57 protein-coding genes and 3 tRNA genes (1 of these 60 running past the window's edge) are annotated in these 57,671 nt (G+C 39.9%); 14 read left to right on the top strand and 46 right to left on the bottom strand.

All coding sequences use genetic code 11. The features are described 5' to 3' along the window. From nusA to rlmE, 9 genes are all read right to left on the bottom strand, one after another. Positions 1 to 19, bottom strand: partial view of a transcription termination factor NusA gene (gene nusA, locus ABN212_RS12520; RefSeq protein ID WP_006535691.1) — the beginning only. It extends 1,490 nt beyond the left edge of the window; 19 of the gene's 1,509 nt are visible here — the first part of the coding sequence; it begins with the start codon at positions 17 to 19; the stop codon falls past the left edge of the window. A 20-nt stretch (positions 20 to 39) separates the two neighbouring features. Beyond that, the gene (rimP, locus tag ABN212_RS12515) at positions 40 to 492 is read right to left on the bottom strand and encodes a ribosome maturation factor RimP (RefSeq protein ID WP_036914691.1); all 453 of its coding nucleotides are present in this window, start codon (positions 490 to 492) and stop codon (positions 40 to 42) included. A gap of 202 nt (positions 493 to 694) precedes the next feature. Then, positions 695 to 771: transfer RNA gene (locus ABN212_RS12510), tRNA-Met, on the bottom strand. Between the two features lie 60 nt (positions 772 to 831). Further along, positions 832 to 921: transfer RNA gene (locus ABN212_RS12505), tRNA-Leu, on the bottom strand. A gap of 58 nt (positions 922 to 979) precedes the next feature. Then, a complete protein-coding gene (secG, locus tag ABN212_RS12500) occupies positions 980 to 1,324 on the bottom strand; it encodes a preprotein translocase subunit SecG (protein WP_036914692.1) in 345 nt (114 codons plus the stop codon). Between the two features lie 165 nt (positions 1,325 to 1,489). Then, positions 1,490 to 2,827: a phosphoglucosamine mutase gene (gene glmM, locus ABN212_RS12495; protein WP_088493982.1), complete on the bottom strand. Its 1,338-nt coding sequence runs from the start codon at positions 2,825 to 2,827 to the stop codon at positions 1,490 to 1,492. Continuing rightward, positions 2,824 to 3,666 (bottom strand): dihydropteroate synthase, encoded by an 843-nt coding sequence (folP, locus tag ABN212_RS12490; protein ID WP_198632459.1) that lies wholly within the window; start codon positions 3,664 to 3,666, stop codon positions 2,824 to 2,826. The genes glmM and folP overlap by 4 nt, the downstream gene beginning before the upstream one ends. 82 nt (positions 3,667 to 3,748) lie before the next feature. Next, positions 3,749 to 5,695, bottom strand: a complete 1,947-nt coding sequence (gene ftsH, locus ABN212_RS12485; RefSeq protein WP_198620216.1) for an ATP-dependent zinc metalloprotease FtsH — start codon at positions 5,693 to 5,695, stop codon at positions 3,749 to 3,751. Positions 5,696 to 5,742: 47 nt separating this feature from the next. Next, positions 5,743 to 6,372: a 23S rRNA (uridine(2552)-2'-O)-methyltransferase RlmE gene (gene rlmE / locus ABN212_RS12480; RefSeq protein WP_036939360.1), complete on the bottom strand. Its 630-nt coding sequence runs from the start codon at positions 6,370 to 6,372 to the stop codon at positions 5,743 to 5,745. A 145-nt stretch (positions 6,373 to 6,517) separates the two neighbouring features. On the opposite strand from rlmE, the gene yhbY reads away from it, so the two are divergent. After that, complete coding sequence (gene yhbY / locus ABN212_RS12475) at positions 6,518 to 6,811, top strand: ribosome assembly RNA-binding protein YhbY (RefSeq protein WP_036914752.1); 294 nt, start codon at positions 6,518 to 6,520, stop codon at positions 6,809 to 6,811. 120 nt (positions 6,812 to 6,931) lie between these two features. Here yhbY and greA read toward each other — a convergent pair whose 3' ends face one another. After that, positions 6,932 to 7,408, bottom strand: a complete 477-nt coding sequence (gene greA / locus ABN212_RS12470) for a transcription elongation factor GreA (RefSeq protein WP_088493984.1) — start codon at positions 7,406 to 7,408, stop codon at positions 6,932 to 6,934. Positions 7,409 to 7,817: 409 nt separating this feature from the next. On the opposite strand from greA, the gene dacB reads away from it, so the two are divergent. Continuing rightward, positions 7,818 to 9,260 (top strand): serine-type D-Ala-D-Ala carboxypeptidase, encoded by a 1,443-nt coding sequence (gene dacB / locus ABN212_RS12465; protein ID WP_198626352.1) that lies wholly within the window; start codon positions 7,818 to 7,820, stop codon positions 9,258 to 9,260. 85 nt (positions 9,261 to 9,345) lie between these two features. Here the strand turns inward: dacB and cgtA are convergent, their stop codons facing one another. The 3 genes from cgtA to rplU all read right to left on the bottom strand — a co-directional run bounded on the left by cgtA (position 9,346) and on the right by rplU (position 11,234). After that, positions 9,346 to 10,518 carry an Obg family GTPase CgtA gene (gene cgtA, locus ABN212_RS12460; protein ID WP_349443278.1) on the bottom strand — a complete coding sequence of 391 codons (1,173 nt, stop codon included), beginning with the start codon at positions 10,516 to 10,518 and terminating at the stop codon, positions 9,346 to 9,348. A 130-nt stretch (positions 10,519 to 10,648) separates the two neighbouring features. Continuing rightward, positions 10,649 to 10,906: a 50S ribosomal protein L27 gene (gene rpmA, locus ABN212_RS12455; RefSeq protein WP_006535706.1), complete on the bottom strand. Its 258-nt coding sequence runs from the start codon at positions 10,904 to 10,906 to the stop codon at positions 10,649 to 10,651. Positions 10,907 to 10,925: 19 nt separating this feature from the next. Further along, positions 10,926 to 11,234: a 50S ribosomal protein L21 gene (gene rplU, locus ABN212_RS12450; protein WP_006535707.1), complete on the bottom strand. Its 309-nt coding sequence runs from the start codon at positions 11,232 to 11,234 to the stop codon at positions 10,926 to 10,928. Between the two features lie 263 nt (positions 11,235 to 11,497). Here rplU and ispB point away from each other — a divergent pair, with 263 nt between their 5' ends. Continuing rightward, entirely contained in the window at positions 11,498 to 12,469 is a 972-nt protein-coding gene (gene ispB, locus ABN212_RS12445; RefSeq protein ID WP_196571106.1) for an octaprenyl diphosphate synthase, read from the top strand. 49 nt (positions 12,470 to 12,518) lie between these two features. Here ispB and ABN212_RS12440 read toward each other — a convergent pair whose 3' ends face one another. Together ABN212_RS12440 and ABN212_RS12435 are read right to left on the bottom strand one after the other, a co-directional pair. Then, complete coding sequence (locus ABN212_RS12440; RefSeq protein ID WP_023583583.1) at positions 12,519 to 12,935, bottom strand: DNA-binding protein; 417 nt, start codon at positions 12,933 to 12,935, stop codon at positions 12,519 to 12,521. An 82-nt stretch (positions 12,936 to 13,017) separates the two neighbouring features. Next, a complete protein-coding gene (locus ABN212_RS12435; protein WP_109372684.1) occupies positions 13,018 to 13,368 on the bottom strand; it encodes a DNA-binding protein in 351 nt (116 codons plus the stop codon). 186 nt (positions 13,369 to 13,554) lie between these two features. Here ABN212_RS12435 and ABN212_RS12430 point away from each other — a divergent pair, with 186 nt between their 5' ends. Beyond that, a complete protein-coding gene (locus tag ABN212_RS12430) occupies positions 13,555 to 13,821 on the top strand; it encodes a helix-turn-helix domain-containing protein (RefSeq protein WP_198620218.1) in 267 nt (88 codons plus the stop codon). Between the two features lie 102 nt (positions 13,822 to 13,923). Here ABN212_RS12430 and mdh read toward each other — a convergent pair whose 3' ends face one another. Continuing rightward, positions 13,924 to 14,862: a malate dehydrogenase gene (gene mdh, locus ABN212_RS12425; protein WP_196533556.1), complete on the bottom strand. Its 939-nt coding sequence runs from the start codon at positions 14,860 to 14,862 to the stop codon at positions 13,924 to 13,926. Between the two features lie 447 nt (positions 14,863 to 15,309). On the opposite strand from mdh, the gene argR reads away from it, so the two are divergent. Continuing rightward, positions 15,310 to 15,780 carry a transcriptional regulator ArgR gene (gene argR / locus ABN212_RS12420; RefSeq protein ID WP_006535714.1) on the top strand — a complete coding sequence of 157 codons (471 nt, stop codon included), beginning with the start codon at positions 15,310 to 15,312 and terminating at the stop codon, positions 15,778 to 15,780. 58 nt (positions 15,781 to 15,838) lie between these two features. Here argR and mpl read toward each other — a convergent pair whose 3' ends face one another. After that, complete coding sequence (gene mpl / locus ABN212_RS12415) at positions 15,839 to 17,218, bottom strand: UDP-N-acetylmuramate:L-alanyl-gamma-D-glutamyl-meso-diaminopimelate ligase (RefSeq protein ID WP_109372688.1); 1,380 nt, start codon at positions 17,216 to 17,218, stop codon at positions 15,839 to 15,841. 164 nt (positions 17,219 to 17,382) lie between these two features. On the opposite strand from mpl, the gene fbp reads away from it, so the two are divergent. Together fbp and ppa are read left to right on the top strand one after the other, a co-directional pair. Continuing rightward, the gene (gene fbp, locus ABN212_RS12410; RefSeq protein WP_023583589.1) at positions 17,383 to 18,390 is read left to right on the top strand and encodes a class 1 fructose-bisphosphatase; all 1,008 of its coding nucleotides are present in this window, start codon (positions 17,383 to 17,385) and stop codon (positions 18,388 to 18,390) included. Positions 18,391 to 18,589: 199 nt separating this feature from the next. Then, positions 18,590 to 19,117: an inorganic diphosphatase gene (gene ppa, locus ABN212_RS12405; RefSeq protein ID WP_072069581.1), complete on the top strand. Its 528-nt coding sequence runs from the start codon at positions 18,590 to 18,592 to the stop codon at positions 19,115 to 19,117. 63 nt (positions 19,118 to 19,180) lie between these two features. On the opposite strand, the gene ABN212_RS12400 is transcribed toward ppa, so the two are convergent. The 6 genes from ABN212_RS12400 to tamA all read right to left on the bottom strand — a co-directional run bounded on the left by ABN212_RS12400 (position 19,181) and on the right by tamA (position 28,257). Next, entirely contained in the window at positions 19,181 to 20,383 is a 1,203-nt protein-coding gene (locus ABN212_RS12400; protein ID WP_349443277.1) for an MFS transporter, read from the bottom strand. 8 nt (positions 20,384 to 20,391) lie between these two features. Then, positions 20,392 to 21,684, bottom strand: coding sequence for a dTDP-4-dehydrorhamnose 3,5-epimerase family protein (locus tag ABN212_RS12395; RefSeq protein ID WP_198620220.1), 1,293 nt, complete (start codon positions 21,682 to 21,684; stop codon positions 20,392 to 20,394). A 49-nt stretch (positions 21,685 to 21,733) separates the two neighbouring features. Beyond that, entirely contained in the window at positions 21,734 to 22,003 is a 270-nt protein-coding gene (locus ABN212_RS12390) for an XRE family transcriptional regulator (RefSeq protein ID WP_198620221.1), read from the bottom strand. 337 nt (positions 22,004 to 22,340) lie between these two features. Further along, positions 22,341 to 22,688 carry a gamma-glutamylcyclotransferase family protein gene (locus ABN212_RS12385; RefSeq protein WP_109372692.1) on the bottom strand — a complete coding sequence of 116 codons (348 nt, stop codon included), beginning with the start codon at positions 22,686 to 22,688 and terminating at the stop codon, positions 22,341 to 22,343. Positions 22,689 to 22,693: 5 nt separating this feature from the next. Next, entirely contained in the window at positions 22,694 to 26,518 is a 3,825-nt protein-coding gene (tamB, locus tag ABN212_RS12380) for an autotransporter assembly complex protein TamB (protein ID WP_349443276.1), read from the bottom strand. Continuing rightward, on the bottom strand, positions 26,515 to 28,257 hold the full coding sequence (gene tamA / locus ABN212_RS12375) for an autotransporter assembly complex protein TamA (protein ID WP_198620223.1): 1,743 nt from the start codon (positions 28,255 to 28,257) through the stop codon (positions 26,515 to 26,517). The genes tamB and tamA overlap by 4 nt, the downstream gene beginning before the upstream one ends. A gap of 186 nt (positions 28,258 to 28,443) precedes the next feature. Between tamA and msrA the strand changes: the two genes are divergently transcribed. Together msrA and ABN212_RS12365 are read left to right on the top strand one after the other, a co-directional pair. After that, complete coding sequence (gene msrA / locus ABN212_RS12370; RefSeq protein WP_232797615.1) at positions 28,444 to 29,022, top strand: peptide-methionine (S)-S-oxide reductase MsrA; 579 nt, start codon at positions 28,444 to 28,446, stop codon at positions 29,020 to 29,022. 149 nt (positions 29,023 to 29,171) lie between these two features. Continuing rightward, positions 29,172 to 30,551 carry a hemolysin family protein gene (locus ABN212_RS12365; RefSeq protein WP_109372696.1) on the top strand — a complete coding sequence of 460 codons (1,380 nt, stop codon included), beginning with the start codon at positions 29,172 to 29,174 and terminating at the stop codon, positions 30,549 to 30,551. A 79-nt stretch (positions 30,552 to 30,630) separates the two neighbouring features. Here ABN212_RS12365 and ABN212_RS12360 read toward each other — a convergent pair whose 3' ends face one another. Beyond that, positions 30,631 to 30,837, bottom strand: coding sequence for a DUF1107 domain-containing protein (locus ABN212_RS12360; protein ID WP_100159789.1), 207 nt, complete (start codon positions 30,835 to 30,837; stop codon positions 30,631 to 30,633). Positions 30,838 to 31,120: 283 nt separating this feature from the next. Here ABN212_RS12360 and ABN212_RS12355 point away from each other — a divergent pair, with 283 nt between their 5' ends. Further along, the gene (locus ABN212_RS12355; protein ID WP_198626356.1) at positions 31,121 to 31,681 is read left to right on the top strand and encodes a YtfJ family protein; all 561 of its coding nucleotides are present in this window, start codon (positions 31,121 to 31,123) and stop codon (positions 31,679 to 31,681) included. Positions 31,682 to 31,734: 53 nt separating this feature from the next. On the opposite strand, the gene cysQ is transcribed toward ABN212_RS12355, so the two are convergent. Together cysQ and ABN212_RS12345 are read right to left on the bottom strand one after the other, a co-directional pair. Then, positions 31,735 to 32,475 carry a 3'(2'),5'-bisphosphate nucleotidase CysQ gene (cysQ, locus tag ABN212_RS12350; RefSeq protein WP_196533595.1) on the bottom strand — a complete coding sequence of 247 codons (741 nt, stop codon included), beginning with the start codon at positions 32,473 to 32,475 and terminating at the stop codon, positions 31,735 to 31,737. 142 nt (positions 32,476 to 32,617) lie between these two features. Beyond that, on the bottom strand, positions 32,618 to 33,238 hold the full coding sequence (locus tag ABN212_RS12345; RefSeq protein WP_006535733.1) for a peptidylprolyl isomerase: 621 nt from the start codon (positions 33,236 to 33,238) through the stop codon (positions 32,618 to 32,620). A 260-nt stretch (positions 33,239 to 33,498) separates the two neighbouring features. Between ABN212_RS12345 and ABN212_RS12340 the strand changes: the two genes are divergently transcribed. Beyond that, complete coding sequence (locus ABN212_RS12340) at positions 33,499 to 34,947, top strand: NAD-dependent succinate-semialdehyde dehydrogenase (protein WP_349443275.1); 1,449 nt, start codon at positions 33,499 to 33,501, stop codon at positions 34,945 to 34,947. Positions 34,948 to 35,089: 142 nt separating this feature from the next. Here ABN212_RS12340 and zinT read toward each other — a convergent pair whose 3' ends face one another. Genes zinT through ABN212_RS12325 form a run of 3 tightly spaced genes read right to left on the bottom strand, consistent with a single transcriptional unit; the run spans position 35,090 to position 36,126 of the window. Beyond that, positions 35,090 to 35,737 carry a metal-binding protein ZinT gene (gene zinT, locus ABN212_RS12335; RefSeq protein WP_198620227.1) on the bottom strand — a complete coding sequence of 216 codons (648 nt, stop codon included), beginning with the start codon at positions 35,735 to 35,737 and terminating at the stop codon, positions 35,090 to 35,092. Positions 35,738 to 35,741: 4 nt separating this feature from the next. Then, positions 35,742 to 35,867, bottom strand: a complete 126-nt coding sequence (gene ykgO, locus ABN212_RS12330; protein ID WP_006535739.1) for a type B 50S ribosomal protein L36 — start codon at positions 35,865 to 35,867, stop codon at positions 35,742 to 35,744. A 10-nt stretch (positions 35,868 to 35,877) separates the two neighbouring features. Further along, a complete protein-coding gene (locus tag ABN212_RS12325) occupies positions 35,878 to 36,126 on the bottom strand; it encodes a type B 50S ribosomal protein L31 (RefSeq protein WP_023583603.1) in 249 nt (82 codons plus the stop codon). A gap of 235 nt (positions 36,127 to 36,361) precedes the next feature. Here ABN212_RS12325 and ABN212_RS12320 point away from each other — a divergent pair, with 235 nt between their 5' ends. Then, positions 36,362 to 38,056, top strand: coding sequence for a hypothetical protein (locus tag ABN212_RS12320; protein WP_349443274.1), 1,695 nt, complete (start codon positions 36,362 to 36,364; stop codon positions 38,054 to 38,056). Positions 38,057 to 38,124: 68 nt separating this feature from the next. Next, positions 38,125 to 38,769: a LysM-like peptidoglycan-binding domain-containing protein gene (locus tag ABN212_RS12315; RefSeq protein WP_232797616.1), complete on the top strand. Its 645-nt coding sequence runs from the start codon at positions 38,125 to 38,127 to the stop codon at positions 38,767 to 38,769. A gap of 85 nt (positions 38,770 to 38,854) precedes the next feature. Here the strand turns inward: ABN212_RS12315 and rplI are convergent, their stop codons facing one another. From rplI to tsaE, 16 genes are all read right to left on the bottom strand, one after another. After that, positions 38,855 to 39,304, bottom strand: coding sequence for a 50S ribosomal protein L9 (gene rplI / locus ABN212_RS12310; RefSeq protein ID WP_023583606.1), 450 nt, complete (start codon positions 39,302 to 39,304; stop codon positions 38,855 to 38,857). Positions 39,305 to 39,344: 40 nt separating this feature from the next. Then, positions 39,345 to 39,572 carry a 30S ribosomal protein S18 gene (gene rpsR, locus ABN212_RS12305; protein ID WP_000135199.1) on the bottom strand — a complete coding sequence of 76 codons (228 nt, stop codon included), beginning with the start codon at positions 39,570 to 39,572 and terminating at the stop codon, positions 39,345 to 39,347. A gap of 4 nt (positions 39,573 to 39,576) precedes the next feature. Then, on the bottom strand, positions 39,577 to 39,897 hold the full coding sequence (priB, locus tag ABN212_RS12300) for a primosomal replication protein N (protein WP_006535746.1): 321 nt from the start codon (positions 39,895 to 39,897) through the stop codon (positions 39,577 to 39,579). A gap of 8 nt (positions 39,898 to 39,905) precedes the next feature. Next, positions 39,906 to 40,304 carry a 30S ribosomal protein S6 gene (gene rpsF, locus ABN212_RS12295; protein WP_023583607.1) on the bottom strand — a complete coding sequence of 133 codons (399 nt, stop codon included), beginning with the start codon at positions 40,302 to 40,304 and terminating at the stop codon, positions 39,906 to 39,908. A 163-nt stretch (positions 40,305 to 40,467) separates the two neighbouring features. Next, positions 40,468 to 41,199: a 23S rRNA (guanosine(2251)-2'-O)-methyltransferase RlmB gene (rlmB, locus tag ABN212_RS12290; protein WP_164996193.1), complete on the bottom strand. Its 732-nt coding sequence runs from the start codon at positions 41,197 to 41,199 to the stop codon at positions 40,468 to 40,470. Positions 41,200 to 41,301: 102 nt separating this feature from the next. Next, a complete protein-coding gene (gene rnr, locus ABN212_RS12285; RefSeq protein WP_198620230.1) occupies positions 41,302 to 43,794 on the bottom strand; it encodes a ribonuclease R in 2,493 nt (830 codons plus the stop codon). 39 nt (positions 43,795 to 43,833) lie between these two features. Next, positions 43,834 to 44,262 (bottom strand): nitric oxide-sensing transcriptional repressor NsrR, encoded by a 429-nt coding sequence (gene nsrR, locus ABN212_RS12280; RefSeq protein WP_109372704.1) that lies wholly within the window; start codon positions 44,260 to 44,262, stop codon positions 43,834 to 43,836. A 426-nt stretch (positions 44,263 to 44,688) separates the two neighbouring features. Further along, positions 44,689 to 45,987: an adenylosuccinate synthase gene (locus ABN212_RS12275; RefSeq protein ID WP_099076371.1), complete on the bottom strand. Its 1,299-nt coding sequence runs from the start codon at positions 45,985 to 45,987 to the stop codon at positions 44,689 to 44,691. A 456-nt stretch (positions 45,988 to 46,443) separates the two neighbouring features. Then, positions 46,444 to 47,448, bottom strand: a complete 1,005-nt coding sequence (hflC, locus tag ABN212_RS12270; protein WP_075672791.1) for a protease modulator HflC — start codon at positions 47,446 to 47,448, stop codon at positions 46,444 to 46,446. A 2-nt stretch (positions 47,449 to 47,450) separates the two neighbouring features. Further along, entirely contained in the window at positions 47,451 to 48,725 is a 1,275-nt protein-coding gene (gene hflK / locus ABN212_RS12265) for an FtsH protease activity modulator HflK (RefSeq protein ID WP_198620231.1), read from the bottom strand. A 92-nt stretch (positions 48,726 to 48,817) separates the two neighbouring features. Further along, the gene (gene hflX, locus ABN212_RS12260) at positions 48,818 to 50,101 is read right to left on the bottom strand and encodes a ribosome rescue GTPase HflX (RefSeq protein WP_088495974.1); all 1,284 of its coding nucleotides are present in this window, start codon (positions 50,099 to 50,101) and stop codon (positions 48,818 to 48,820) included. Positions 50,102 to 50,195: 94 nt separating this feature from the next. Continuing rightward, a complete protein-coding gene (gene hfq, locus ABN212_RS12255) occupies positions 50,196 to 50,483 on the bottom strand; it encodes an RNA chaperone Hfq (RefSeq protein WP_075672788.1) in 288 nt (95 codons plus the stop codon). Positions 50,484 to 50,592: 109 nt separating this feature from the next. Further along, positions 50,593 to 51,534, bottom strand: a complete 942-nt coding sequence (miaA, locus tag ABN212_RS12250; protein ID WP_196533568.1) for a tRNA (adenosine(37)-N6)-dimethylallyltransferase MiaA — start codon at positions 51,532 to 51,534, stop codon at positions 50,593 to 50,595. Then, the gene (gene mutL, locus ABN212_RS12245; RefSeq protein ID WP_198626362.1) at positions 51,503 to 53,515 is read right to left on the bottom strand and encodes a DNA mismatch repair endonuclease MutL; all 2,013 of its coding nucleotides are present in this window, start codon (positions 53,513 to 53,515) and stop codon (positions 51,503 to 51,505) included. Before mutL ends, miaA begins: the two co-directional genes overlap by 32 nt. Positions 53,516 to 53,538: 23 nt before the next feature. Continuing rightward, positions 53,539 to 54,870, bottom strand: coding sequence for an N-acetylmuramoyl-L-alanine amidase (locus ABN212_RS12240; protein WP_198630250.1), 1,332 nt, complete (start codon positions 54,868 to 54,870; stop codon positions 53,539 to 53,541). Positions 54,871 to 54,883: 13 nt separating this feature from the next. Further along, positions 54,884 to 55,351, bottom strand: coding sequence for a tRNA (adenosine(37)-N6)-threonylcarbamoyltransferase complex ATPase subunit type 1 TsaE (gene tsaE / locus ABN212_RS12235; RefSeq protein ID WP_198620234.1), 468 nt, complete (start codon positions 55,349 to 55,351; stop codon positions 54,884 to 54,886). A gap of 224 nt (positions 55,352 to 55,575) precedes the next feature. Between tsaE and queG the strand changes: the two genes are divergently transcribed. Then, entirely contained in the window at positions 55,576 to 56,730 is a 1,155-nt protein-coding gene (queG, locus tag ABN212_RS12230) for a tRNA epoxyqueuosine(34) reductase QueG (protein ID WP_109372709.1), read from the top strand. An 865-nt stretch (positions 56,731 to 57,595) separates the two neighbouring features. On the opposite strand, the gene ABN212_RS12225 is transcribed toward queG, so the two are convergent. Then, positions 57,596 to 57,671, bottom strand: a tRNA-Gly gene (locus ABN212_RS12225).

Genomic DNA, 57,671 nt, shown 5'->3' with positions numbered 1-57,671 from the left:
CCAGAATCTCTTTGTTCATCCTAGTTGCCTCTTCAAAACTTAAAAGTGGGGTACCAGGTTAGCTTTCTGGATGTTGCTCAGTGCGAACACTTCGTCTTTACCATCCACAGTAACCGTGATCATTTCGCCAGCGACAGACTTAATAATGCCCTGCCATTTACGGCGGTTTTGCATTGCAATTCGTAATACGATAGCGGCTTCTTCGCCGATAAATTGCTCATAATGCGTTGCAGTGAATAAAGGTCGTTCTAAACCAGGAGAAGAAATCTCAAGGTTATAAACTGTTTGAATTGGATCTTCAACATCCAGCACAGCACTGACCTGGTGGCTAACATCAGCACAATCATCAACAGTGATACCGTCTTCACTATCAATATAGATGCGCAATGTTGATTCTCGGCCACGAATAAACTCAAGACCGACAAATTCAAAGCCTAATGCTTCTACTGGTGCTGAAACCATCGCTGTTAATTTTTGCTCTAATGTGGACAAACCCACCCCCAAGGCATAAAAAAAGGGCCTATAGCCCAGTATTCTATTCTCTGATAACAAAAAACCCCGAAATTCGGGGCTTTATGCAACTGGACCCTGTAACTTGCCATTCGAGAATAACCTCTTCTTACGGCACATTCCACTCAGGATCATAATCGGTTCAACAAGATGATTAATGAGAAAAGTGCTGTATTGTTAGAAGTGGTTGCGGGGGCCGGATTTGAACCGACGACCTTCGGGTTATGAGCCCGACGAGCTACCAAGCTGCTCCACCCCGCGTTCGAAAAACGTGGCAAATTTTACGCTGATAACAAGCAAAACGCAAGCTATCTGGAATAATGGTGCCGAGAACGGGACTTGAACCCGTACGCCCGTTTTATAGGCACTACCACCTCAAGGTAGCGTGTATACCAATTTCACCACCTCGGCACTTAATGAGACTGTTACTGCGTAAAAATTAACAATCTCATTTAAATCTTTACTTAGTTTACTGCGGAATATCTGTATTTGCTGGCGCTACAGGCGCTGCTAATTGCTCAGCTTTTTTAGCTTCTTCTGTAGTCTGCTCGATAGACATCCATTTGCTGTCTTCACGCACAGTTTTATTGGCACTTAGATTACCTAAAATAAGGGCAAGTACAATAAAAGCTGTCGCTAAAACAGCGGTCATACGGGTCATAAAGTTAGCTGAACCGCTTGAACCAAATACTGTACCAGAAGCACCTGCACCAAAAGAAGCGCCCATATCAGCACCTTTACCCTGCTGTAACAGGATCAGACCAACTAGCCCTGTTGCTACAATGATAAGAATAACAATGAGTGCCGTATACATTTGCGTTACCTTTTCTATGGAACTTATCGTCTTAACGATAACCTTCGATTGCTTCACCCGCTTTAGTTCAAGACCTTACTAAGCGGGTGTGAATACTAACCAAAGCTGAACTGACAAGCAAGGTTATTTTTCTACAAAGTGATTGATTGAAGAAAAAAGCATCAATTAACCAACGTGCTTCACAGCGTCAGCAATACGATTTGCCATCGCAGTGACTTGCTCTTCATTTTCACCTTCAACCATGACACGAATTAAAGGTTCTGTTCCTGATTTACGCAGTAATACACGACCTTTACCAGCCAGTTCTTCTTCAACCGCTTTAGCGACTTTCTGAACTTCAGGTGTTTGTAGCGGATCGTGGCTACCGGTAAAGCGAACATTCACTAAAATTTGTGGTAATAGTTTCATACCACTACATAGATCATGCAGACTCATATGGTTACGCACCATTGCACTTAAAACTTGTAAACCTGCAACAATACCATCACCTGTAGTCGTTTTATCTAATAAAATAATGTGGCCTGAGTTTTCAGCACCTAAACGCCAGCCTTTCTCTTGTAATTTTTCAAGCACATAGCGGTCGCCCACTTTTGCTCTTACAAAAGGAATACCCAGTTGTTTAAGTGCAATCTCTAATCCCATATTGCTCATTAGAGTACCAACTGCGCCACCGCGTAATTGACCTTGGCGTAACGCTTCTCTCGCAATAATGTAGAGAATTTGGTCACCATCAACTTTTAGGCCTTGATGGTCAACCATGATGATACGGTCGCCGTCACCATCAAAAGCTAAACCAACATCAGCGCCTTCTTCTAAAACGCGTTTTTGCAACATACGAACATCTGTTGCGCCACACTCTTCGTTGATATTGATACCCGTTGGATCACAGCCAATAGTGATCACTTCAGCACCTAATTCACGAAATACGTTTGGTGCAATATGGTATGTTGCACCATGAGCACAATCGACAACCACTTTTAGACCATTAAGATTGTTTTCATTTGGGAAAGTCCCTTTACAGAATTCAATATAACGACCTGCCGCATCCACGATACGATTTGCACGACCAAGCTCTGCTGATTCAACACAGGTAATTGGCTTTTCCATTTCAGCTTCAATGGCTTCTTCTACTTCATCTGGTAATTTTGTACCATCAATAGAGAAGAATTTGATCCCGTTATCGTAATAAGGGTTATGAGAAGCTGAAATAACAATCCCTGCTTCAGCACGGAATGTACGCGTTAAATAAGCAACAGCAGGTGTTGGCATTGGCCCTGTAAATGAGGCGGATAAACCTGCCGCTGCTAAACCCGCTTCTAATGCAGATTCCAGCATATAGCCTGAGATACGTGTATCTTTACCAATAATGATTTTACGAGAGCCATGACGTGCTAATACTTTGCCCGCAGCCCAACCCAGTTTTAATACAAAATCAGGTGTAATTGGACTATCACCTACTTTTCCACGGATACCATCTGTTCCAAAGTATTTACGTTCGCTCATTCATTATTTTCCTTTGCAGAAAGAGTCGCTTGTACGATTTTCATCGCATCAACCGTCTCTTTAACATCGTGTACACGAATAATTTGTGCGCCTTGCATCGCTGCAATGACTGCGCATGCCACGCTACCAGCAACACGCTCTTGTGGTGGTACATTCAATAGTTGTCCAACCATTGATTTGCGTGACATTCCGGCAAGTATGGGTAAACCAAAGTGATGAAGTTCACTTAGGTGTGCTAATAGTTGGTAATTATGCGCTAAATTTTTACCAAAGCCGAATCCTGGATCAAGAATAATTTGATTTTTTTCGATACCTGCATCAACACAACGTTGAATATTTTCTTGTAAAAAACGATCAACATCCATCATCACATTCTCATAATGTGGTGACTGTTGCATGGTTTTAGGGTCACCCTGCATATGCATAATACACACTGGCAAACCTGTTTTAGCGGCTGCTTCAAGTGCTCCCGGCTCTTGTAATGAGCGAATATCATTGATAATTGAAGCACCTACATTTGCGGATTCAGTAATGACTTGAGCTTTAGATGTATCAACAGAGATCCAAACATCAAAACGCTGACGAATAGCCTCAACAACAGGAACAACACGCTGTAACTCTTCATCAATAGAGACGTCACTTGCACCAGGTCTGGTAGACTCACCACCAATATCGATGATAGAAGCCCCTTCAGCGATCAATTTTGCTGCATGATCAACTGCATCATTAAGTGAATTATGAGTGCCACCATCAGAGAAAGAGTCTGGAGTGACATTCAAAATCCCCATAACTTGAGGTGTTGATAAGTTAAGTTCGGTTCCTCTAGCCATTAATTTCATTTCATTGATACCTTCATAAAAAAACCCCAGAAGCCTGGGGTTTGTATTTATAGCTTACTCAATATGCGTAACCCAATAAGGATTAGTGAGTATTGTTATCAGAAGGCGTATCACTTTCTGACTCAGGCTTGTCTTTTGGCTCACTCGCTACATGCGTTTGTGCTGGCTGGGCAGTAGTCGTTGCACCACTATTGCCATTATTGCCTTCCCAACCCGCAGGTGGACGAACATCACGACGATTCATTAAATCATCAATTTGAGGCGCATCGATAGTTTCATAAGTCATCAGTGCATCTTTCATTGAGTGTAGAATATCAAGGTTGTCCATTAAGATCTGACGAGCACGAACATAGTTACGATCAACGATAGCTTTAATTTCTTCGTCAATTGTACGAGCTGTTTCATCAGACATATGTTGCGCTTTAGCAACAGAACGACCTAAGAACACTTCACCTTCTTCTTCTGCGTACAGCAATGGCCCTAATTTTTCAGAGAAACCCCACTGTGTCACCATGTTACGTGCAATATTGGTTGCAACTTTGATGTCATTAGAAGCACCCGTAGAAACATGCTCTACACCATAGATAATTTCTTCAGCTAAACGGCCACCGTAAAGTGTTGAAATTTGGCTCTCTAACTTCTGACGGCTCGCACTAATTTGGTCGCCTTCAGGTAAGAAGAAAGTCACACCTAATGCACGTCCACGAGGAATAATCGTCACTTTATGCACAGGATCATGTTCAGGTACTAAACGACCAATAATTGCATGACCAGCTTCATGATAAGCGGTTGATGCTTTTTGTTCTTCAGTCATCACCATTGAACGGCGCTCTGCACCCATCATTATCTTATCTTTCGCTTTCTCAAACTCGACCATTGAGACAACACGTTTATTACCACGAGCAGCAAATAAAGCCGCTTCGTTAACTAAGTTAGCTAAGTCAGCACCAGAGAAACCTGGAGTACCACGCGCTAAAATTGCTGGATCAACATCTGGTGATAAAGGTACGCGACGCATATGGACTTTAAGTATTTGCTCACGTCCACGCACATCAGGTAAACCAACAACCACTTGACGGTCAAAACGACCTGGACGAAGTAATGCTGGGTCTAACACATCTGGACGGTTAGTTGCCGCGATAACGATAATTCCTTCATTACCTTCAAAACCATCCATTTCAACTAGCATTTGGTTCAGTGTTTGTTCACGTTCATCATGACCACCGCCTAAACCAGCACCACGTTGACGACCAACCGCATCGATTTCATCGATAAAGATGATACAAGGTGCTGCTTTTTTAGCTTGTTCAAACATATCACGAACACGAGAAGCACCCACACCCACGAACATTTCAACGAAATCAGAACCTGAAATGGTAAAGAATGGGACTTTAGCTTCACCCGCGATGGCTTTTGCTAATAATGTTTTACCTGTACCTGGAGGCCCTACCATCAGAATACCTTTAGGGATTTTACCCCCTAACTTCTGGAAACGACCTGGATCACGTAAATACTCAACTAATTCGCTTACTTCTTCTTTCGCTTCATCACAACCCGCTACATCAGCAAAGGTTGTTTTGATTTGGTCTTCTGTCAACATGCGCGCCTTACTTTTACCAAAAGACATCGCACCTTTACCGCCACCACCTTGCATTTGGCGCATAAAGAAAATCCAAAGACCAATCAGTAATAGCATTGGGAACCAAGACACAAAAATTTGAGTCAGAAGGCTTTGGCCTTCAAGTGGTTCACCCGTTACTTTTACATTACGGTTCATTAAAGTGGTCAGCAGGTTATCATCACGCATAGGCATATACGTGCTGTACTTTGAGTTATCTGTTTTAGTTACATTAATATCATAACCACTTATGCTGACCTCGCGTAATTGGTTATTAGTTAACTCATTGATAAAGGTAGAGTAATCCACCTTACGACTATTCGAATCGCTGGGTCCGAAGCTCTGGAATAATGACATCAAAACGACTGCAATAACTAGCCAGAGGATCAGGTTTTTCGCCATGTCACTCAAGGGATTAACCTCATATTACAACTGTGTTAACAAATAGCTTTAGGGTACTAAAGTTTACGCCCTGTGGCTACAATATATACCTCACGAGAACGAGACCGCGAAGCGTCTGGTTTACGAACTTTCACTTTCGTAAACAGGGAGCGTATTTGCCCCAGGTATTCATCAAAGCCTTCTCCCTGAAACACTTTGACAATAAAACTTCCCCCGGGAGCCAGTACATCACGACACATATCAAGCGCTAACTCTACTAAATACATGGATCGAGGGATATCGACCGCGGGTGTACCGCTCATGTTTGGAGCCATGTCAGACATGACAACCTGGACTTTGTTTTCACCTACTCTATCAAGCAACGCCTTCAACACAAGTTCATCACGAAAATCGCCTTGAAGGAAATCGACTCCGACAATAGGATCCATAGGTAAAAGGTCACATGCGATAATTCGACCTTTGCTTCCTAACTGCTGTACAACATATTGAGACCACCCACCTGGGGCTGCTCCTAAATCGACAACGGTCATACCTGGTTTAAAGATATTGTCGCTTTGCTGAATTTCTTCCAGTTTAAACCAAGCACGAGAGCGAAACCCTTTTTTCTTTGCTTGCTGAACATATTTATCACTAAAATGTTCTTGTAACCAGCGGCTAGAGCTTGCCGAACGTTTCTTATTGGCCATTGCGTTTTCCAACTATCATACACTTAGCTATCAAAATTTTTACTCTTTCACTCATTTAACCTCGTCTTAACGACATTTTATGGTGATAAGTGAGAGATGGCGTTAGAATAGATCGTTTTCAATCCCAACAAAGCAAAAATTAATGATGACTCTTAACAAAAAACAAATTCAACACCTGAAAGGGCTCGCTCATCACCTGAATCCAGTCGTTATGATTGGTAACAACGGGCTGACTGAAGGCGTTCTTGCAGAAATTGAACTCGCTCTGGCACACCATGAGCTTATCAAAGTCAAAATCGCAGGCGAAGACCGAGATGTTAAAAACTTGATCGTAGCAGCGATTGTACGCGAAAGCGGTGCACAGAATGTACAAGTTATCGGAAAAATTCTTGTTCTTTATCGTCCTTCAGAAGCACGTAAGATCATTTTACCGAAATAAAACTTGTATCTTTATATAAAAATGCCATAAGTAACTCTATGGCAAAAAAGGCCTTTTAAGGCCTTTTTTATATTACCACAGGATAACAGTCTAGTTTTCTATAGAAACGTAAATTACAAATTAAATATATTCTACGTTTAAAACTTCATACTCGACTTGTCCACCAGGTGTTGTGATAACCACGACATCATCTAACTCTTTACCAATTAACCCACGCGCAATCGGTGAGTTAACAGAGATTAAGTTTTCTTTAATGTTCGCTTCATCATCACCCACAATGCGGTAAGTTTGCTCTTCTTCAGTCTCAACATTCAATAGTGTCACTGTTGAACCAAAAATAATACGACCATTGTTATTCATCTTTGTAATATCAATGACTTGAGCATTTGATAATTTTGCTTCAATTTCTTGTATGCGGCCTTCACAGAAACCTTGTTGCTCTCTTGCAGCATGATATTCCGCGTTTTCTTTTAAGTCTCCATGTTCACGAGCTTCAGCGATAGCAGCAATAATCTCGGGACGACGAACACCTTTTAAATATTCCAGCTCTTCGCGTAATTTTTCTGCACCTAGAACTGTCATAGGGATCTGATTCATGTGTTAATACCTCAATACTATTCCTAATAAAAAATAGGTATCATCCTGATTTTTTATACTAACAACACAGAGAAAAGGATCTATTTACTCTTCTCAAGACAAAAAAAGACACAGGCAACCTTAAATTGGGCCTGTCTCTACATATATTCGGTAAATGAGGGGACGCTATTATATTCCCAACTCATGCTATTGGGACGTAAACTAAACCTCCCATACTTAAAACTAAATCTAACACAACAGACGCATTGCTTCACGCCTTATCTCTCTTTATAAAGAGATAAACAGACTTTTTCCGATAATGAGCTAATCCTGCTTGTTACCGTTTACTTTTGCCCTCATTGCCCTTTAGTATTAGCCTCTGGCAATCAATACTGTAACGTTACACGCTATAGTCACGGATAGAGAAATTATGCACTTACTATCAACATTTCGACGGATACTTTACACATTAAGTATCATTAGTTTTTCAACCCAAGCAATACCTGTTGAAAACTACACATCCCTTCTTCCTGAAGGAACACAAGTAGGTTTAATAACTCAACCCGTTGGCGCGGCTTCTCCTAATCTTAACTATCATGCCGAGCAATTAGCACTTCCAGCAAGTACTCAGAAAGTGGTGACTGCACTTACTGCATTACTTCAATTAGGTGGAAATTATCAATTCACCACAACAATGGAAACAGAAGGCAAGATAAAAGACAATCAGCTTAATGGTGATTTGATCTTTCGTTTTACTGGCGATCCTACATTAACCCGTCAGCAATTAAGAGCAATGGTTGCCATATTAAAGCAATCAGGTGTTACAAAAGTGCATGGTGATTTGCTTATTGATACTTCTGCTTTTTCAAGCCACGACAAGGCCCCAGGTTGGGTTTGGAATGATCTGACACAATGCTTTAGTGCCCCTCCTAGTGCTGCAATTGTTGATAAGAACTGCTTTTCCGTCTTACTGCAAAGTGGCAAAAAAGAAGGTGATATTGCCACAATACGTAAAGCTTCTTTCTATCCTGTCACTGTTTTAAGTGAAGTTGAAACTTATGAGAAAGGATCAACTCGTACCCGTTTTTGTGAATTAGATGTCACGGTTCGTGACTTAAATACCTATGTAATCACAGGTTGTATTCCTAAACGTGATGATGCAGTACCTTTAATGTTTTCTATTCAAGATGGTGCTCATTGGGCGGGTACAATTTTAAAAGAAGAGTTACAACGCGCCAATATTGAACTTGATGGATATATCAAACGTCGATCTCAACTAAAAGCGCCTGTTACTGTACTGGCACAGACACAATCAAAACCGTTACATAGCTTACTGACGACCATGCTAAAAGAGTCTGACAATATGATTGCAGATACCGTATTTAGAACTATTGGTCGTGAGTATTATGGCGTTGCAGGTACTTGGCGCTCTGGCGCAGAAGCAACCCGCGCGATTTTAAAACAAAAAGCCGGAATTGATTTAGCAAATACCGTTATAGTTGATGGCTCTGGTCTTTCTCGCCATAACCTCATTTCACCTGCAACCATGATGCAAATCCTTCAATATATTGGAGTACATGAAAGTGAATTAAACTTTATCACTATGCTTCCCCTTGCAGGACATGACGGTACATTACAATATCGAGGCGGTTTTCATGAAGCGGGTGTGGATGGCAAGGTTTCTGCCAAAACGGGATCATTAAAAGGGGTTTACAATCTAGCGGGCTTTATGACCACGGCAAATGGGCAAAAAGTTGCGTTTGTACAATACGTTTCGGCGTATTCACCTCCTACACAGAATCGCAATGCTGGACGTGCTTATTTAGTGCGTTTTGAAACTAATCTGTATAAAGATATGTACAACAACCGCTAGATTTACACTCAGTAAATGTAGTCAATGTATATGAAAAACGCCTGATTAATCAGGCGTTTTTATTTTATCATGATGAAAATAATGATTAACGTTGGTAGATAAACTCGATACCGTCGTCATCCTCTTCATCCCAATCATCATCGTCATCTTCTTCGAAATCAGGATTTTCTAGTTGTTCTTTATGGTAATCATCCCACATAAAGTCAACTTTTCCTGGCTCTGCTTTTGTTGCAACAATATCTTGCTCACGCGGAGTAACATTCAGGAATTCCATGATATTCCAGCAAAGTTTTTTCACACCTTCTTGGTTGATTGCCGCTATCATGTAATAGTTTTCATCCCAACCTAGCGCTTCAACAATTGCTTTTGCCTTCTCTTTTGCTTCTTCAGCATCAAGAAGATCAACTTTATTGAACACTAACCAACGTGGTTTTTGTGCTAATTTTTCGCTGTATTTCTCTAATTCAGAGATAATAATTTTTGCATTTTCCACAGGATCCGATCCATCAATAGGATCAATGTCGATCAAGTGTAATAACACACGACAGCGTTCTAAGTGTTTTAAGAATTGGATCCCAAGACCTGCACCATCAGCAGCGCCTTCGATTAATCCGGGAATATCTGCAACCACAAAGCTTTGGTGATTATCCATACGCACCACACCTAGGCTTGGTACTAATGTTGTAAATGGATAATCAGCAACTTTAGGTTTTGCTGCTGATACTGCACGAATAAATGTAGATTTGCCCGCATTTGGCATACCAAGCATACCCACATCAGCTAATAACATTAGCTCTAATAGGACTTCGCGAGATTCACCTGGCGTTCCCATTGTACGTTGACGTGGAGCACGGTTCACCGACGATTTAAAACGCGTATTACCTAAACCGTGGAAGCCACCTTTAGCAACCATTTGCTTTTGACCGTGAACAGTCAAGTCAGCAATGACTTCATTTGTTGCTAAATCACGGACACGCGTTCCGACAGGAACACTGATAGTAATATCTTGACCACGCTTACCGGTGCAATCACGGCTGTGGCCATTTTCACCACGCTCTGCACGATAAGATTTAGTAAAACGGTAATCAATTAAGGTGTTAAGGTTTTCGTCTGCAATCATGTAGACATCACCACCATCACCACCATCACCACCGTCTGGTCCCCCGTTAGGGATATATTTTTCGCGACGAAAGCTTACACAGCCGTTACCACCATCGCCCGCGACGATTAGGATCTTGGCCTCATCAACAAATTTCATGATTTTACTCCGTATAGTAGCCATTAACGTGCTGGATGGCCGAAATTACCCAGAGATGGCCTTTTTTAAATATAAAAAGCCCCGCAACAGATTTGCAGGGCTTTTGACTCGGTGCTTAAAGGACCAGTAATTATTCAGCTTCGATGCTGATAAATTTACGGTTGTTTGGACCTTTAACTTCGAACTTAATTTTTCCGTCAGCTAATGCAAACAGGGTGTGGTCACGACCACAACCAACGTTAGTACCTGCATGGAACTTAGTACCACGTTGACGAACGATGATGCTACCTGCTAATACAGCTTCACCACCGAAACGTTTAACACCCAGACGTTTTGCTTCGGAATCACGACCGTTACGAGTCGAGCCGCCAGCCTTTTTATGTGCCATTGAACTACTCTCCTAAACCTTAAGCGATACCAGTGATTTTAACATCAGTAAACCACTGACGGTGGCCCTGTTGTTTACGGCTGTGTTTACGACGACGGAACTTAACAATCTTAACTTTATCGCCGCGACCGTGAGCAACCACTTCCGCTTTAACTTTAACGCCCGCAAGGATTGGAGCGCCAATTTGAATGTCATCGCCATTAGCGACCATCATTACAGTATCAAACTCGATTGTTTCGCCAGTAGCTACTTCCAGCTTCTCTAAACGAATAGTTTGACCTTCGCTGACTCGGTGTTGTTTACCACCACTTTGGAAAACCGCGTACATATAAACTCCGCTTTCCGCACACTCCCAATATGTATAATTTGAGTGCACAATTAAAATATTCACATAGGGCGCGAATTCTACGCAAATTTAGTGCCGATGACAAGTACAGATCGCAAACTAGCGTTAAAAAAAAGAGTTTTTTACACGATATTTATTTCAGCCATTTTTAAAGTACAATCTAAATTATAAGAGAGTAAAATCTATGGCATGATCATTTTTTATTAATAATAACGCGCTCATTGGCGAGCCAAAGTCGAAAAAACATGAATTTAGAATCTATTATAAAACTAACATCCGCTGATATGACTGCGGTAAATGAGGCAATCCTTTACCAGCTTAATTCAGATGTTTCTTTGATAAACCAACTTGGTTACTACATCATTAGTGGTGGTGGTAAAAGGATCCGACCAATGATCGCAGTGCTCACAGGACGAGCATTGGACTATCAAGGTGACAAACATATCTCGGTCGCAGCGCTTATCGAATTTATTCATACTGCAACGTTGTTACATGATGATGTTGTTGATGAATCTGATATGCGCAGAGGAAAACAAACGGCAAATGCCGTCTTTGGAAATGCTGCCAGTGTACTTGTTGGCGACTTTATTTATACACGATCCTTTCAGATGATGACGGATCTTGATTCGATGCGTGTATTAAAATTAATGTCTAACGCCACCAATGTGATCGCTGAAGGTGAAGTTTTACAATTAATGAATTGTAACGATCCCGACATTTCTGAAGATGACTATATGCAAGTTATCTACAGCAAAACAGCTCGTCTCTTTGAAGCTGCTTCTCATGCATCAGCGATCCTTTCAGGTGCGACACCTGAGCAAGAAAAAGCATTCCAAGATTATGGTCGTTATCTTGGGACTGCTTTCCAGCTCATTGACGATTTACTTGATTATGATGCAGATAACAACCAGTTGGGTAAAAACACTGGTGATGATCTTGATGAAGGTAAACCAACGTTGCCATTACTTCATGCTATGCATAACGGCAATGAAGAAGAATCCCAATTAATTCGCCAAGCCATTGAACAAGGTAATGGCCGCCATTTATTGGATACTGTTTTAAATACTATGAAACAGTGTGGCTCTTTGGAATATACCCGCCAAAAAGCAGAAGAAGAAGCAGACAAAGCGATTGAAGCTTTATCAATTATACCTGACTCACCGTATAAAGATGCGCTTATTGGGCTTGCTCACGTCGCTGTACAACGTCAATCATAACTTTGATATATAATCCCTATTAGTTATGTAAAGAAGCCCGCTAGAGCAACTACGTCGACTCTGGTGGGCTTTTTAATTTATTGAGAACTTCTTCGTTTTCTCGTTCAATAGCATCTTGATTATCTGCATCAATATAACTAATGAGCTTTGCTAATCCTTCACGGAGCACAAATTTTACAATTTTCTCTCGTTCTGATTTAGTCAGTTGATAATAGGCTTCAACCCAAATCAAAAAGGCATCCTGACGTTTCGATAAATACTCAGCCGGAGGTTCATGTGCAGCGAGCACACTGATCACCTCATCAGGCAGACTTTTTACAGAATACTCAACAGCTTTTCCCTGCACGCCACGTTTACGACGGTTTTCCCATCCTTCACGACGCGCCATCAAGTTAACTCCCTGCGGTGAGTTAGGTAACCCCGCAAGCCCCACTAATTCTTTCGCTGTATACCATTCTTTTTTCATGATCTCATCTCACATTCAACTAAGAGGTTAGTCAGATAGATATCTGTTGCGGATAACGCAATAATAGATTCTTTAAAATCGCTTAATCATTGACGACTTTTTCTAAAAAACTTCTAATACCATCCCGCAATATCAGCTCTGTTAAGGTTTTTTGTTCACCATCATTTAGTTGTTGGAATGCTTTCACCCAGATAACGAGTGGCTCCTCTTTTTTATTTAATTTGTAATGTGCTAATGGCTCATAAAGTTCTAGAGCAATTAAAGTTTCTTCTGGTAAACAAGAATAATGATATTCAACACCATTACCTTGCTTATTTTTTACATTCTGTTTTTGCCAAGATTCGCGTCTTGCTTTTGAATTTATACCTTGTGGTGATTTAGGTAATCCACCTATACCCGTCAATTCCTTTGCCGTATACCACTCTTTTTTCATTATGTTTCTCTAAAATTGTTATCAACTTCAAAAAAGAAATTATTAAGAAAAAAATCAGAAATCTTTTTAGAAAAATAATGTTATTTTATTTTCTAAATAATCAGTTTAAATGCTTTAGGACATTTCTAATAAACTGTTATTTATACCACTAACACAGCAATTAATTTTATAGAAAAAGGATTAAAAATGATTTCAAGGAAATCTGATTGGCATCCTGCCGATATTATTGCCGCACTTAGAAAACGAGGAACAACACTTGCTGCCATCTCTCGCCAAGCAGGGTTAAGCTCTTCAACACTCGCTAATGCGCTATCACGCCCTTGGCCTAAAGGAGAAAAAATCATTGCTGATTATCTTGGTATCTCCCCCTCTGAAATTTGGCCTAGCCGTTATTTTCACCCTGAAACAGGAGAATTACTTGAGCGAAAGATTCGTACCAAAACTAATAATTAACTAATAATTACAGACATTATAATTAATAAAAAAAACCGCTGATATAGTATCAGCGGTTTTTATTTAAATTTGCATTATTTTTATAGCAAAAAAAGTATTTCTTTATTTATTAATAAATTCTTCACCAAGAATTATATCTTTTTTCAATACATCTAACATGCCATTAAGAGATTGCTTTTCAAAATCACTTAATTTACCAATAGATAAATATTCCTCTACACCGTTTTTACCTAAAAGAATAGGTTGTGCAAAGAAACGGGCATATTCTCCGTCACCTTCTGTATAGGTACATTCAATAACATTTTTCTCGCCATTTAGAGCGCGAATTAATGAAAGACCAAAACGAGCCGCTGCTTGGCCCATTGATAATGTAGCTGATCCGCCACCAGCTTTTGCTTCTACTACCTCAGTACCTGCATTTTGAATGCGTTTAGTCAGTGCAGCAATTTCATCATCAGTAAATGAAACGCCATCAACTTGAGATAATAGAGGAAGGATAGTCACACCAGAGTGTCCACCGATTACAGGAACATTGGTTTTTTGTGGATCTTTACCTTTTAGTTCAGCGACAAAGGTATTGGCGCGAATAATGTCGAGTGTAGTAATTCCGAAGAGACGTTTTTTATCATAAACGCCTGCTTTTTTGAGTACTTCAGCGGCAATAGCAACCGTTGTATTCACTGGATTAGTAATGATACCGATAAGTGCTTTAGGGCAGTTTTGTGCAACCTTTTCAATTAAGTTACGCACAATACCCGCGTTAACATTGAAAAGATCTGAACGATCCATGCCTGGCTTACGGGCAACACCCGCAGAAATCAGAACAACATCAGCGCCTTTTAGTGCAGGAGAAGGATCTTCACCCGCAAAACCTTTTACAGTAACTTGAGTCGGGATATGGCTTAAGTCAGCTGCGACACCCGGCGTGACGGGAGCGATATCATATAAAGAGAGTTCACTACCAGCAGGAAGCTGGTTTTTAAGAAGAAGTGCCAGTGCTTGACCAATACCACCTGCTGCACCGAGAACTGCTACTTTCATTCTGATACTCCTTAGTTTACAAGATAGTGGAACGCCTTAGAGATATTCACTATTACGCAATTCACCTTGTAAAAAACAATTATTTAACAGCAATATTGCATAATAAGGCATTTACAGTGAAAAATAATACTTTGGTTATTCTAAACAAATTGCTTATCTGTTAATGAGATAGTGGACACTCTTTTGATAAATAATTTCAATAAACATGACAAAGTGTTAAGTACACCATCATCCTTATGATAATCATTTAACCTTATCATTTATTTAACAAATATTTTACCTTCCTTAAATTATCACATTCACGCGCCGTAAATAAATTTTTTTTGCAGTACATTCTACTTTACAATTTTGAGGAGGCTATCACGCGCCTTTCTTCGTCTTTTGTTGCATAAAAATTCACTTCTCTGCATAATACACAGGTTATTGATAACTCACTAAAGGTGAACTATGCGCGTTCCTTCTAAGCAAGAAGACTTGGTTAAAGCGTTTAAAGCCCTGCTGAAAGAAGAAAAATTCAGTTCACAAGGCGAGATTGTGACTGCATTACAAGAGGCTGGATTTGATAATATTAATCAGTCCAAAATCTCTCGTATGCTAACAAAATTTGGTGCAGTAAGAACCCGTAACGCCAAAATGGAAATGGTTTATTGTCTTCCTACTGAGCTTGGCGTACCAACAGCAAGCAGCCCACTAAAAAATCTGGTACTCGATATCGATCATAACCATTCTGTTGTGGTGATAAGAACAAGTCCGGGTGCGGCACAACTTATTGCACGTTTATTAGATTCATTAGGCAAAGCAGAAGGGATCCTTGGCAGTATTGCGGGTGATGACACCATTTTTTCAACACCGGCACCAGGATTTTCCACAGAAGAATTACGAGACGCTATTCTGAATCTTTTTGATCAGGAATTATAATTAGCCTTTCTACAGCTTCAAAAAATAAGCCACTGAATTTTCAGTGGCTTATTTATTTTTAATACTGGCTATCAAGATCTTTAGGCTGTGCTAATTTTGCGAGCAGTTTTTCGTGAATACCACCAAAACCGCCATTACTCATAATCAAAATATGATCGCCCGCTTGAGCTTCTTTCGCAATCATATCGACTAATGTATCAAGATCCGTACTCCAACGAGCAGGTTGTACACAATGCTCTGCAATGTCACTCACTAACCACTGAATATTAGGTGGCTGAAATAAAAAGACTTCATCAGCACGACCTAATGCAGGTGCGATATCATCCTTGCTAATTCCCATTTTCATGGTATTTGAACGAGGCTCTAACACCGCAATAATACGAGCAGTTCCACCGACTTTACTGCGTAACGCTTCAAGCGTTGCCAAAATCGCTGTGGGATGATGTGCAAAGTCATCATAAACACTTATTTGGTTAACCTCACCACGTAGCTCTAAGCGACGACGCGCATTAATAAACTTATCTAACGCTTCACAAGCATCAGCAGGTAAAACACCAACATGATGCGCTGCAACAATCGCCATTAAGCCATTTTGCATGTTGTGTTCACCAGAAAGTCCCCAACACACTTCACCAACTCGCTCACCTTTGTGAAATACCTCAAAATGACTACTGTCATTACTGAGTTTTTTAGCTTGCCAATCTCCTGTTTCACCTGTGAATTCTTGTTCACTCCAGCATCCCATACCAATGGTCTGTTTTAAATTCATATCGCTATCAGGCATGATGATTTTTCCTGTGCCTGGGACGATACGAACTAAATGATGGAATTGTTTTTGAATTGCCGCTAAATCATCAAAAATATCGGCGTGATCGAACTCAAGATTATTTAAAATCAGTGTGCGTGGAGAATAATGAACAAATTTAGAGCGTTTATCAAAGAAAGCACTATCATATTCATCAGCTTCAATCACAAAGAAAGGGCTTTCGCCTAACTGTGCAGATACTTGGAAATTACCCGGTACACCACCAATTAAAAAACCAGGTTTATAACCACAGTCTTCTAAAACCCAAGCCAGCATACCTGCTGTTGTGGTTTTACCGTGGGTTCCAGCAACGGCTAACACCCAACGTTCAGGTAAAATATAATCATGTAACCACTGAGGGCCTGAGGTATAAGGTAAACCTTTTTCAAGTACAGCTTCAACACAAGGATTTCCTCGTGTCATCGCATTACCAATAATCACCATGTCAGGGGCAGGTTCTAATTGTTTTGGGTCATATCCCTCAATCAGTTCGATTCCCTGATTTTCTAATAAAGTACTCATGGGTGGATAGACATTAGCATCTGAGCCTGTGACTTTATGTCCCTTCGCTCTAGCTAAAATGGCAAGACTTCCCATAAAGGTGCCACAAATACCAAGAATATGAATGTGCATGAATTTCTGTCCAATAGCATGAAGTTGGTCACTATTCTAACGATCAAAAAGCAGATAAGAAACGGATTAACCTTTGAATCGTGCGATTCTTTGGCTAAACTTGCCACCACCAAGGAGATTTTTCTCCTTTTTTACTTTACCCACTCACATTCAGGACCTGCGTCATGAAAACATTAGGCGAATTTATCGTCGAGAAACAACAAGATTTTCCCCATGCAACTGGCGAACTTACTGCATTACTTTCGGCGATTAAGCTTGGGGCTAAAATTATCCACCGTGATATTAACAAAGCAGGGTTAGTCGATATCCTTGGTACTAACGGTGTTTCTAATGTTCAAGGTGAAGCCCAGATGAAACTGGATCTTTACGCAAATGAGAAACTAAAAGCTGCATTAAAAGCGCGTGGTGAAGTTGCGGGTATCGGATCAGAAGAAGAAGATGATATTGTTATCTTTGAAGGTGATCGTGCTGAAAATGCTAAGTATGTTGTACTAATGGATCCTTTAGACGGTTCGTCGAATATTGATGTAAACGTTTCCGTCGGAACAATTTTCTCTATTTACCACCGTATTACGCCTATTGGCCAATCTGTCACTTTAGATGACTTCTTACAACCAGGTCATCGCCAAGTAGCCGCGGGCTATGTCGTTTATGGCTCATCAACCATGTTAGTTTATACAACAGGTTGTGGTGTTCATGCCTTTACTTACGATCCATCTTTAGGTGTATTCTGTTTATCTCATGAAAGCGTACATTTCCCACCAACAGGAAACATGTACTCAATCAACGAAGGTAACTACATCAAATTCCCATTAGGTGTAAAAAAATACATTAAGTATTGCCAAGAACAAGACGCAGCAACAAATCGCCCTTATACCACACGTTATATTGGCTCTTTAGTTGCTGATTTCCACCGCAACTTACTGAAGGGCGGTATTTATATTTACCCAAGTACTGCAAGCCACCCTACTGGTAAATTACGTTTACTCTATGAATGCAATCCAATGGCGTTCTTAGCCGAACAAGCTGGCGGTAAAGCAAGTAACGGTAAAGAGCGTATTCTTGATATCGAACCAAAAGAACTTCACCAACGTATGCCTTTCTTTGTAGGGACTAAATCGATGGTTGAACAAGCTGAAAGCTTTATGGCGCAATATCCAGACGAAGAATAATCCATTCGTTTAGCACTAACATAGATAAACCGGACTTCTTATTCGTCCGGTTTTTTCATCTTTGAAAATAACTCTTTCTTTTATTTGCTGCTTATTTTTACGTCAGAACGCAACATGTTCGGCAAAAAACGGGTATTGTTAAAAACTTTTCGCTATACTAAAGCCCACGTAAAATTAATTTTTTTATAGGAAATTTTTTATGAGCCTGAATCATGTTCCTGCTGGTAAAGAACTACCAGAAGATATCTATGTTGTTATTGAAATCCCAGCAAATGCTGATCCTATCAAATACGAAGTTGATAAAGAAAGTGGCGCACTGTTCGTTGACCGTTTTATGTCAACTGCAATGTTCTACCCATGCAACTACGGTTACATCAACAACACGTTATCTTTAGATGGTGACCCAGTAGACGTTCTGGTTCCAACTCCATATCCATTACAACCAGGTTCAGTTATTCGTTGCCGCCCTGTTGGCGTACTGAAAATGACTGACGAATCAGGTGAAGATGCGAAACTGGTTGCAGTTCCACACACTAAACTGAGCAAAGAATACGATCACATTAAAGATGTGACTGATCTGCCAGAGCTTTTAAAAGCACAGATCAAACATTTCTTTGAACACTACAAAGATTTAGAAGCAGGCAAATGGGTTAAAGTTGACGGTTGGGAAGGCGTAGAAGCAGCTAAAGCTGAAATTCTGTCTTCTTTCGAACGCGCTAAAAAATAATTCTGACCCACTCAGAATAAATAAGTGAATTATGACTTAATAATTTACTAATAAATAAGCTCTTCATTTTATTGAAGGGCTTTTTTTATGATAACGACGTCTCTTTTTTAAGCGTATTACAAGCAATCCACCACTTATCAATGTTATTCCTATAGAAATAATCATCAGTGTGTAAATAACGGTGACCTCCCCCATAGAGAAAAACAAAAGCCCACCAACAATGGGTAATATCATCTGATTTAATAAAATAATCAATGATGAAACGCTAGCGAGCTGATTTATGGGAATAATTTCTATTCTTAATATTCTCAGTATATTACCTGAAAAGACTTTTCCAATAATTGAAACCGCATAGCAAATAATAAATATAATTATTGAGCTTTGAAAAAACACAAGCAAAGAGGAGCTTATAGTAATAATGGCAATTGATATAATCGTTAACAACACTCTACTTATGTACTGATTTAAACAGCCATATAAATATGTTCCAAATACACCGAAGATCCCCGCAGCAATATCAATAAAACCATAGTATTTAATCGGTAAATTCATAACCTGATCAATTAACGCCGTTCCACTTGATTCAATTAAACCATCAAACATATTATTACCAATAGCAATAAAAACAGAAAATATCAGTATGGGTGAGGAAAAAATATAAATAAATTTTTTAGTAAAAAAGATTTTCTCTTCCGAGTTATTTATATTTTCAGTGTTAATCTCTTTTCTTGCATAAAAGAATAAAAAGAAGATAGCATTAATAAAATAGAATAGACACGGTATAACAAGTAAATACTTGTAGCCAAAATCAATAAGAACAATCCCCAATAATGGTCCAATGACCATACCTAAGAAATCCATTCTAGACATTAGATTAATATGATGCTCTTTATGATGACTTATCAACGCAATAATTTTTTCATAAGAAATCAATGTTTGTGAATTTCCAATAGAAATTAAACTACCAATCAAACCAAAACTTATCGCTATCATCAAATCAGATGTAAAATGAGTAATTAATAAAAATAAACACCCTACTATTTTACAACTATCAGAAATAACAGCGATAGGACGAATACCTAGACCATCAATATACTTACCAATAAGTGGTATTAAAAAAAGTCGAGGTAACCACCATAATGCGTATGTTAATCCTGAATATTCAATACTTGTTGTTAACTGATAAACAATAACGGGGGTAAGAAATACCATTAATCCATCAGCTGTTAAAACAAAAAAAAGCATATAAAAAAAGATAATACGCATAATAATAACTAAACCTTTTCTTTAATTAAGACTTTAATCGGTTTATTATTCTTGTCATATATAATAATTGACTTTGGTGTATGATGAGTAGGTTTCTGTTTAATTATCTCTTTTTGTTTAGAGACAATAAATTGATAATAACCTAAGTCGGCTTCTATTTTATTAGTGCAATATGCTTGATAATTTTTATTAGCGATTTCCCAGTCGATAACATCATGCCCTGGAATATACTCTTTTTCTTCATCTAAATAGATAACAGGCCGATTAACTGTAATAATATTAGCCATATTAAACAATGCATGAGCTACCCCACAGGGGATCACTAATTCCATATTAGGTAAAGGCTTGAACGTTATTTCATCTTCACAAAATAGAGTGGCAGAGCCTTCTCGCATGTCGACAAGTTTTAATGTTATCTCACTAGAAGCATCCCCTAAAAAAGTTAAATGGTCTTCTTGCCCTAGGTGTAAGCCATAAGAGTCAAAGTTGTAATCTTCATTACCATGTTCGACAAGATACATAGGCGATTTTCGTGTTAACGGAACGATGCCACTCTCTTTGCCTGTTTGCATGGTAGGTATGTCACGAAACGCCACACCTAAAATTTTTGATATAGGTAATTGCCGTTTCTGGTTTTCTGTTATTTTTTCTCTGAATCTTAAATTAACTTCATCGCCATCATCTAAACGAATTTTTCGTGTTTCTGAATGTAAAAAAGCATGTTGGCTTAAGATCTCATGTTGTATATCTGCTATTCGATGGTAGACCAGATCAGAGGCTTCCTCTGTCATAGGTTCATAACCATCAATATCATTAATATCAATATCTTCAGGAAGATTAATAACGTCATTATTTGGTGACCACATCAGTGCTTTACTCGCTAATTTATCTATCGGAGGTAAAAGTAAAGTGTAACTATTTAAAGTAAATATATTTTCTAAGTGATGAAAAGTATGAGCAACACCAGGAGGAATAATCAACGTTCTTGCCGATGAGGGCGTAATATAAAAGCTTAATCTTGATTTGAAAGTTGGTGAATTTTTACGACAATCGATAAACTTAGCGAGTATTTTTTTATTTTTATCGCCTAAAAAAGTTAATGTATCTTGTTGCCCTAGATGAATACCATATTGCCCATATTTAAATTCATTTTCACCATGATAAATAATATTAATCGGATAGGTCGTCGCGAAAGGAATAACATAAGAATCTTTTTTTCCATTATTAACTCGCCACCGAGAGATCCAATGTAATCCTACTATATTAATATTTTTATTTAACTCAATAATATCCTTATTCATTATTTTCTCCTTGAGTTAATAAAGCAGCCAGAAGGCTGCTTTATTTTAATTAAACACTGACTATTTCAATGTCATAACCTAATAAATTTGCGCTTTCTAGAAGTGAATCTAGATTAGATGTATTCAATTTTGAATATTTATCATCAGCGGGTGCATTTTTAATGCCAGCAAGATAAGCTAATTTATCAAATGCATCTTTTGCAGTTACTTTTGTTTGTAAAATCATATCAGTAAAGTGATGATTTTCTATATTTTGATTTTGCTTTACTTCTTTGGGAGGGGTTTTATAAAGGCGAGAAATCTCATTTAATTCATCCATAAAAGTACCTTATTAAAATTTATTTAATTATTCGCATACAATAAAATATTTTTCATTCTTTTACCCAAAAACTCAATTACTGTTTTAACATTAAGTTAATTTTATTGTCAATTAGCCACACCATTAATAAAATTCATATCTATATAGATAAATAAAAAAGTATTTATTTTAATTTCAATTTTTGAAAATAATTATTACTAATATTTTTTATAAACTTAATATAATTAAAAATATTATTGAATTAAAAAAATACTGACTATTCCATCAATAAAAACGGCTCGATATCACTATCGAGCCGTTTTCAGACATCTTTTCAGTAAAAGGTGAATCTGACCAATTACTCTTCTTCGTGACGTTTTAACCAGTCACCGCTTTTTATTTCACGTAAACCATCAACAGGCTTTTGATAAAGGTAGATCCAAGCACTGCCATAAGGCGTTGAAATCAGTTGGCGCTTGTAATCTTGATCGTTCTTTTTCAATTCATCAAGCTCTGTCAAAATAGAAGGCGTTATCCGATAAACTTCGCACTCTATTTCGCCATCACCTTCAACCACAGCAGGATAAAACCCTAAATCATAAAGTTTATACCCCACTAATTTATGCTCGCCTAATAGCTGCGCATAGGTCATCCAGTGATGGTTACCTTGGTTCTGACGTAAACTACCATAAACAATAATTCGCATATAATTTAAAACTCAAATTGATAAAGCAGATCTATTGCCTGATTCATACCAGACACTGCTTGTAAATACAACCTGGGCATCAAGCGATAACGTAAAGTTAACGTCGCTAGCGAATCAAATATACCCACTCCATATTTTACTTGTAGATCATTGGTTATCTTGCCACTGACCACAACTTGTGAGCTATCACCCACACCTTGCGTATCCAATGCTAAATCTGAAACACCGAAGGTTTCACCAATGCGCCCTACAAGCTGACCACTTTGACCAACACCTAATCCTATCAGCATTGCCGTCATTTGTGATGAGTCTGCATCACCACTTTTATCTAACCCTTCCCCTCTTAGCAAGTAAGATAACGCTTCTTGCTGGGTAAATGCAGGTTCAGAGAAAATTTCAACTTTAGGTTTATCTGCAAGCCCTGTCACTCGTACACCCGCAATAACATTATTTGCTGTGTTTTCAGGATTACGGATCGCTTCAATATTTAAGTAAGGCTGATCAACAGGCCCAGAGAACAAGATTTGTCCTTTACGCACTTGTAAGTCTTGTCCATAGGCTTTGAATTCCCCTTTAGGAATATCAATTTGACCATTTAAACCAAGCCCTTGTTTATTCTGATTGACTTTCAGCATGCCCGTCAATCTTGCTTTAAGCCCAAATGCGTCCAGTGTCACATCATTGCCAATATTAATCGCTAAATTACTTTGAATTGGAATGGATGTCTCTTTTGGCGCAATAGGTTGCAAGTTTTTATCCAGCATCACTTCATCAGAAGACGCTGATACCGCAGATTCTGGTAAATCTTGCACCACAATACGCGCCCAAGGAATATCAATGCGACCGTCTAATTTCAGTAAATGCGGGCTTGCTTCAAACACCAAATCAGGATTGACATCGATACGCACCATTGGCGGTAGTGCCACTCGTAACTTATTACCATTTGCAGCCACAACAGCGCGCCATTCATCTAATTTACGCCAATCTGCATTACCCGTAAGATTTAAATAACCTTCTGGTGTTTCGATTCTGCCACTTAAGTCAGAGGTTGCACCATTAAAGCTAATATCAACATTTCCTTTGGTGATATCAAATGGGATCCAATGTCCAACCACTTTTAATTGATTAATACCGAATTGACCAAATAGCAGTGGTGATTGCGCACTTCCTCCTAAACGTAATTGAGCACCCACGCTTCCTTGAGCTATTTCACCTTTCCCTAAGAACGGTTTGATTAAATCTAATGTCAGATTATCAATATCAACCGTACCAGACAGTTGGCGTTTTTTCTCAAGATCAGCAACATGCACATTACCTTTGAAGTCACCATTGCCCGCGATACTAATCAGCCATTGCAATGTGGCTTTGCCATTATTTACGCCAGCATTTAAAGTAATTGTATCAAAATCAATTGGTAAAACAGTTCCATCAATATTCTGTTTTACGCCAACACCTTGCCCTTTAAGGTTTACAGATGCTTTCGGTAATCCGCCTTTTGAATTCCACGTTGCAGTTGCATCACCCGTAAATACACCACTAACAGACGTTTCAGGCGGTAAGAAAGGTTTGATCATCGCTAAATCAAAACGCGTTAGCGTGATAGCTGCACTGCCACTTTCACCAACCGTTATCGCTTTTGGCACACAAACTTGTGCATTTGGATTTATCCAACAATGAGAGCCAATGGTAACTTCTTGCTTCTCAGCCAATAAATTCAATGCAATAGCTTTATTTAAACGCCACTCCCCTACAGGAGTATCAAATGCTGTATTATTTAGCGTTCCTTTCCATTGCTGTTTTTCTTTATCAAATGAACCCGCTAATGTCAGTCCACCAGAAACAGGCTCACCCTCCATTTTTAACGTCAGTTTATGCTGTTTTTCTGTACCAGCAGCATCCAGCGTTAAATTGCGAATAATTAAATCGGCTTGTTTTAACTGACGAGCAGTAATCGCTAGCTTGCCGCCAATTTCTTTGTCCGATTGAACATCACCTTTAATAGTGATGGATTCAACACTAACTTGATCTTGCCATTTAATACCATGAGCATTGATATCAGCGATAATCTTAGGTGTATTAATATCACCTCGAATATTCACTTTGCCCTTAATCACACCTGCTAATCCTGGTACTAAACCATTTAAACCAGGTGCATTGATATTGGCATCTAATGCCCACTTGTCGCCTAAATGTCCTTCAATATCGAGATTATTTTTACCTAGAATGAGCTTTAGTTGCGGGATATTCCATTGACCAGAATCGTTGCCATACGCGTTCCCTCTCGCCTTAATCAAATTATTTTTGAAATTACCATCTAAGGTGATTTCAGGAACACGTAATTGCCAACTGCCACCATATAAACTGCCCGTTGTAGCAATGCGCCCATCTAATTTCGCGGGCATATTTGGGTATTGTTTAACGGTATTAATACCTGAAATGGTTAATAACGCATTCCAGCTAATTGCTTTACTCCAATCGGCAATCCCCGTGATATCAGCATGACCTTGTAATGCAGCTAAACGCAGACGTGTTAATTCAATTTTTTCTTCATTACCTTTTGCATCCAGCATTAATTTCGCAGGTGGGATCTCTTGACCTTCAATATCTGAGCGTAATGAAAGATCGTAGTTATCTGTCTGACCATTTAAACGCAACCGAGTATCATTGAGTTGATACTGCACATCCCCCGTTAACGGCCAGCGGACTTTTTGACTCTCTAAGGTTAATTTTAATGGAAGGTGTGGTTTTGCCAGTTCAGCTTGAGCGTCTAAAGTTGCTGTAACCGTTCCTGTTAAAGAGAGTGCTAATTTAAGCTCTTCAAGTAATGCGCCTTGCAAAGAAAGCGTCGCTTTTTGATCTTTAAAATCTTCAAGCCCTGCAACATCACGAATAGTCGCATTCACATCTAAATTAACAGGCCATTGTTTATCTAAGGTAATTCCCCCATTTAAACTAACTTCACCTTCTGGTGCATCAACAGTTAATTTAGTGAGATTAACTTGCTTACCTTTCGTATTGGCTTCAAAAGATAATTGGTTAATCGTAACAGGTGTATCCCCTGTTATTTGTAACTGCTTACCTTCAATACCTTCAACATTCACATCAACAGGAATAATAATTTCGGGTAAATCAGCTAACAGAGGTTTAGCAAAAATCGCTTTAATCGTGTCGGCTAATGCCTGTTCTTTTTCTTCTGGTGTTGTGGGTTCAGCTTGAGGTTTTGCCGTAGCAACTTCTTTTACATCTTGAGCCGTTGCTTCAACACTTCCTTCTTCTGGTGTCTTTGGTAATGCCACCAGCAAATCATTAATGAGTGTTGGATTTAATGTAACTTGACGACCTTCCCACTGTGCGCCTGTTTTAAACTCACCAAGTGAGATCGCCATATCGTCAATCTTCACATGCGTATTTTCTAATGAAAGTGAATTTAAATAGATAGGTAATGGTGCATTAAGCTCAGTTAAAGGCTCTGAAGGTGGCGTTTCTTCAGAAGGAGGGAAAGCACTAGTATCAATATTAACAACAACATCTCGCGTGCCTAATGTATCGACACAAACTTGTTTATCAGTCAGGCACGCTAAACGTAATCCTAATGATAATTCACCCACATTAACGTCAACGCCAGGCATTTGATATTCAACACCGGTTAAACGTAGATCTTGCCAGCCTCCGTTAACCTCTTTAATGGCTAAACCGGGAACCCAACGCGCTGCGCTGTTAATGGCAAAGTGTAAGCCTGACTGTGTGCCTAAAACCCAAGCTACAGCACCGAAAGTAAGCAAAATAAGGATAAGGAGGGTAAGTGCAATCCATTTCAACCACTTCTTCATAACTCTGCTCCTAACCCGATATAAAACTGGAGTCTACGTTTATCTACATCACTAACAGGTAATGCTAAATCAAATTTAATGGGACCAACAGGTGATGCCCAACGAACACCCGCACCCGCACCTGTTTTAAAATCACTTCGAGTAAAATCATTGACTGCTTCACCGCTATCAATAAAGACTGCACCCCACCAGTTTCCTGTCACGTTATATTGGTATTCGGCTGAACCAACTAACATTCTTGAGGCACCCGTTAAGTTACCTTTGCTATCTTCAGGTGAAATGCTTTGGTATTTAAAACCACGAACACTTCTATCACCACCCGCAAAGAAACGAAGTTCAGGTGGCACTTGCCCAAAAGCATTGGTTTCAATCCAACCAAAATTGCCTCTGACAACAAAACGATGTCCTTCCCAAGGCGTGCGTATCCACACTTGTTGAGCATTGAAAGCTAAGAACTCAACATCAGAACCCCAAATTTTATTTGAGTAATTTATAGAGTAACGTTGGCTATCTCCCCAATAAGGCATCATGCCACCACGTTGACGAACCCGACTCGCATTAACCCCTGGGTATAACAGCATGGTAGTATAAGTGTCTTGCCCTTGAGTAAAGTGGCTAAGGCTCCAGCGGGTATTTACGCTATATTGCCAACCTGTAGACATATCCCAATTTCGAGAAAGGTTCAGCGTTGTAGTATCAGAACGCGTGTCATTATAGTCTGTTCTCTTAAAACCACCGTCTACCGCATAATATTGCTCTAATGGATTAATTTTTAATGGGATTTTGTATTTTGCACCAATAGATTGTTCGGGTTGAGAAATACTAAGATCTGACGTCAGGCTATGACCACGAGAATTCATCCAAGGTTTATTCCACTGCATATTCAACCTAGGCCCTACATCAGTTGCATAACCTCCCCCTAATTCAACGTAGTTACGAGAGCGAGGAGTGACAACCGCATCCATAGGTAGCAAATAAGAATGTTCACTGCGTGCTTTTGCGATATCAGGCGTCACAAGTGCTGAGTTAAACCAACCTGTTGCCGCTAAACGTCGATTAAATTCGGCAAGCTCTTCTGAGGAGTAATATTGCCCTTCTTTAAAAGGAACAATATTTTGTAGATAGTCTTCACGGATTTGAGAGCCAGTATAATTCACCTTACCAAAACGGTAACGTTCACCGCTATTAAAGACAAAATCCCAATAAGAGGCGTGATTATCTAAAGAAACACCAAGCTGACTTTTTTCCATTTCAGCATCAAAGTAGCCACGGCGAACGGCAAGCCCTGTTAACGAACCTTTGAGTTTTTCATAATCACCATGATTTAACACGCTATCAAGTGGCGGGGTGTTCTCTTTAATGACCTTAGCATATTGCTCATCGGTTTTAGCGCCACCTTCAAGAACAATATCCACACCTTTGAGTAAAATAGGAATACCCGGCTCTACTTTTGCCGTTAATATCGAACGTGCTGGCGGTGTATTTTCTTGATAAGAGAATGTCACAGTAGGCTGATAATAGCCTAATGGGCGAAGTCCTTCTTGAATTGCCTTTTCAACACGCGCACGAAAACGCCCGTCAGGTGCAACTTCTTCTGTTGTAATGTTTGATAGCTGGACTCGCGCATTTTTTTCGAGTTGCCCTTCTAAACCTTCTACTTTTAAACGCAAATTTGCCCCATAGGCAACAGGTGCGATAAAAGACAGACAGAGAACGTAGATAACGGAGTATCTCGGCACGTTTTCTCCTCAATATGATTTAATCCATGTGATGAATTGACGACAAACTATTTTAAGCTTTATTGTAGATTTAGTTTATAACAATATTAAGCCTTTACCATAGTAAAGCGTTTACAAATATAAAAACTGGAGTCTACCTTGCAACATAAAGCTTACCAACCAGAGAATGCCTTAAGGGGTACTTCGATGCCATTAGAAATATCTGCTAATCATGCAGTAAATGGGCATTCTATTAATGATATTCCTGAAAAGATGAGTATCGCTTATTTTGCGATGGGCTGTTTTTGGGGAGTTGAACGTCTGTTTTGGCAACAACAGGGCGTTTACTCAACAAGTGCGGGTTATAGCGGTGGTGTAACAGAAAACCCAACCTATCAACAAGTTTGCCAAGGATTAACAGGTCATAGTGAAGTCGTGAGAGTGGTTTTTGATCCCTCAGTGATTAGCTATTCACAACTTTTGGCTCTTTTTTGGGAAAATCACAATCCATCACAAGGTATGCGTCAAGGTAACGATATTGGCAGCCAATATCGCTCGGCAATTTACACGGTTAATGCAGATCAATATGCGCAAGCTATTGAGTCCAAAAAACGCTATCAACAAGCTATGAATACTCAAGGTGCTACAGAAGTAATCACCACAGAAATTCAGCCAGCGGGCCCTTTTTATTTTGCTGAAGATTATCACCAACAATATCTCTATAAAAACCCACAAGGTTATTGTGGATTAGGTGGGATAGGTATCTGTTATCCTCCTGAAAAGTAAAACTAGCAGAAAATAGCAGGGCGATGATATAATTGCGCCCTCTTATCTTTCTTTGTGAATAATTTCATCACAATATATTGATTTATCTTCTATTTTAATACTCTAGTATTACCCTTTGGACTAAATACTTGGGGTGGTGTGAGCCTTATATGCTTAATAGTTTACTCATTGTGCTTTTGCTCTGTGCTATCAGCGCCTTTTTTTCGCTGTCTGAAATCTCTCTTGCTGCTTCTCGTCGAATTAAGCTCAAACAACTTGTTGATGAGGGCAATATTAACGCTGCTCGTGTATTAAAAATGCAAGAAATGCCGGGCATGTTTTTTACCGTTGTGCAAATTGGATTAAATGCTGTCGCTATCTTAGCGGGTATTGTGGGTGAATCTGCATTTTCGCCTTCATTAAAAAGCTTTTTCCTACAATTTTTTGATGAAGCACTCTCACAACAATTAGGATCGATTTGCTCTTTTATTATTGTCACATCAATGTTTATTTTACTGGCTGACTTAACGCCAAAACGCATTGGTATGATAAAACCAGAAGCTATCGCATTAAGAATTGTGAACCCAATGCGTTTCTGCCTTGCCTTCTTTCGCCCGCTGGTTTGGTTATTCAATGGCATGGCTGATCTTATCTTTAAATTATTTAAAATCCCGATGGTGAGAAATGAAGATATTACTTCTGATGATATTTTTGCCATTGTAGAAGCGGGGGCTGTTGCTGGTGTTTTACGTAAACAAGAACATGAACTGATTGAAAACGTCTTTGAGTTAGAGTCACGCACTGTCCCTTCGGCCATGACACCACGAGAAGATGTGGTCTATTTTGATCGTGAAGAAACAGAAAGTGATATCAAAGAAAAAATTGCCACACAGCCTCACTCTAAATTCTTGGTTTGTGAAGGCGATATCGACCATATTATTGGTTATGTTGATTCTAAAGAGCTTCTTAATCGCGTTATTAACGGACAAAGCTTAAACCTCAATGAAGGTGTTCATATCCGTAAAGCGCTGATTATTCCTGATACATTAACGCTTTCAGATATGCTGGAAAGCTTTAAAACATCTGGTGAAGACTTTGCCATCATCCTTAATGAATACGCGATGGTGATGGGTGTGATTACGTTAAACGATGTAATGACAACCTTGATGGGGGATTTAATTGGACCAGGGCAAGAAGAACAAATTGTGAGCCGTGATGAGCACTCATGGCTAGTTGAAGGCGGTACGCCAATTGATGATGTAATGCGCGTTCTTGATATTGATGATTTCCCTGATTCAAGTAACTACGAAACCATTGCGGGCTTTATGATGTACCGTTTACGTAAAATTCCAAAACGTACTGATTATGTGAAGTTCTCAGGGTATAAATTTGAAGTTGTCGATATTGATAATTACAAAATAGATCAATTACTCGTAACTAAAGTTGATGATATTCCACCGGTTAAACCTGTTTTGCAAGAACACGTTCCTGTTGTACAGACAACAACCGAAGTCGATATCAAAGTAGATGAAAATAAAACGACAAGTTAACTAGTAACAAATTGAAATTAATAACTGAGTCTTATCGAAAGTTTTCACGAGAAAGACTCAGTTATCTATCAGATAAAAGTTAGCCCAGTTCTGCTTTCAGTAAAACCACCTGCTGGTTCACTTCACTCATCACATTAAAATGTAGCTTATCTTTTATTTTAGGCAGTAATATTTTGCCATAATCGAATTCAAATGCACCCATTCCTTTGATGTAAAACCGTCCACGAAATAACGTCTTAACGTAGAGAGCAATTTTTTCAGGGTTATAGCGATTGAAGATTTTCATCTTTCAGTTAGTCTCCCATGCTCGTTGTTGAGTTTAATAAGTCATAAAGACTTATCTTTATATATCAAATTTAAAGACCTAATTATAAGTACTAGGTTCAACTTATTTGATTTTCTTATCTGTTTTTACATTTATTGACAGTAAAGAATATAAATAAAGATAGTGTGTGTGTTATTTTACCCACTCAATGTTAAATAAATGTATCAGTGATGAGGTATTATTCTTCACTAGCTTCTATGCTTAGATAGAATCTAACGTCGATTTCAATAATAGGACAATGGCTATGCACAAAATAACCTTAGCTGCTCTTTTACTCAGCACATCCACATGGGCGTTTGCACATAACATCACTGAAAATACAGTACTTCCTGCTGTCACAATCAATGACAAAGGTGAGCTACTTTATGACACAACCAAAGATAAGTTTAGCTACCAAAATTGGAATAGTGGTCTGCTCAGTGGAAAAGTACGTACTGTTCAGCATATAGCAGGACGTAGCAAGGCTAAGGGGATGAATGCACCGTTTATTGAAGCCGTAAAACTGGCTAAATTCCCACATACCAGTTATCAAACTACAACGATTATTAATACTGATGATGCAGTCTTTGGCACAGGTCCATTTGTTCGTAGCAGTGTTGAAGACAGTAAAAAAGAATTTCCTTGGTCACAGTTTATTGTTGATGCCGATGGCGTAGCATTAAAAGGCTGGGGATTAGAAAAAGAGAGTTCAACTATTGTTGTTTTAGATAAGCAAGGTAAGGTTCGTTTCGTCAAAGAAGGTGTATTAAGCGGTGCGGAGATTACGACGGCAATCAACCTTATCAACGATTTAATTAAAGAATAGCTTACCATGTCAGAGCCCTTTCACATCAAGGGCTCCAACTTCATCTGGTCTATTTAAAAAATAGAAACTCTAAATCCTGGGTTTATCAGCGATTCTTTAGGGGAATAATCTAACGTGATCCCTTTCCAATCAGTGACATGCGCACCAGCGGCAATCGCAATAGCATGACCTGCGGCAGTATCCCATGTGTGTGTAGGTCCAAAGCGAGGATAAAGTTGCGCTTTACCTTCCGCCACAAGACAAAATTTTAAAGAAGAGCCAACGGCAACCGTTTGATGTTCGCCAAGTTGAGATAAATACTCTTTTAATTCATCATCTTGATGAGAACGACTAATCACAATCACTGGTGGTTCAGCACGGCTCGCATGAATAGGTAATTTCCGACCACACATTTCTTTCCATGCTTGTTTATTGGCAGCCGCATATAACACATTTTGAACCGGTGCATAAACAACGCCTAAAACGGGAATACCTTTTTCAATTAAGGCGATATTCACCGTAAACTCACCATTTTTGCTAATAAATTCTTTAGTTCCATCTAAAGGATCAATCAACCAATAGCGATCCCAATGACGGCGAACTTCCCATTCAGGGGGATCTTCTTCAGATAATTGAGGTATATCTGGGGCAATAGAAGCAAGTCCTTGTTTAATAATTTGGTGAGCGGCCAAATCAGCCTCTGTGACAGGTGAATTATCACTTTTTTCCTGTACTTGGATAGGCTCTGATTGCTGGTAGATTTGCATTATCGCCATACCTGCTTGGCGGGCTAATTTGCTGACTTGTTCTAACATCATGCACCTCTCTTATTTTTATAAGCAGATAACGCCCCTTATAAAAATTAATTACCCGACTATCTCTTTATTTTAGTATAGAGACAAAAATAGCTGGCAAAAACCAGCTATTTTTTACTCTGATTTACCGCAGAATAAGAAATTATAAAATTTCTAATAATTCTACTTCAAATACTAATGTCGCGAATGGAGGAATAGCCGCACCAGCTCCACGTTCGCCATAAGCTAATTGGTAAGGAATATATAATTCCCATTTTGAGCCTACTGGCATTAATGTTAATGCTTCAATCCAGCCTGCGATAACGCCATTTACTGGGAATTCAGCAGGTTGGCCACGTTGAACTGAGCTATCAAACACAGTACCATCAATTAAACGACCCGTGTAGTGAACACGAACATGATCAGTACGCGCAGGGATTGCACCTTCACCCGCTGTCAGGACTTTGTACTGTAAACCTGATTCTGTAACCTGAACGCCTTCATTTTTCACATTTTCTTCTAAGAAAACTTTACCAGCATCAGCCAGCTCTGCTTGGCGTTCTTGACGAACAGCTTCAGCACGCTCGTGCATAGTACGTAAGGCATTGTGTAGTGTTTCAACAGGTACAGAAGGCGCATTACCTTCTAATGCATCGGTCAAGCCAGCTAACAGTGCTGCGGGCTCTAATCCTTGAAGACCTGATTCAGTCAGTTGTTGACCGACTTGCAGACCAATACCGTAACTTGCCTGTGATTCAATAGAATCAAATGATGGTTTTGACATGAAAAATACCTGTTTTTTATGAAAGTTAAACCCAAGAATAACAGTGGTAAGGTACAGCGTAAACCTTCAGTCTTGAGTAATGGGGATTATTCATTAAAAACATAAGCAATTGACCCTATTCACCTCAATTTGACATTTTTTTCTTGGCATTTGTCATACTTATTTTCACAACATCGCAACACAGGCATATAATTATAAGCAGGCACCGAACTGCCTAGCCTTATAAATATCAATATATAATATGTTCAGAGAGGTATTAAGTGAAGATAACGACAAATCCCTATTTCCGTGAACAAGGCTATATTGATGGTCTTTGGTGTAATGCTAAAAATAACGAAACCGTTGATGTTATCGATCCTGCCACAGGTGCTCTACTTGGTACTGTACCCAATATGGCAACACAAGAAGCAATAATGGCTGTTGATGCTGCACAAAAAGCCTTACCAAAATGGCGTGCACTTACAGCACATCAGCGCGGAGCATTATTGCAAAACTGGTTTAGATTAATCACTGAAAATAAAAGAAAACTTGCTGAATTAATGACCTTTGAGCAGGGTAAACCTGTTGCTGAAGCTGAAGGTGAAATTACTTATGCTGCTTCTTTTATCGAGTGGTTTGCAGAGCAAGGTAAGAGAACCAACGGTGAAATTATTCCCTCACCTTCTGCTGATAAACGCTTGATGGTGATTAAACAAGGTATTGGTGTTTGTGCTGCCATTACGCCTTGGAACTTCCCTGCTGCTATGATCACCCGAAAAGCCGCACCAGCATTAGCCGCGGGTTGCACCATGGTGATTAAACCAGCCAATGAAACACCTTATACCGCATTGGCTTTAGCGGAATTAGCAGCTCAAGCAGGTATTCCTGCGGGTGTTATTAATATTGTTACAGGTGATGCCATTAAAATTGGCGAAGTCTTCACCTCTGATAATCGCGTTCGTAAATTAAGTTTTACGGGTTCGACAGGCGTTGGACGTTTATTAATGCGTCAGTGCTCGGATAGCGTAAAAAAAGTCTCTTTAGAATTGGGCGGCAATGCACCATTTATCGTGTTTGACGACGCTGATATAGATAAAGCCGTTGAAGGGGCTATGGGCGCTAAATTCCGCAATGCAGGACAAACCTGTGTTTGTGCTAACCGTTTTTATATTCATAAAGATGTTTATCAACAATTTAGTGAACGCTTTGTTGCTGCTGTTAAAAAACTCAAAGTGGGTAACGGTTTTAAAGAAGGTGTCACTATTGGGCCTCTTATTAATCGCAAAGCAGTTGAAAAATCACAATCTTTACTGGCTGACACACTAAAACGTGGCGCTACACTACTTTGTGGTGGTGAAAGCGATAAAGCGGGTGAAAATTTCTTCCAACCTACTGTTGTGGGTAATGTTCCCGCAGATAGTCATATTCTTGAAGAAGAGATCTTTGGCCCTGTGGCACCTTTAGTTATCTTTGAAAATGAAGATGAAGTGGTGCATTTAGCGAATAACACGATTTATGGTTTAGCCGCTTATTTTTATAGTGAAAATCCACAACGTATTTGGCGTGTCGCTGAAAATTTAGAATACGGCATGGTGGGCATTAATACAGGTTTAATTTCCAATGAGGTTGCACCATTTGGTGGCATTAAACAATCAGGTTTAGGTCGTGAAGGCTCTGAACACGGCATTGAAGACTATATGGAAATGAAATACCTCTGCCAAGGGTTATAAATAATCGTTAACCCAACTTATAAAAGTAAGTCAGCATGGATGCTACTGCTTTTTCCTTTTTTATCATTATTGTTAAGAAAAAATACCCTCGGTAATAACCAAGGGTATAAGGTGTTAGCCCAATATTTTTATCAATTAGTTATCAGTGATAAAGCATTTCATGAACAATATCATCTGCCTTCATAGAATAAGGATAGTAAGTTGGCCAATTACTCAACTCTTTAAGTAATTCATCTTGCGATGTATTGCCCATATATAAATGGAAATGCCCTGCTTTCTCTGGTGCAATAATATGGTCGCTAAATTGAATAAATTTAGGTGCTTGGCTTGTAGCATCGTCACATCTAAATAAATAACGAACCCCTTTTTTACCAGACTCATAATGTAAAATACGATAACCATCATAGTGATATTCGCAACTCTCTACTTTCTCACCTTGATGAAATTCAATGATATTATTTTCAATACCAATCATATCCACATCTGTTTTGTAGCCTTGTGCGTAGTAGGCACGATACTCTTCAACAGTTTTATCTTTTTTCGTCTCTGCCTTTTTCTGTAAAACAACATCGAGTTCGCCACTAAGAAGATAAGGCTCTACAGATTGCCATACCCCTTCCCAATCGCTGAGTTTACGATCGAGAACATCCTTGTCCTCGAAAATCCCATTCGCTGCATCTCGCTGTGCTTGTGTTTGTACTTTTTCATGATGGTGACCATGTGCTAAAACCGACATTGCACTACCCAATAATCCCATAATCAAAACACAAGAAAGAATTGGTTTTTGCATGCTCTTACCCCTGAACAGCTTTAAAACGTGGATTTGACTTACAAATTACATAAAGGCGCCCACGACGACGCACCACTTTACAATCTGGATGGCGTTGTTTAGCGCTTTTCAATGAACTTAATACCTGCATTTTTTCTTCCTTACTTAATAAATTGACCAAAACGTTTATTAAAGCGTGCCACATTACCTTCTTGAGAATGAGTCTTCTGCTTACCGGTATAAAATGGGTGTGATTGAGAGGAGACATCTAATGTCACATAAGGGTATGTTTGCCCCTCATACTCTATTGTCTTTTCCGTTTGGATGGTTGAACCCACTTTAAAATAAGCATCTGCACTAGTGTCATGGAAAATCACTGTTCGATATTGAGGGTGGATACCTAGTTTCATAATAAACCCCATTTATTTGTAATGTTATAATATAACAAATCTAGAATTGCGCTAATGTACCGCTTTTTAATTTTATTGACCAGTTTTTTTTGATTTGTTTTTTATCTCAAGAAGGGAGGTATGTTTCGGGTAGGGATTTTTTAAGTGATATAAGTGGATTTTCTGGCTTTTTTTGTCCAGCTTTCCTATTTTCCGCTAAAGTTATACTAAGACGGCAAAACAAATAGGATCTATTATGACTAATTGGCGCGATAAGCTTTTCAGTAAGTCACCTCTGTCTATCGACCTCACAATAGACTTTCCTAAGGTTTGTCCTTCTTCTGTTCCTTCAATTCTTTCACAATTAGCTCCTTATGAAATAGGTGATACACCTTTACCTGATGAATTAAATCTATTGTCAGACTCTCACCTAAAAATAAAATTTGATTATGATTCAATCCCTTTTAGTTGGTCAGCAGGTGCTCGCGAAGGTATTATTTTGCACCAACGAATAGGTCGAGCGATTGAACAACAGCCTTCTCAAAAAGTATGTGAAGAATTTGCCTTGTCGCTCTATCATGCAATAAAGCATGTCGTTCTTTTGCCTGATAAAGAGCATGTCGATTCTTTTTATTTAATGGCCTGCCAAGATAAACTCGCGCCTATTACCTATCTTTCACATCTGATAGAGAAAATAGAACAAGATGAAACACTGATTAATCATGAGATCTATTTTCAACTCATTTTATGGATCTTGAAGTTAAGTCCTGATAAGAATCCGATCAAAATCGCCTTAGGGCTATTAGGATCGTTTAACGATAGTACTTCTCAACGTTTACTTTTATTGTTTGCTCTTCACCCTGAATTTACACTTTATGCTATTCGATCGCTGAAACAGCGTCTCTCCTGTGAAGAATTTGAGCCTTTTTTATATTCCCTAGGTCAACGAACTAAAGGCTGGGGACGTATTCAATTTATCGAACATCTGCCTTCAACACTGTCTGTTAATAATCGCTATTGGCTGCTGACTGAAGGGTATAAAAATAATGTGATGACAGAATATGTGGCCTATGACTGTGTCACAAAAGGGGCATTATTAGCGATGTTGAACACGCATCCTTTAGATAATGAGTTACTACTTGGTTGTAGTGATCTTTTACGCGCACTGCTTAATGGAGGTCCTGCAAAAGATATCTATGATTATGTAGAGGGCACCCAAGCGTGTAATGCTTTTATTTCACAAGTCGATACTTTGCCACCAAAAGAGTTAAAGCTCCTTTATTGTGTCTGTGAAATCGCTGATTTTGTGCAAAATAGTGGTGAAGATTGGTTATTACTTGAGTCTCTCGGCTGGAACGATCAATGCCAACAACAAATTATCTCTGCTTCGCAAAATATTATTCAAAAACCAGAATGGTCGACACTCATTATCGAAGCATTACAAAATCCTTCTCGCTCAAAAAATTACCAAGCAAGCCTTGTCGCTAAATCTCTTCGCCTTGATATTTGGGAATTACTCTTTTCACTACAAAAAGACAACCCCAATGCGGATTGGTGGCACCAATTAATGCAAACAGATGCTTCTCACAAAATAGAAAGAGTAGTTAAACTTGCAGAACAACAAATTGAATTAACAGCATTAGATAGCATAGATGATCCATTAATAACTACCGACTCTGAATATCAGTCTCATCATGCCGTTGAATATATTATGCAAGATCTTGGTGGTTTTCCTGGTATCGGCTGGTCACTTATCAAAAGGCAATTACGCAGTCCAACATTGCGTGATAGAAATATGGCGCTGAATGTTCTTTCAACATGGTCTGACACATTATTGCCTCATGATCTTTATGGTGAATTAACGCAGGCTTTAACCATAGAAACTGATAAAAATGTGTATCAACGTATGAAACTGTTTTTAGTTAACCATCAAGGGAATAAAGAACATTAACGGTTAGAGCGAATAGATAATTCTGAAAAGAATTCAGGGAGCAGGTTAGGATCATGGTTCGTGCTAGTATGGCTACAAGGAATAAAAAAGATGTTACAGCAATTCATAATACTGATTCACAGATCAATAATGAGGTGAATATGGGCAAATTCCCTGGCTTACATCGTCGAGCAATACTGGCTATTGCTATTGCTTTATTGGTCGTGTTTTTTTGGCCGACAAGTGAAAACACTAGTGAGCCACCTCAACCATCATCATCAACGCATGATCTTCCTGTGCCAATAGCATCTACCAATGATCCAGCGTATCAAACACCGATCCCTCAAGCACAAATAAACTCAAATGCCGAACCTGGGATTTCTCCATCAATTGAGGCTCCAACGACAAATGATCCTGAGGGAAATATTGCTCAAACAACACCGCAACAAGACACTCAATCAACACCAGCGCAAACATGGCAGACTTACACCATTAAAGAGGGGCAAACCTTAGCGCAGCTTTTTAGAGACAATCAACTTCCTGTCAATGATGCATTTTCTATGGCGAAATCAGAAGACCAACAGAAATCATTAAGCCAATTGCGCTCAGGGCAAGCTATTCGCTTACAGCGTAATCCACAAGGTGATGTCAGTATGCTAGAAGTGACAAATAGCGCCGGTACTGTTATCACTTACACTCGTTTGAGTGATGGAAGTTATTACCGTACACCATAGTAAAAAAGCCTTTATTTATCCAAAAAAAAACGCCAGCTAAGCTGGCGTTTTTCTTTTTTATCAACATTAACTGTTTAATCAGAGATTATTCAGCAACGATGATAACATTCAGTTCAGCGAATACGTCACTGTGAACTTGGAAGTGAACTTCGTGGTCACCAGTAGTACGCAGAACGCCATTTGGCAGGCGAACTTCGCTCTTACACATTTCAACGCCAGCTGCAGTTACTGCATCAGCGATGTCACGAGTACCGATTGAACCAAACAGTTTACCTTCGTCACCCGCTTTAGAGCTGATAGTGACAGAACCCAGTGCATTGATCTTCGCTGCACGAGCTTCAGCTGCTGCTAAAGTTTCAGCTAATTTAGCTTCTAACTCAGCACGACGCGCTTCGAAAAACTCGATGTTTTTCTTAGTCGCAGAAACAGCTTTACCCTGTGGGATTAAATAGTTACGAGCATAGCCCGATTTTACGTTAACCTGATCACCCAGGCTACCCAGATTCGCTACTTTATCAAGCAGAATAATTTGCATTACCTTATCCTCTACAAGTCATTAATGGACTATATACCTATTACTGATGACGATCAGTATAAGGTAATAAAGACAGGTAGCGTGCGCGCTTGATAGCACGAGCCAGCTGACGCTGGTATTTTGCACGAGTACCGGTGATACGACTTGGTACAATTTTACCACTTTCAGTGATATAGTTTTTCAGCGTAGCGATATCTTTATAATCGATCTCTTGTACGCCTTCTGCTGTGAAACGGCAGAACTTACGACGACGGAAATAACGTGCCATATGGCTAGTCTCCAGAATCTATCAATTCAATCTGCTCGGCATGAAGCACCAATTTAAACAATCCATTTCGCGCCTGATGGCTACTAATGAATCCAGAAACGGTGATTTGGCTGCCGACCGTTATACTGTGAGTAACTGCTTGTAACGCTTTCCCGCTAGCAATAATGGGCATTCGACACCATGATTGTCTTTTTAATCCCGCCTCTTCTTGTATTGAACGATGTTCAATAACAAATTGACAGTGCGGGATCCCAGCGGGGCTAACTTTTCGAATTAATGCTTTGCACACTGTGCCAGTTAGCACCAAATGATTATTAGCCGTCACAGCACTAATTACTCTTCAGAATCCTCTGCTACATCATCAACTTCATCTTCATCATCGAGGTCATCAGCGATATCACGACGGCGTTCGTCTTTTGCTTTAACCATTGGAGAAGCTTCAGTTACTGCGTGTTTAGTACGCATAATCATGTTGCGGAGAACGGCATCGTTGAAACGGAAAGTAGTTTCCAGTTCATCAATCACTTCCTGCGGAGCTTCAACGTTCATCAGAACGTAATGTGCTTTGTGCAGTTTGTTGATTGGATAAGCTAATTGACGACGACCCCAGTCTTCTAGACGGTGGATCTGACCATTTGCATTAGTGATAGCGGTTTTATAACGCTCGATCATGCCCGGAACTTGTTCGCTCTGGTCAGGATGAACCATAAAAACGATTTCGTAATGACGCATTTGATATTGCTCCTTACGGATTTATCAGCCTCCTGTCAGGGTCAGTCACCACCCATGGAGGCAAGGAACTTGTTTAAGTTGTGACTGAAAAAATTGACGCGTAACTATACCCCCGCGGCCAATAAAACTCAAGGGAGTATAGAGAATAAAATAAACTCAGCGATTATTTAACAATAATACGCTGGCGCATCGCTTCAAATAAGCAAACGCCGGTTGCCACAGAAACGTTGAGTGAAGACACCGTACCCGCCATTGGGATACTAATCAGCTCATCACAATGCTCTCGAGTTAAACGACGCATACCTTCACCTTCAGCGCCCATCACTAATGCCATTGGGCCAGTGAGTTTGCTTTGATATAAAGTATGGTCTGCTTCGCCTGCTGTGCCGACAATCCAAACGTTCTCTTCTTGCAGGAAACGTAATGTACGAGCAAGGTTAGTCACTTTAATTAAAGGAACACTTTCTGCTGCACCACAAGCCACTTTTTTGGCTGTTGCGTTTAATTGAGCAGAACGATCTTTGGGAACGATAACAGCATGCACACCAGCTGCATCTGCGCTACGTAAACAAGCCCCTAAATTATGGGGATCAGTAACACCATCTAGCACTAATAAGAAAGGTGTGCCGACTTTAGCTAATAAGTCTGGTAAATCTTGTTCTTGATACTGACGACCGGGTTTTACTTTAGCAATAATACCTTGGTGAACAGCACCTTCTGTTTGGCTATCTAACCATTGACGATTAGCCACTTGAACCAGAATACCTTGAGCTTCTAATTCATGAATAACAGGTGTTAAACGGCGGTCTTCGCGCCCTTTTAATACATAAACTTCTTTAAAACGTGCAGGATCACGCTCAAGTAATGCGGTTACTGCGTGAATACCATAAATAATTTCTTCGCTCATAGCGGTGCTTACTCATTAAAAAATAAAAGGCACAAAACAGATAAAAGGCGGAGTCTCCGCCTTTTAAAAAAGAACCAGAAGAACGAAACTTTATGCGTTATCGCGTTTGGCTGCGCGTTTAGCTTTAAGTTTTGCCTCTATCTTTTTGGTTTGTGATGATGCTTTCTTACGTTTGCTACTTGCTTTATCTTTCGCAACTTGGTCTTTTACAGCTTTGTCTTTGCTCGCATTACCTCGACCTGATGATTTGCCTTTTTTGAAAGCACTATCTGGCTCAAAGTTTTTGTCTTTGCTTGCATCACGACGACGAGACTTACTAGAACTTGCGTTTTTCTTGTCTTTTTCACCTTTTAGGCCACGAACACGGGCTGTTTTACCCGGATTACGCGCGGTACGTGTTGTTGAAATTAAAGAGAAGTCAATAGTACGTTCATCCATACTCACTGCTTCCACTTTCACTTCCACTTCATCACCAAGGCGATAAACTTGCCCTGAAGACTCACCAATCAAGCGCTGACCAACATTGTCATATTGATAGTAATCATTATTTAATGTGGAAACATGCACCAAACCATCGATAAACAGATCGTTTAAGCGGACAAAGAAACCAAAGCCCGTTACGCTGGTGATAATACCTGTAAATTGTTGACCGATTTGATCCAGCATAAAGTCACATTTCAGCCAATCAGCGACATCTCGTGTTGCTTCATCAGCACGGCGCTCCGTTAAAGAGCAGTGCTCGCCTAATTGCAACATGGTGTCCATATCACTATGGTAGCCACCTGTTGGTGTCCAACGCTGTGAACCGTGACCTGCTTGTTTCGCAATTTGATATTTAATTGCACGATGCAAGGCTAAGTCAGGATAACGACGAATTGGCGAGGTAAAGTGAGCATAAGATTTCAATGCTAAACCAAAGTGTCCACGATTTTCAGGATCGTAAATCGCTTGCTTCATAGAACGTAAGATCATGGTTTGCAGCATTTCACGATCAGGGCGCTCTTCAACCTCTTTCATAACACGCGCGTAGTCTGCTGGCTCTGGCGTTAAGCCTCCTGGCAACGTTAACCCTAATTCATTAAAGACTGAACGCAAATTCAGGACGCTCTCTTCTTTGGGCTTATCATGAATACGATAAAGTGCAGGTTCTTCATTTTTCTCAACAAAGCGAGCGGCTGCGATATTAGCAAGGATCATGCACTCTTCAATCAATTTGTGTGCATCATTACGAACCACTGGCTCAATACGCTCAATACGACGCTCTGCATTAAAGATAAACTTCGCTTCTTCTGATTCAAAACCAATCGCACCACGTTGCTCACGCGCTTTATCTAGCACTTGATACAATTCATATAGATGCTCAATATCTTGAACGATAGGTTTATAGTGTTCACGCAGTTCCTCATCACCTTGAATGATTTTCCACACTTTGGTGTAAGTCATTCGTGCATGAGAACTCATGACTGCTTCATAGAATTTATAAGAAGAAAGACGCCCTTGTTCAGAAATCGTCATCTCACAAACCATACATAAGCGGTCAACTTGTGGATTTAATGAACACAATCCATTAGACAGAACTTCTGGCAACATCGGCACTACTTGAGAAGGAAAATAAACAGAGTTTCCTCGGCTACGCGCTTCTGTATCTAATGCCGTTTGTGGACGCACATAATAGCTCACATCCGCAATTGCGACCCATAAACGCCAGCCACCGCCTTTCTTACGTTCACAATAAACCGCATCGTCAAAATCTCGTGCATCTTCACCATCAATGGTAATTAATGGTAATTTGCGTAAATCAACACGTCCTTGCTTAGCTGATTCAGGAACTTCTTCTTTTAAATCAGCAACTTCTTTTGTGACTTTTTCAGGCCATGTATAAGGGATCTCATGAGTACGCAGGGCGATTTCTACTGCAATACCTGTTCCCATCGTTTCGCCTAGGATCTCAACGATACGTCCTACTGCTTGAGTGCGACGAGTAGGTCTTGTTGTGATTTCAACAACAACCACATTTCCCATTCGTGCGCCCATGATATCTTCTTTAGGAATAAGAATATCAAAGCTTAAACGGCTATCATCAGGTACAACAAATCCCATACCTGACTCAATAAAATAGCGACCTACAATTTGGTTATTTCGTGGTTCAATAACACGAACAACACGACCTTCACGGCGACCTTTTCTATCCATACCTAAAGGTTGAGCAAGGATCACATCGCCATGCATAGTTTTTTTCATTTCATCTTGTGAAAGATAGAGGTCATCTTTTTGACCTTCTGCACGTAAAAAACCATAACCATCTCGGTGACCGATTACCTTGCCTTTCCACAAATCAAGGCGTTCAGGTAATGCGTAGCATTGGCGACGGGTAAAAACTAATTGGCCATCACGTTCCATTGCTCTTAAACGGCGACGCAACGCTTCTAAGTCTTCTTCACCAGAAATTTTTAACGCCTGTGCTAAATCTTCACGACTCATTGGTGCCGTGCGTTTTTTCATTTCTTCTAAAATATATTCGCGACTAGCAATTGGAGAGGCGTATTTCTCTGCTTCTCTATCCTGAAAAGGATCTTTTGACATTATGACCTCCAAGCTATCAGATTTGATGAAATAGTAGACTCAAACATCTTCTAATAACAATTTATATAAGGAGCTATTATTTTCAACTAGCTCGGCGAGTGTGTGACGGTCTAACTCTTTCAAAAACTGCTCAATTGCCTGATTTAACACCAGTTTTAGTCGACAAGCTGGGGTAATGTGGCAAAACTCAGCACTACAGTTTACTAATGAAAGTGGCTCTAAAGCACGAACAACCTCACCCACGATGATGTTTGTTGCAGGCTTGCCTAAACGGATCCCTCCATTTTTACCGCGAATAGCCTCAACAAAACCTAAATGGCTAAGTTGATTAATAATTTTCACCATATGGTTACGCGAGACACCATAGACTTGTGTCACTTCAGTGATACTCGTCATTTTGCCTTCTGGCAATGAAGCCATATATATCAATGCCCGCAATCCATAATCTGTAAAACTGGTTAATTGCACAATGACCTCTGAAAAGTGGTTTTCCCTATTAAAGTCGTTAAGGGATCAGTAATTATTAATGAGAATATCATTTTATTAAGCAATATTATGTTTAATTTTTGGACATTTAGCAAAGATATGCTCAAAAGTGAGTTATTTCCGTCTCTCACTTGACTATTAACAAAATAATAGCGATATCACAGACAAAGAAAAAGCGATACTGTCGATTTTCAACAGATCGCTTTCTTATTTCTGATATTACAACAATAACATTGTCTTACTGTTTTTTACGCGTTACTGATAGAACAGAAGCAAAACCGAGTGTAAAGCTGTCTTATCTTATGTGTAACACGTATTTTTATCTCAATTTAACCAACAAACAGATACGAAAAAATCGCCCCTGTCATTTTCAGGGACGATGTTCACATCAAACCAATTTAATGCAAATTATGCATCAAATGGATGACGGAGAATGATGGTTTCTGAACGGTCTGGACCAGTAGAAACGATATCAACAGGAACACCTGTCAGTTCTTCTACACGTTTGATGTAGTTCAGCGCTGCTTGTGGCAGTTGAGCATGATCTTTCACACCAAAAGTACTTTCGTTCCAACCTGGCATTGATTCGTAGATAGGCTCGATACCTTCCCAATCATCAGCTGCTAAAGGTGTTGTATCAATCACTTCACCATTTGGTAAACGATAACCAACACACAGTTTCACTTCTTTCAGACCATCTAACACATCCAGTTTAGTCATACAGAAACCAGACAGTGAGTTGATTTGAACAGCGCGACGAATAGCGATGATATCTAACCAGCCAGTACGACGGCTACGGCCTGTAGTTGCACCAAATTCTTGGCCTTTCTCACGTAAGAAGTCACCCACTTCATCAAACAATTCAGTTGGGAATGGACCTGCACCTACACGAGTAGAGTAAGCTTTGATGATCCCTAATACGTAACCAACATAGCGAGGGCCTAAACCTGAACCTGTTGCCACACCACCAGCGGTTGTGTTTGAAGAGGTTACATACGGATAAGTACCGTGGTCGATGTCTAATAAAGTACCTTGTGCACCTTCAAACATCACTAACTCACCGTTTTGTGTTGCTTTGTACAGTAAGTCTGAAACATCAACAACCATACCTGTCAGAATATCAGCGATTGCCATGATATCGTCTAAGGTTTTTTGGTAATCAACAGGTTCAACTTTGTAGTAGTTCACCAGTTGGAAGTTATGGTATTCGATGATTTCTTTGAGTTTTTGTGCAAACGCTTTTTTATCAAACAGATCGCCAACACGTAAACCGCGACGAGCAACTTTATCTTCGTAAGCAGGACCGATACCACGACCTGTTGTACCGATAGCTTTTTCGCCACGCGCTTTTTCACGCGCATTGTCTAATGCGATGTGATAAGGAAGGATTAATGGGCAAGCTTCAGACAGAAGTAAACGAGAACGAACAGGAATGCCACGATCTTCAAGTTGAGTCATTTCCTTCATCAGGGCTTCTGGCGATAAAACGACACCGTTTGCTATGATGCTAACAACATTTTCACGGAGAATGCCTGATGGGATTAAATGAAGAACGGTTTTTTCACCGTCGATGACTAGAGTGTGGCCTGCGTTATGGCCACCTTGGTAGCGAACAACATATTTAGCGCGTTCTGTCAGCAAATCGACTATCTTGCCTTTGCCTTCGTCACCCCACTGGGTGCCCAATACGACAACGTTATTACTCATTTCAAAATACACTCGGTTGCTTAAAAAAGGATTCTACCATCTCAATTCAAGAGTTACAGTAGATTTTATCTAATTATGTCATCCCCGCTTTTAAGCAATAGATTATCTTGCCATTGTCAATATTTTTGCCCGAAAAATCCGCATCACAAACGTATTGTGAATTTTATCAACAGTTTTGATCGCAAAAACAGGAAGCAGAGTGACATAAAAGTGAAAATGGCGAAGAAGACGCTTCGGAATTGCCGAAGGTTTATCTTGAAATGCAATTTTCACTTTATACTATCCCAGCTAAAACCATTTTGGAAACCATTAAGCGTAAATTTTCATCTTTTTATGCACAATTATTTATTTCTTAGCTAGATTACTCGCTTTATCTTATTGATATCAAAAAAAATCCCCCACTTTTTAAGGTGGAGGATTTTATTATTTACTCAAACGGTTTAATACGTTTGGAAATTACTCTTCAATCGCTCGCGCTTTTGTTGGTGCTTTCATATAGCGTAAGAAATCGCTATCTGGGCTTAACACCATGACGTCATTGCCATCTTGGTTAAAGCTCTTTTCATAAGCACGTAAGCTACGAATGAAGGCATAGAAGTCTGGATCTTGGTTGAACGCATCAGCAAACAGTTTAGTCGCTTGAGCATCACCTTCACCGCGAAGACGTAATGATTCACGCTCAGATTCAGCAAGTGTCTCTGTTACGGTCTTATCCGCAGCTGCGCGAATTTTCACAGCTTGCTCTTGACCTTGTGAGCGGTGACGACGAGCAACGGCTTCACGCTCTGCACGCATGCGCTGATAAATCGCCTCAGAAACTTCCATAGGTAAGTTTATTTGCTTGATTCGAACGTCAATCACTTCAATACCTAAAGCCGCCATACTATTCATATTGATAGCAGGCGCTTGACCTTTGGTTTCTTCAGCTACTTTCTTCGCAGCAATGGCAATCGCATCATCAGCAGCACTTGAATCACGAGATGGAGTACCTTCATTCAGTGCATTACGAACATCAATGGTTAAACGACCACGAGAATCCGTAATAATTTGGTTTACGCTCATACGACCAATCTCAGAACGTAAGCGGTCACTGAATTTACGACGCAGTAATGTTTCCGCTTGCGTTGTATTACCACCACCTGTTGCCAGATAGTAGGTGCTGAAATCACTGATACGCCATTTCAGATAAGAGTCGACTAATAAGTCTTTATTCTCGCCTGATAAGAAACGGTCTTGCTGGATATTCATAGTTTGAATACGCGCATCCAGTTTTTTCACATTCTCAATAAATGGAATTTTAAAGTGAAGACCAGGTTCATAAACAACAGGTTTATTTTCAGCATCACGTACAACTTTCGCAAAGCGTAAAATAATACCACGCTCATACTGTTGAACGACAAATACAGAAGAGTACAACAACGCTAAAATAATAACTGCAACAACAGCGATAACTTTACGCATGATTATTGTCCTCCTTGATTATTGCCGTAAGGCTGACCATAACCGCCATTATTACTACCATATCCACCATTACCATAAGTCGTTGTCGCTGGTTTTTGTGTCGGTGCTGGATTTGCAGCTGGAGCAGGTGCCGTTACACGAGCTGGCGCCTCAAACGTATTCGATGGTGTAGATTGAGGTTGCTGACGTAACATTTGCTCTAAAGGCAGCACTAACATGCTGTTACCTTTATCATTAGCGATAACTTTACGTGTTTTTGATAGCACTTTTTCCATCGTTTCAATGTAAAGACGCTCGCGAGTAATTTCAGGAGCAGCACGATATTCAGGTAAGATTTTAGCAAAGCTTGCTACCTCACCTTCTGCTTTCATCACCACACTGGTTTTATAAGCCGTCGCTTCTTCAATCATACGTTGCGCGTTACCTTTTGCTAACGGTAACACTTCGTTTTTATACGCTTCAGCTTGACGAATTGTTTTTTGTTCTTCTTCACGGGCAGCGATTACGTCATCGAATGCCGCTTTTACCGCTTCTGGTGGGCGAGCAACTTGGAAGTTGACGTCCACAATCGAGATACCCATGTTATAAGGACGGATAGTCTCTTCTAATTCTTGACGTGTTTGGTCACGAATTTCTGAACGGTTAGAAGTTAGAATTTTTTCCATTTCTGAACGACCAATAACGCCACGTACTGCGCTGTCAGTTGCCTGACCTAAGCTGTTAATTGGTGTTGTCAGGTTAAACAGGAATGTTTCTGGATCGGAGACAACATACTGCACGTTTATCTCAACTTGAACCATGTTTTCATCTGACGTTAACATCATGCCACCCGTAGTTAAATCACGGATAGTTTTTACGTTAACAGGCTGAACTTCATCAATGAAAGTCGGTTTCCAGTTCAGACCAGGTTCAACGATTTGGTAAAATTTACCAAAACGAGTCACTACGCCTTGTTCTGCCTCTTTGATGGTATAAAAACCACTTGCAGCCCAAACCACGACTACCGCACCTAATGCAAGAGAAATCAAAAGATTTCCAGCATTACTACGAGGACCGCCATTTTGCCCAGAAGAGGAGTTTCCACCTTTTTTACCGCCGAAACCACCAAGCTTTTCACTCAGTTTACGGAACATATCATCGAGATCTGATGCTCCGCGATTCCGACCTCCTTGATTGCCGTTAGAGTTACCGTTGCCATCGCCATTATTATTGCCGCTGTTTCGGTTACCCCACGGGTCGCGGTCTTGTCCGTTGTTACCGGGCTGATTCCACGCCATGTTCTAGCTCCATTATTATGATTAGATTTATCAGGCTTAAGAGCCGATTTCGTCGCCAGCTCTCAGTTAATGTTCATTATTATGGCCGAGTTTCAGACCACGTAATCCAATAAATTTGGTTCCTGCTTGCAAAGGCGGCGCCAGTCTACCATAGGCATACGTATGATTAGCCCAACTTTACCGTCTTTTTCAATCCATTCACGTTCTATCGACTGTAATTGATAAAAACGACTACGTAAGCGCCCTGTATTTTCTGGCGGTAAACGTAATTCAAAGTGTGCGATCTCACCTGAAAGACGTTCTGTCAACGCCTGATACAACAGAGGAATACCTTCGCCTGTTTGTGCAGAAACCCAAACCCTAACGGGTAAGTTTTCTTCATTTCGATCAATTCTTGGAGTGAAGTCTTCAAGAAGATCAATTTTGTTCATAACATGCAGTGTTGGTATTTCTTGAGCATCAATCTCTTCTAATACACTTTCAACGGCATGAATATTTTCCTCAAAACGGCTATCTGCTGCATCAATAACATGAAGAAGTAAGGTCGCTTCTCGTGTTTCTTGCAAAGTCGCTTTAAAAGCAGCAACAAGATCGTGAGGTAAATGTCGAATAAATCCAACAGTATCGGCTAATACAACGGTTCCCACATCATCAACTTGAATACGTCTTAGTGTCGGATCTAATGTTGCAAAGAGCTGATCTGCTGCATACACATCAGAACAGGTAATGTGATTAAATAAACTCGATTTCCCTGCATTCGTGTAACCAACAAGGGATAATGTTGGAATATCAGCTTTACTCCGCGCTTGCCGTCCTTGTTCACGCTGACGCTCAACCCTACCCAATCGCATTAGAATTTGACTAATTTTACCTCGGAGTAAGCGGCGGTCTGTTTCTAGCTGAGTTTCGCCTGGTCCTCGTAACCCGATCCCCCCTTTTTGTCTTTCAAGGTGAGTCCACCCTCTGACTAAACGGGTTGATAAGTGACGTAACTGGGCGAGTTCTACCTGTAGCTTTCCTTCATGAGTTCTTGCTCTTTGAGCAAAGATATCAAGGATAACTCCCGTGCGATCAACCACACGGCATTCACAAAGTCTCTCCAGATTTCGCTCTTGTGCAGGTGTCAGTGCATGATTAAATAAAACAACATCTGCACCACTTGCTTTTACAGCCTCGGCAATTTCTTCTGCCTTACCTTCACCCACATAATATTTAGGATGAGGTGCTTTACGATTTCCTGTAATAATCTGAACCGGTTTAACACCCGCAGATGTCACCAAAGATTCAAATTCTTGCAAATCATCAACGTTCTTTTCTTGAGAAAAGAATACGTGCACTAAAACGGCTAATTCGCCACCTTCATAACGATCAAACAAAGGCGAAACCTCTTGGACTTTATAAAAACAGGAAAAAACATAGGTAAAGTCTCCCTACCTATGTTTTTCTTATATCAAGAATAATATTGAATTATTACTCTGCAACATCATCCTGCTGAGCAGCGCCACCATTGTAGCCTGTACCAGTTTGGTTCGTGCCTGTATTGCTATGATGAGAAACAGGACGCGAAGGTACCACGGTAGAGATAGCATGTTTGTATACCATCTGACTTACTGTGTTTTTCAGCAAAATAACAAATTGGTCAAAAGATTCGATCTGACCCTGCAATTTAATGCCGTTTACCAAATAGATAGAAACGGGAACCCTTTCACGACGTAATGCGTTCAGGAAAGGATCTTGCAAAGATTGCCCCTTAGCCATTCTATGTTTTCCTTATTTTGTTGTTTTATATTAGAACCCAATTGGTTCGAAAAATGAACTACTCAAAAATTGCGCTTTGGCAACTATCAATTTTACACAAACCTACCATCTATGCACTAACTACCTGCAAAACAGTGTCAAGAGATTGTTTTGGATCTTCACTATCAAGCCAGTGAATGTCATTCCAACCTCTTAACCAGGTGATTTGTCGCTTCGCTAATTGCCGGGTAGCGCAGATCCCTCGATAAACCATCTCATCATAATCTATTTCGCCAGATAAATATGACCACATCTGGCGATAACCGACACAACGTACAGAAGGTAAATCTTCATGCAGATCGCCCCGTTCATATAATGATTTTACTTCATCTTCAAATCCACACGTTAACATCTGTTTAAAACGAGCTTCAATGCGTTGGTGAAGAACATTTCTATCTTTCGGAGCAATCGCAAATTGATAAACATCATAGGGCAAAGACTCGCCTGATATTTTTGTCAATTCTGTCATTGTCTTACCTGAAATCAGGTAAACTTCTAGTGCACGAGAAAGTCGTTGAGGATCATTAGGATGGATCCGTTGTGCTGCAACAGGATCAACTAATGCTAACTCTTTATGTATTGCCTCCCACCCTTGTTCTGCTGCTTTTTTCTCTATTTCAGCACGAACATCAGGATTTGCACTGGGTAAAGGCGATAGACCTTCAAGTAACGCTTTAAAATATAGCATAGTCCCGCCCACTAATAGTGGAATTCGCCCAGCTGCGGTAATTTCTTCCATGGCATTTAATGCATCACGTCGAAAATCAGCTGCGGAATAGGGTAATGCGGGGTCTAGAATATCAATTAATCGATGTGGCGCAAGCGATTGCTCTGTCGCATCTGGCTTTGCAGTACCAATATCCATACCACGATAGATAAGCGCAGAGTCCACACTAATAATATCTACAGGCAACTTTTGTCTTAGTGCAATTGCTAATGCCGTTTTACCTGACGCTGTAGGCCCCATTAGGAAAATTGCTTTAGGTTTTATTTGCGTGTTTACTTCGCTCATTATTTAATGCCGCTACCACCGGTTGTAATTCTATTAATTGTAATAAGTTTTTTGCTGGCCGTCTGACATATTGCGGACAAAGTCTTTCAATATCAGCCAATAGTCCTACTGCTTGAGCTTGCGACCACTGTGCTTGCTCTGCACCTAATTGTTTTGCAAACCACTGTCCAAGTTGTTGCTCGGTACAAGATTGCTCTGCTGACAAATAGGCTAATAATGCTGTCAGTAACACAGGTAAATTTTGCTGGCGCAAAGGTAACGACACAGCATGTATTGTTGCTTTACCGTGAGAAATTTCGATAACGATCCCGAAATGACTGATTAGCGATTGAAACTGATTGAATACGCTAATCTCCTCTTTACTCAATGCCAACTTTAAAGGCACTAGCAAAGGTTGTGGCTTCAATGTTTCATCTTTAGGCAGTAATTGCGCACATTTTAACAGAAAATCTGCTTCTTCCAATGATAACAACCCAAGACCTTGTGAAGATTCTATTAACGCATATTTGTGCTGATAAATTGCCAATACTCGCCCAAAAGTATAATCAGTTCGTCCATCTTTCGCATTGACAGAACGAGGCATCACCGAAATAGTATCTTCTTCGATATTATTAGTTGTATGAACGATTTCACCTAAATTCAATGGGGCACGGTCAGGAAATAGTGGTATTTTCTCTTTATCTTTTGATGTAGAGATACTTTCTTGCATCATTTTTTGATAAAGCGCGCCTTGTGTCCGTTGATAGCTCTCACCAAACTGACGACGATCTCCAAATTGAGAGGCTTGCTTTTGAGGTGAGTTATTGTTGTGCTCTCGTTCACTGAATTGGTGTGATGATGATGTATTTTTCGGAGTTTGAGCTACGGGTGCTTGATAAGGCTGAGAAAATACGTTTTCACCCGCAACTTGACGATTTTCAGGAAAGTTTAACGCTGTTTCGTGTTCTTCTTCATCATCTGAAGTGAGTGATAAAGACTCTTGCGTTGCTTGTCGTAAAACACTCAGCACACCTTGATAGATAAAATCATGAACCAAACGAGACTCATGGAAGCGAACTTCATGTTTAGCAGGATGGACGTTAACATCAACTTGGTGAGGATCAACGCTTAAATACAAGATGTAAGAGGGTTGCTGCTCTCCTTGTAAATACCCATCATAGGCTTGACGAATAGCATGATTAATCAATCTATCACGCATCATTCGTCCATTCACATAACAATACTGAATTTCACTACTTTGCACAGGTGATAAAGGATGTTCTACCCAACCTTTTATTGCTAAATCACCATGTTCCCACGATAACTGCATTGATTGGTTGACAAAATTATTACCACAAATCGCACTCAAACGGCGATTTTGCTGACTTTCATCTTTCACTGCACGGTATTGCCGAACACGTTTACCGTTATGAGTAAGATTGATGGAGACATCAAAGCGCGATAACGCAATGCGGCGCACCACTTCATCAATATGTGCAAACTCTGTTTTTTCAGTACGTAAAAACTTACGCCTTGCTGGCGTGTTATAAAACAGATCAAGGACTTCAACCGTACTTCCTACGGGATGAGCCGCAGGCTTAACCGTCACAGCCATATCTCGGCCTTCGGCGTAAGCTTGCCATGCCTCTTCTTGATCTTGAGTACGCGATGTCAGCGTTAAACGAGAAACTGAGCTAATGCTCGCTAATGCTTCTCCACGAAAACCCATACTCATTATGGCTTCGAGATCATCAAGACTTGATATTTTGCTAGTTGCATGGCGAGCAAGTGCTAACTTCAAATCATCACGATTGATACCGCATCCATTATCACGAATGCGAATTAGCTTGGCGCCACCTTTATCGATATCAATATCAATTGAGGTCGCGCCTGCGTCTAAACTATTTTCCAGCAACTCTTTAACAACAGAGGCGGGTCTTTCAACAACTTCCCCTGCGGCAATTTGGTTTGCAAGCTGAGGAGGTAATAAATTTATCGCCATTACCTTTATTCCATTCTACTCAATCAATTAGGCGCGTTTTGTAAAGGGTGAGCCAGAAAATAATTTCTTAAACCAGCGTGAATAGATGCCGCAAGTTTCTCTTGATAAGCATCAGAAATCAGTAATTGCTCTTCTGACGCATGACTGATAAAGCCTGTTTCAACTAAAATTGAAGGGATATCGGGTGAACGTAAAACACCTAAGCTTGCATGCTCTGGTGTTTTCTTATGTAGTGAACCCACTTTTCTTAGTTCAGACAATACAGCAACGGCAACGTCATAACCCACTCGCTGTGAATTACCAAACTGTAAATCGAGTACTGTTTGGCTTAAATAAGGATCAGCCCCGTCTAATGCATCACCCGCACCACCGAGTAATTCAGATTGTTTCTCGCTTTGCTCAAGCCACTTACCTAATTCACTGTTTGCACGACGATTAGAAAGCACCCATACAGAAGCGCCTCTTGCACTACGATTGGGTGCTGAGTCTGCATGAATAGACACTAACATATTTGCACTTTGCTTACGGGCGACTTCAGAACGCCCCGCAACTGAGATAAAATAATCGCCGCTGCGTGTTAGAACAGGCTTAAACATAGGATCATTACGTAAGCGAGCTTCTAACTTTCTTGCCACACTTAGCGTTACGTCTTTTTCACGATTACCTTTCTGACCAATCGCACCGGGATCTTGCCCACCATGACCCGCATCTATCGCAATAATAATTTGGCGAGAGCCTGCTTGCGGTTTTGAAGGTGTGGTGCGTGGTTTTGCAATGGGAACAACAGGCGTAACCTCGGTTACTGGCTTAGTCATTAAAGGCGCCATTTCCCGATTTGTATTTGCACTTGAATGTGATGTCGTTGCTGTTGCAGTTGGTGATAACGCAACAACACTTACTGTCGATTGGGCATTGCTATTTTGTCGAGCATTCATAGCTTTTATAGTAAGCACTAACTTATAGCCACCACTTACATTCATCAAACTTTCAGTCACCACAACAGGCTGAGCAAGCTCCACGACCATACTTTGGTATTGGCTATCTTTTGATTGCGTTGAGCGAATTTTATGGACTAACTGCCCATTGCCTAATGTTACTGGTAATCCCGTGATTTTTGTACCCTGTTTAAAGTCCATCACCAAACGGTCAGGACTTTTTAATGAGTAATATCGATAACTAGGCTTCCCATCACTAAAAGTAAATGTAAGGGTTGTTGCTGAAATACCGTTTTCTGCTTTTACTTCTGTCACAGTAGCGGCTTGTGCTATTTGCACAAAAAATAAAGACAAAACAACCAACAGAAAGGCAACAACATAGCGCTGACTTTGACTCACAGTAGTGATGAGACTCGACATAATCAATATTCCTTTATGCAGACTGAATACGGGATAAAACAGTGTTCCCTCTTGGTGAAAGGGCAACAAAACGCGCTTTTCGACCTTCATCTTCGTAGCTTAAATGAAGTTCTAAATCTGCGTTAGGTAAAAAGCCTTCGCCTTGAGATGGCCATTCAACAAGACATAACGCATCTTGTTCAAAATAGTCGCGTATTCCCATAAATTCCAGCTCTTCAGCGGAAGCTAAACGATAGAGATCAAAATGATAAACGGGATTTGGCGAAAGCATATAAGGCTCAACTAATGTATATGTTGGGCTTTTAACATGCCCTTGATGACCAAGCGCTTGTAAAAAGCCTCGGCTAAAGGTTGTTTTTCCAGCACCAAGATCGCCATATAAATAAATGATCAATCCGCTATGATCCGTCGCTATTGCAACAGTACGCCCTAGTTCAACTGTTGCCGCTTCATCTTCTAATGTAACAACCCATTCTTTCATATTTATATAATCTATTGTTAAGTTATAACGGCTTAATAAAGAGAGATCGTTGGAGAACATCAAATACTAAGCTTTATATGTTTTCTTAAGGCAAATAGTTATCGAAATTACTATCAAATAACCATACCATAAATCTATTTATTGCGAGGATTTTTCCTACCGCCTCACTATGATACACTGCGCGCTCTTAGGACTCACCTCTTACCTACTGATTCGGTTTATTCATGTCATCACTCGATCTTAATCTTCTCGCTCAAAACATTAAATTATGGGGTTCTGAGCTAGGTTTTCAACAAACAGGGATATGTGATACTGACTTATCACTTGAAGAACCTCGCCTGCAAGCTTGGTTAGATAAGCAATATCATGGTGAAATGGCATGGATGGAAAAGTATGGAATGACACGAGCCAGACCTCATGAACTGGTTCCGGGTACATTACGCGTTATCAGTGTCAGAATGAATTATCTCCCCACGGATGCGGCTTTTGCACGAACCTTAAATAACCCAGAACAAGGCTATATCAGCCGTTATGCGCTTGGTCGGGATTATCACAAAGTATTAAGGCAGCGTCTTAAAAAACTCGGCGAAAAAATTTCACAATATTGTCAGCAATTTGAATATCAAGGGGTAGTCAACTTTCGTCCTTTCGTTGATTCAGCCCCTATTATGGAACGCCCATTAGCTGTTAAGGCAGGACTTGGCTGGGTTGGTAAACACTCACTTGTTATTAATAATCAAGCAGGCTCTTGGTTTTTCCTTGGTGAACTACTGATTGATTTGCCGTTACCTATTGATAGCCCAGTTGAAGAGCAATGCGGTAAATGTGTCGCCTGTATGACAACCTGTCCGACAGGTGCCATTGTTGAACCTTATACTATTGATGCTCGTCGCTGTATTTCTTATCTCACTATCGAACTCGATGGTGCTATTCCTGAAGAATTTCGCCCTCTAATGGGTAATCGCATTTATGGTTGTGATGATTGCCAGCTTATCTGTCCTTGGAATCGTTTTTCATCACTGACTGACGAAGAAGATTTTTCACCAAGAAGAGCACTTCATACCCCAGAATTACTCGATCTCTTTCAATGGAATGAAGATAAATTTTTGCGTATCACTGAAGGTTCGCCGATCCGTCGTATTGGTTATTTACGTTGGCTTAGAAATATTAGCGTGGCGTTAGGAAATGCACCTTATCAAGATAAAATTATACTTGCCTTGCAAGAACGCTTTGGATTGAGTGATGTTTTAGATGAACATTTAAACTGGGCGATTGCACAGCAGACAGCGAAGAGAAATGAAAAAGAAGTAAAAATACAGACTTCACAACAAAAACGCTTAGTAAGGGCGATAACTAAAGGCTTACCTCGTGACGCTTAATTTTTAACAGGATAAACGCATTACGAATAACCATTAATTTCCTCTGTGAATAAAATAAAAATCCCTTGCCTATCAACATGAAAAAAAAATTCAAGCGAACTAAGACTCAAAATTTAAAAAAATTAAAATAAACTTAGTTATCAATTAGATATAAAATCCAATCAATTTGTTGAAGAGAATAATATCCTTATCACTTAAGGATACGTGCTTGTGGATAACTCTGTGCAGTAAAAAAATAAATAGTGCTTAGATGCGGTGGTTATTAGCATCTCACTGTGGATAAATCGATTTGGGAAGATTTTAAGAATAGTAGAATATATATCACATTTTTTTAAAGAAAAGCCTGAGAAACCCTTTTCTTTTTCTAAAATACTATTCAATGCATGTTTAACAGAATAAAGGCCTAAAACCTAAAAAATGATCTTGCCTCTAATTTCCCCTCTAAATGAGGAAAGGCGCACATTCTAGTGCTGTCAAAATAGAAATGCAAGCAAAGATCAAAGATAGATCACAAAAAAATAGCTTGATCTTACATGTATTAATGACATTTTCTTTTTTGAACAATAATCCAACACACTCTCTTTACGAGTATTAAGTAAAATTCCCTAATCTGCACCCTAAAACAGTGTAGTCGATATTTAAAAAAGCGAGAGAAAAAATAAAGATTTTTTGGTTATATTTTAGACTAGCGAATAAAGCAACTGTACCTTATGAGTTACAAACTTTAGGTATTCATAAATTTCGGCAAATTATTATTTACGTTATTACTGATGGTAGACGAGATATGAAAGCGCTACTTAGCCGTAGACTATTAGGATAACGTATTGATTTTTGATTAGAAGAATAAAACTAGAAGAGAAAAACTTGGAGCGGGAAACGAGACTCGAACTCGCGACCCCAACCTTGGCAAGGTTGTGCTCTACCAACTGAGCTATTCCCGC

Origin of the sequence: Proteus genomosp. 6, from assembly GCF_040139785.1 — a bacterium.
GTDB lineage: Bacteria > Pseudomonadota > Gammaproteobacteria > Enterobacterales > Enterobacteriaceae > Proteus.
This window is presented reverse-complemented; position numbering and strand designations above follow the sequence as displayed.

What these genes read in the sequence shown, in the direction of transcription:
- ABN212_RS12355 (WP_198626356.1), top strand. Translation starts at nt 31,121, where the DNA reads ATGCACAAAATAACCTTAGCTGCTCTTTTACTCAGCACATCCACATGG.
- hfq (WP_075672788.1), bottom strand. Translation starts at nt 50,483, where the DNA reads ATGGCTAAGGGGCAATCTTTGCAAGATCCTTTCCTGAACGCATTACGT.
- ppa (WP_072069581.1), top strand. Translation starts at nt 18,590, where the DNA reads ATGAGCCTGAATCATGTTCCTGCTGGTAAAGAACTACCAGAAGATATC.
- ABN212_RS12395 (WP_198620220.1), bottom strand. Translation starts at nt 21,684, where the DNA reads ATGAATAAGGATATTATTGAGTTAAATAAAAATATTAATATAGTAGGA.
- ABN212_RS12345 (WP_006535733.1), bottom strand. Translation starts at nt 33,238, where the DNA reads ATGTCAAAACCATCATTTGATTCTATTGAATCACAGGCAAGTTACGGT.
- secG (WP_036914692.1), bottom strand. Translation starts at nt 1,324, where the DNA reads ATGTATACGGCACTCATTGTTATTCTTATCATTGTAGCAACAGGGCTA.
- dacB (WP_198626352.1), top strand. Translation starts at nt 7,818, where the DNA reads ATGCACTTACTATCAACATTTCGACGGATACTTTACACATTAAGTATC.
- rpsF (WP_023583607.1), bottom strand. Translation starts at nt 40,304, where the DNA reads ATGCGTCATTACGAAATCGTTTTTATGGTTCATCCTGACCAGAGCGAA.
- tamB (WP_349443276.1), bottom strand. Translation starts at nt 26,518, where the DNA reads ATGAAGAAGTGGTTGAAATGGATTGCACTTACCCTCCTTATCCTTATT.
- tsaE (WP_198620234.1), bottom strand. Translation starts at nt 55,351, where the DNA reads ATGAAAGAATGGGTTGTTACATTAGAAGATGAAGCGGCAACAGTTGAA.
- ABN212_RS12315 (WP_232797616.1), top strand. Translation starts at nt 38,125, where the DNA reads ATGGCTACAAGGAATAAAAAAGATGTTACAGCAATTCATAATACTGAT.
- ykgO (WP_006535739.1), bottom strand. Translation starts at nt 35,867, where the DNA reads ATGCAGGTATTAAGTTCATTGAAAAGCGCTAAACAACGCCATCCAGAT.
- rpmA (WP_006535706.1), bottom strand. Translation starts at nt 10,906, where the DNA reads ATGGCACATAAAAAGGCTGGCGGCTCGACTCGTAACGGTCGTGATTCC.
- ABN212_RS12440 (WP_023583583.1), bottom strand. Translation starts at nt 12,935, where the DNA reads ATGAAAAAAGAATGGTATACAGCGAAAGAATTAGTGGGGCTTGCGGGG.
- ABN212_RS12435 (WP_109372684.1), bottom strand. Translation starts at nt 13,368, where the DNA reads ATGAAAAAAGAGTGGTATACGGCAAAGGAATTGACGGGTATAGGTGGA.
- ABN212_RS12430 (WP_198620218.1), top strand. Translation starts at nt 13,555, where the DNA reads ATGATTTCAAGGAAATCTGATTGGCATCCTGCCGATATTATTGCCGCA.
- mutL (WP_198626362.1), bottom strand. Translation starts at nt 53,515, where the DNA reads ATGGCGATAAATTTATTACCTCCTCAGCTTGCAAACCAAATTGCCGCA.
- ispB (WP_196571106.1), top strand. Translation starts at nt 11,498, where the DNA reads ATGAATTTAGAATCTATTATAAAACTAACATCCGCTGATATGACTGCG.
- greA (WP_088493984.1), bottom strand. Translation starts at nt 7,408, where the DNA reads ATGAATCAGATCCCTATGACAGTTCTAGGTGCAGAAAAATTACGCGAA.
- hflC (WP_075672791.1), bottom strand. Translation starts at nt 47,448, where the DNA reads ATGCGTAAAGTTATCGCTGTTGTTGCAGTTATTATTTTAGCGTTGTTG.
- ABN212_RS12385 (WP_109372692.1), bottom strand. Translation starts at nt 22,688, where the DNA reads ATGCGAATTATTGTTTATGGTAGTTTACGTCAGAACCAAGGTAACCAT.
- miaA (WP_196533568.1), bottom strand. Translation starts at nt 51,534, where the DNA reads ATGAGCGAAGTAAACACGCAAATAAAACCTAAAGCAATTTTCCTAATG.
- rlmE (WP_036939360.1), bottom strand. Translation starts at nt 6,372, where the DNA reads ATGGCCAATAAGAAACGTTCGGCAAGCTCTAGCCGCTGGTTACAAGAA.
- mdh (WP_196533556.1), bottom strand. Translation starts at nt 14,862, where the DNA reads ATGAAAGTAGCAGTTCTCGGTGCAGCAGGTGGTATTGGTCAAGCACTG.
- fbp (WP_023583589.1), top strand. Translation starts at nt 17,383, where the DNA reads ATGAAAACATTAGGCGAATTTATCGTCGAGAAACAACAAGATTTTCCC.
- rpsR (WP_000135199.1), bottom strand. Translation starts at nt 39,572, where the DNA reads ATGGCACGTTATTTCCGTCGTCGTAAGTTCTGCCGTTTCACAGCAGAA.
- yhbY (WP_036914752.1), top strand. Translation starts at nt 6,518, where the DNA reads ATGACTCTTAACAAAAAACAAATTCAACACCTGAAAGGGCTCGCTCAT.
- rnr (WP_198620230.1), bottom strand. Translation starts at nt 43,794, where the DNA reads ATGTCAAAAGATCCTTTTCAGGATAGAGAAGCAGAGAAATACGCCTCT.
- ABN212_RS12320 (WP_349443274.1), top strand. Translation starts at nt 36,362, where the DNA reads ATGACTAATTGGCGCGATAAGCTTTTCAGTAAGTCACCTCTGTCTATC.
- ABN212_RS12325 (WP_023583603.1), bottom strand. Translation starts at nt 36,126, where the DNA reads ATGAAACTAGGTATCCACCCTCAATATCGAACAGTGATTTTCCATGAC.
- ABN212_RS12240 (WP_198630250.1), bottom strand. Translation starts at nt 54,870, where the DNA reads ATGTCGAGTCTCATCACTACTGTGAGTCAAAGTCAGCGCTATGTTGTT.
- rplU (WP_006535707.1), bottom strand. Translation starts at nt 11,234, where the DNA reads ATGTACGCGGTTTTCCAAAGTGGTGGTAAACAACACCGAGTCAGCGAA.
- zinT (WP_198620227.1), bottom strand. Translation starts at nt 35,737, where the DNA reads ATGCAAAAACCAATTCTTTCTTGTGTTTTGATTATGGGATTATTGGGT.
- msrA (WP_232797615.1), top strand. Translation starts at nt 28,444, where the DNA reads ATGCCATTAGAAATATCTGCTAATCATGCAGTAAATGGGCATTCTATT.
- mpl (WP_109372688.1), bottom strand. Translation starts at nt 17,218, where the DNA reads ATGCACATTCATATTCTTGGTATTTGTGGCACCTTTATGGGAAGTCTT.
- ABN212_RS12400 (WP_349443277.1), bottom strand. Translation starts at nt 20,383, where the DNA reads ATGCGTATTATCTTTTTTTATATGCTTTTTTTTGTTTTAACAGCTGAT.
- cysQ (WP_196533595.1), bottom strand. Translation starts at nt 32,475, where the DNA reads ATGTTAGAACAAGTCAGCAAATTAGCCCGCCAAGCAGGTATGGCGATA.
- rplI (WP_023583606.1), bottom strand. Translation starts at nt 39,304, where the DNA reads ATGCAAATTATTCTGCTTGATAAAGTAGCGAATCTGGGTAGCCTGGGT.
- hflK (WP_198620231.1), bottom strand. Translation starts at nt 48,725, where the DNA reads ATGGCGTGGAATCAGCCCGGTAACAACGGACAAGACCGCGACCCGTGG.
- queG (WP_109372709.1), top strand. Translation starts at nt 55,576, where the DNA reads ATGTCATCACTCGATCTTAATCTTCTCGCTCAAAACATTAAATTATGG.
- ABN212_RS12390 (WP_198620221.1), bottom strand. Translation starts at nt 22,003, where the DNA reads ATGGATGAATTAAATGAGATTTCTCGCCTTTATAAAACCCCTCCCAAA.
- ABN212_RS12365 (WP_109372696.1), top strand. Translation starts at nt 29,172, where the DNA reads ATGCTTAATAGTTTACTCATTGTGCTTTTGCTCTGTGCTATCAGCGCC.
- ABN212_RS12275 (WP_099076371.1), bottom strand. Translation starts at nt 45,987, where the DNA reads ATGAGTAATAACGTTGTCGTATTGGGCACCCAGTGGGGTGACGAAGGC.
- cgtA (WP_349443278.1), bottom strand. Translation starts at nt 10,518, where the DNA reads ATGAAATTTGTTGATGAGGCCAAGATCCTAATCGTCGCGGGCGATGGT.
- folP (WP_198632459.1), bottom strand. Translation starts at nt 3,666, where the DNA reads ATGAAATTAATGGCTAGAGGAACCGAACTTAACTTATCAACACCTCAA.
- ABN212_RS12360 (WP_100159789.1), bottom strand. Translation starts at nt 30,837, where the DNA reads ATGAAAATCTTCAATCGCTATAACCCTGAAAAAATTGCTCTCTACGTT.
- argR (WP_006535714.1), top strand. Translation starts at nt 15,310, where the DNA reads ATGCGCGTTCCTTCTAAGCAAGAAGACTTGGTTAAAGCGTTTAAAGCC.
- glmM (WP_088493982.1), bottom strand. Translation starts at nt 2,827, where the DNA reads ATGAGCGAACGTAAATACTTTGGAACAGATGGTATCCGTGGAAAAGTA.